At 65.0% G+C, this 55,111-nt stretch carries 58 protein-coding genes, 1 tRNA gene and 1 pseudogene (1 of these 60 cut by a window edge); 23 read left to right on the top strand and 37 right to left on the bottom strand.

Going from position 1 to position 55,111, the window contains the following annotated elements:
• The 4 genes from JL37_RS02060 to JL37_RS02075 form a co-directional block, all read left to right on the top strand.
• Positions 1–900 (top strand): heterodisulfide reductase-related iron-sulfur binding cluster (locus tag JL37_RS02060; protein ID WP_043541637.1); only part of this gene is annotated, 900 nt, incomplete at its 5' end.
• 7 nt (positions 901–907) lie between these two features.
• Positions 908–2,455, top strand: a complete 1,548-nt coding sequence (locus JL37_RS02065; protein ID WP_043541638.1) for an FAD-binding oxidoreductase — start codon at positions 908–910, stop codon at positions 2,453–2,455.
• Between the two features lie 89 nt (positions 2,456–2,544).
• Positions 2,545–2,865 carry a BON domain-containing protein gene (locus tag JL37_RS02070; protein ID WP_052096769.1) on the top strand — a complete coding sequence of 107 codons (321 nt, stop codon included), beginning with the start codon at positions 2,545–2,547 and terminating at the stop codon, positions 2,863–2,865.
• Positions 2,866–2,928: 63 nt separating this feature from the next.
• On the top strand, positions 2,929–3,204 hold the full coding sequence (locus JL37_RS02075) for a hypothetical protein (RefSeq protein ID WP_043541640.1): 276 nt from the start codon (positions 2,929–2,931) through the stop codon (positions 3,202–3,204).
• Positions 3,205–3,211: 7 nt separating this feature from the next.
• Here the strand turns inward: JL37_RS02075 and JL37_RS02080 are convergent, their stop codons facing one another.
• Positions 3,212–4,420 carry a nitrogen regulation protein NR(II) gene (locus JL37_RS02080; protein ID WP_081954957.1) on the bottom strand — a complete coding sequence of 403 codons (1,209 nt, stop codon included), beginning with the start codon at positions 4,418–4,420 and terminating at the stop codon, positions 3,212–3,214.
• Between the two features lie 178 nt (positions 4,421–4,598).
• Here JL37_RS02080 and JL37_RS02085 point away from each other — a divergent pair, with 178 nt between their 5' ends.
• From JL37_RS02085 to JL37_RS02095, 3 genes are all read left to right on the top strand, one after another.
• Positions 4,599–5,108 (top strand): CinA family protein, encoded by a 510-nt coding sequence (locus JL37_RS02085; protein WP_043541643.1) that lies wholly within the window; start codon positions 4,599–4,601, stop codon positions 5,106–5,108.
• An 82-nt stretch (positions 5,109–5,190) separates the two neighbouring features.
• The gene (locus JL37_RS02090) at positions 5,191–5,751 is read left to right on the top strand and encodes a DUF4142 domain-containing protein (protein ID WP_043541647.1); all 561 of its coding nucleotides are present in this window, start codon (positions 5,191–5,193) and stop codon (positions 5,749–5,751) included.
• A 46-nt stretch (positions 5,752–5,797) separates the two neighbouring features.
• Complete coding sequence (locus JL37_RS02095) at positions 5,798–6,031, top strand: hypothetical protein (RefSeq protein ID WP_043541649.1); 234 nt, start codon at positions 5,798–5,800, stop codon at positions 6,029–6,031.
• Between the two features lie 5 nt (positions 6,032–6,036).
• Here the strand turns inward: JL37_RS02095 and JL37_RS30320 are convergent, their stop codons facing one another.
• Positions 6,037–6,228 (bottom strand): hypothetical protein, encoded by a 192-nt coding sequence (locus tag JL37_RS30320; protein WP_156124195.1) that lies wholly within the window; start codon positions 6,226–6,228, stop codon positions 6,037–6,039.
• Positions 6,229–6,371: 143 nt separating this feature from the next.
• Here JL37_RS30320 and JL37_RS02100 point away from each other — a divergent pair, with 143 nt between their 5' ends.
• Both JL37_RS02100 and galU read left to right on the top strand, forming a co-directional pair.
• Positions 6,372–7,451 carry a mechanosensitive ion channel family protein gene (locus JL37_RS02100; RefSeq protein WP_043541805.1) on the top strand — a complete coding sequence of 360 codons (1,080 nt, stop codon included), beginning with the start codon at positions 6,372–6,374 and terminating at the stop codon, positions 7,449–7,451.
• 68 nt (positions 7,452–7,519) lie between these two features.
• Entirely contained in the window at positions 7,520–8,365 is an 846-nt protein-coding gene (gene galU / locus JL37_RS02105; protein WP_043541651.1) for a UTP--glucose-1-phosphate uridylyltransferase GalU, read from the top strand.
• A 7-nt stretch (positions 8,366–8,372) separates the two neighbouring features.
• Here the strand turns inward: galU and JL37_RS02110 are convergent, their stop codons facing one another.
• The 3 genes from JL37_RS02110 to JL37_RS02120 form a co-directional block, all read right to left on the bottom strand.
• Complete coding sequence (locus tag JL37_RS02110; protein WP_197064570.1) at positions 8,373–10,109, bottom strand: hypothetical protein; 1,737 nt, start codon at positions 10,107–10,109, stop codon at positions 8,373–8,375.
• 226 nt (positions 10,110–10,335) lie between these two features.
• Positions 10,336–10,734, bottom strand: coding sequence for a PRC-barrel domain-containing protein (locus JL37_RS02115; protein ID WP_043541653.1), 399 nt, complete (start codon positions 10,732–10,734; stop codon positions 10,336–10,338).
• Between the two features lie 120 nt (positions 10,735–10,854).
• Complete coding sequence (locus tag JL37_RS02120) at positions 10,855–11,034, bottom strand: hypothetical protein (RefSeq protein ID WP_043541654.1); 180 nt, start codon at positions 11,032–11,034, stop codon at positions 10,855–10,857.
• Positions 11,035–11,157: 123 nt separating this feature from the next.
• Here JL37_RS02120 and JL37_RS02125 point away from each other — a divergent pair, with 123 nt between their 5' ends.
• From JL37_RS02125 to JL37_RS02135, 3 genes are all read left to right on the top strand, one after another.
• Positions 11,158–11,679 (top strand): DUF421 domain-containing protein, encoded by a 522-nt coding sequence (locus tag JL37_RS02125; RefSeq protein ID WP_231570275.1) that lies wholly within the window; start codon positions 11,158–11,160, stop codon positions 11,677–11,679.
• A 200-nt stretch (positions 11,680–11,879) separates the two neighbouring features.
• On the top strand, positions 11,880–12,230 hold the full coding sequence (locus JL37_RS02130) for a hypothetical protein (RefSeq protein WP_043541655.1): 351 nt from the start codon (positions 11,880–11,882) through the stop codon (positions 12,228–12,230).
• Between the two features lie 169 nt (positions 12,231–12,399).
• Positions 12,400–12,642, top strand: coding sequence for a CrpP-related protein (locus JL37_RS02135; RefSeq protein ID WP_043541656.1), 243 nt, complete (start codon positions 12,400–12,402; stop codon positions 12,640–12,642).
• A 57-nt stretch (positions 12,643–12,699) separates the two neighbouring features.
• On the opposite strand, the gene JL37_RS02140 is transcribed toward JL37_RS02135, so the two are convergent.
• The 3 genes from JL37_RS02140 to JL37_RS02150 form a co-directional block, all read right to left on the bottom strand.
• A complete protein-coding gene (locus JL37_RS02140; RefSeq protein WP_043541657.1) occupies positions 12,700–13,902 on the bottom strand; it encodes a pyridoxal phosphate-dependent aminotransferase in 1,203 nt (400 codons plus the stop codon).
• 76 nt (positions 13,903–13,978) lie between these two features.
• Complete coding sequence (locus JL37_RS02145) at positions 13,979–14,953, bottom strand: D-2-hydroxyacid dehydrogenase (RefSeq protein WP_043541659.1); 975 nt, start codon at positions 14,951–14,953, stop codon at positions 13,979–13,981.
• A 9-nt stretch (positions 14,954–14,962) separates the two neighbouring features.
• The gene (locus JL37_RS02150) at positions 14,963–15,751 is read right to left on the bottom strand and encodes a class II aldolase/adducin family protein (RefSeq protein ID WP_043541661.1); all 789 of its coding nucleotides are present in this window, start codon (positions 15,749–15,751) and stop codon (positions 14,963–14,965) included.
• A gap of 158 nt (positions 15,752–15,909) precedes the next feature.
• Here JL37_RS02150 and JL37_RS02155 point away from each other — a divergent pair, with 158 nt between their 5' ends.
• On the top strand, positions 15,910–16,896 hold the full coding sequence (locus JL37_RS02155) for a LysR family transcriptional regulator (protein ID WP_043541663.1): 987 nt from the start codon (positions 15,910–15,912) through the stop codon (positions 16,894–16,896).
• 63 nt (positions 16,897–16,959) lie between these two features.
• Here JL37_RS02155 and JL37_RS02160 read toward each other — a convergent pair whose 3' ends face one another.
• From JL37_RS02160 to JL37_RS02190, 7 genes and pseudogenes are all read right to left on the bottom strand, one after another.
• Positions 16,960–17,937, bottom strand: a complete 978-nt coding sequence (locus JL37_RS02160) for a tripartite tricarboxylate transporter substrate binding protein (RefSeq protein ID WP_043541664.1) — start codon at positions 17,935–17,937, stop codon at positions 16,960–16,962.
• Between the two features lie 218 nt (positions 17,938–18,155).
• Positions 18,156–19,118 (bottom strand): annotated as a pseudogene (locus JL37_RS02165) (L-serine ammonia-lyase, iron-sulfur-dependent, subunit alpha).
• A 159-nt stretch (positions 19,119–19,277) separates the two neighbouring features.
• Entirely contained in the window at positions 19,278–20,252 is a 975-nt protein-coding gene (locus tag JL37_RS02170; protein WP_052096775.1) for a tripartite tricarboxylate transporter substrate binding protein, read from the bottom strand.
• A gap of 28 nt (positions 20,253–20,280) precedes the next feature.
• Positions 20,281–21,450 carry a M20 aminoacylase family protein gene (locus tag JL37_RS02175; protein WP_052096777.1) on the bottom strand — a complete coding sequence of 390 codons (1,170 nt, stop codon included), beginning with the start codon at positions 21,448–21,450 and terminating at the stop codon, positions 20,281–20,283.
• Between the two features lie 18 nt (positions 21,451–21,468).
• The gene (locus JL37_RS02180; RefSeq protein ID WP_043541666.1) at positions 21,469–22,362 is read right to left on the bottom strand and encodes an NAD(P)-dependent oxidoreductase; all 894 of its coding nucleotides are present in this window, start codon (positions 22,360–22,362) and stop codon (positions 21,469–21,471) included.
• A 23-nt stretch (positions 22,363–22,385) separates the two neighbouring features.
• The gene (locus tag JL37_RS02185) at positions 22,386–23,882 is read right to left on the bottom strand and encodes an aldehyde dehydrogenase family protein (protein ID WP_052096779.1); all 1,497 of its coding nucleotides are present in this window, start codon (positions 23,880–23,882) and stop codon (positions 22,386–22,388) included.
• Positions 23,883–23,913: 31 nt separating this feature from the next.
• On the bottom strand, positions 23,914–24,306 hold the full coding sequence (locus tag JL37_RS02190) for a carboxymuconolactone decarboxylase family protein (protein WP_043541669.1): 393 nt from the start codon (positions 24,304–24,306) through the stop codon (positions 23,914–23,916).
• 108 nt (positions 24,307–24,414) lie between these two features.
• Between JL37_RS02190 and JL37_RS02195 the strand changes: the two genes are divergently transcribed.
• Complete coding sequence (locus tag JL37_RS02195) at positions 24,415–25,323, top strand: LysR substrate-binding domain-containing protein (protein ID WP_043541671.1); 909 nt, start codon at positions 24,415–24,417, stop codon at positions 25,321–25,323.
• A gap of 173 nt (positions 25,324–25,496) precedes the next feature.
• Here JL37_RS02195 and JL37_RS02200 read toward each other — a convergent pair.
• The 7 genes from JL37_RS02200 to JL37_RS02230 form a co-directional block, all read right to left on the bottom strand.
• Positions 25,497–25,573: transfer RNA gene (locus JL37_RS02200), tRNA-Arg, on the bottom strand.
• A gap of 105 nt (positions 25,574–25,678) precedes the next feature.
• On the bottom strand, positions 25,679–26,263 hold the full coding sequence (locus JL37_RS02205) for a helix-turn-helix domain-containing protein (protein WP_043541673.1): 585 nt from the start codon (positions 26,261–26,263) through the stop codon (positions 25,679–25,681).
• A gap of 12 nt (positions 26,264–26,275) precedes the next feature.
• Positions 26,276–27,568: an FAD-binding oxidoreductase gene (locus JL37_RS02210; protein ID WP_043541675.1), complete on the bottom strand. Its 1,293-nt coding sequence runs from the start codon at positions 27,566–27,568 to the stop codon at positions 26,276–26,278.
• An 11-nt stretch (positions 27,569–27,579) separates the two neighbouring features.
• On the bottom strand, positions 27,580–28,269 hold the full coding sequence (locus JL37_RS02215; RefSeq protein ID WP_043541678.1) for an amino acid ABC transporter permease: 690 nt from the start codon (positions 28,267–28,269) through the stop codon (positions 27,580–27,582).
• Positions 28,270–28,271: 2 nt separating this feature from the next.
• Positions 28,272–28,964 (bottom strand): amino acid ABC transporter permease, encoded by a 693-nt coding sequence (locus JL37_RS02220; protein WP_043541682.1) that lies wholly within the window; start codon positions 28,962–28,964, stop codon positions 28,272–28,274.
• A 4-nt stretch (positions 28,965–28,968) separates the two neighbouring features.
• The gene (locus JL37_RS02225) at positions 28,969–29,760 is read right to left on the bottom strand and encodes an ABC transporter substrate-binding protein (protein WP_043541683.1); all 792 of its coding nucleotides are present in this window, start codon (positions 29,758–29,760) and stop codon (positions 28,969–28,971) included.
• A 147-nt stretch (positions 29,761–29,907) separates the two neighbouring features.
• Positions 29,908–30,657, bottom strand: a complete 750-nt coding sequence (locus JL37_RS02230) for an amino acid ABC transporter ATP-binding protein (RefSeq protein ID WP_043541684.1) — start codon at positions 30,655–30,657, stop codon at positions 29,908–29,910.
• Positions 30,658–30,838: 181 nt separating this feature from the next.
• Between JL37_RS02230 and JL37_RS02235 the strand changes: the two genes are divergently transcribed.
• Together JL37_RS02235 and JL37_RS02240 are read left to right on the top strand one after the other, a co-directional pair.
• Complete coding sequence (locus JL37_RS02235; protein WP_043541685.1) at positions 30,839–32,341, top strand: aldehyde dehydrogenase family protein; 1,503 nt, start codon at positions 30,839–30,841, stop codon at positions 32,339–32,341.
• 147 nt (positions 32,342–32,488) lie between these two features.
• A complete protein-coding gene (locus JL37_RS02240; RefSeq protein WP_043541686.1) occupies positions 32,489–33,781 on the top strand; it encodes a phospholipase A in 1,293 nt (430 codons plus the stop codon).
• A 12-nt stretch (positions 33,782–33,793) separates the two neighbouring features.
• Here the strand turns inward: JL37_RS02240 and pdxY are convergent, their stop codons facing one another.
• The 6 genes from pdxY to JL37_RS02270 all read right to left on the bottom strand — a co-directional run bounded on the left by pdxY (position 33,794) and on the right by JL37_RS02270 (position 38,185).
• The gene (gene pdxY, locus JL37_RS02245; RefSeq protein WP_043541687.1) at positions 33,794–34,657 is read right to left on the bottom strand and encodes a pyridoxal kinase; all 864 of its coding nucleotides are present in this window, start codon (positions 34,655–34,657) and stop codon (positions 33,794–33,796) included.
• A 43-nt stretch (positions 34,658–34,700) separates the two neighbouring features.
• Positions 34,701–35,066, bottom strand: a complete 366-nt coding sequence (locus JL37_RS02250; protein ID WP_043541688.1) for a cupin domain-containing protein — start codon at positions 35,064–35,066, stop codon at positions 34,701–34,703.
• A gap of 57 nt (positions 35,067–35,123) precedes the next feature.
• Positions 35,124–35,678: a helix-turn-helix domain-containing protein gene (locus JL37_RS02255; RefSeq protein WP_043541689.1), complete on the bottom strand. Its 555-nt coding sequence runs from the start codon at positions 35,676–35,678 to the stop codon at positions 35,124–35,126.
• Between the two features lie 90 nt (positions 35,679–35,768).
• Complete coding sequence (locus JL37_RS02260; protein ID WP_043541691.1) at positions 35,769–36,551, bottom strand: aldolase; 783 nt, start codon at positions 36,549–36,551, stop codon at positions 35,769–35,771.
• Between the two features lie 24 nt (positions 36,552–36,575).
• A complete protein-coding gene (locus JL37_RS02265) occupies positions 36,576–37,217 on the bottom strand; it encodes a glutathione S-transferase family protein (RefSeq protein ID WP_043541692.1) in 642 nt (213 codons plus the stop codon).
• Between the two features lie 2 nt (positions 37,218–37,219).
• A complete protein-coding gene (locus JL37_RS02270) occupies positions 37,220–38,185 on the bottom strand; it encodes a tripartite tricarboxylate transporter substrate binding protein (RefSeq protein WP_043541693.1) in 966 nt (321 codons plus the stop codon).
• A gap of 188 nt (positions 38,186–38,373) precedes the next feature.
• Between JL37_RS02270 and JL37_RS02275 the strand changes: the two genes are divergently transcribed.
• Complete coding sequence (locus JL37_RS02275) at positions 38,374–38,805, top strand: hypothetical protein (protein ID WP_043541812.1); 432 nt, start codon at positions 38,374–38,376, stop codon at positions 38,803–38,805.
• 388 nt (positions 38,806–39,193) lie between these two features.
• On the opposite strand, the gene JL37_RS02280 is transcribed toward JL37_RS02275, so the two are convergent.
• On the bottom strand, positions 39,194–40,246 hold the full coding sequence (locus tag JL37_RS02280; protein ID WP_043541695.1) for an asparaginase: 1,053 nt from the start codon (positions 40,244–40,246) through the stop codon (positions 39,194–39,196).
• Positions 40,247–40,367: 121 nt separating this feature from the next.
• Positions 40,368–40,841, bottom strand: coding sequence for a MarR family winged helix-turn-helix transcriptional regulator (locus tag JL37_RS02285; protein ID WP_043541813.1), 474 nt, complete (start codon positions 40,839–40,841; stop codon positions 40,368–40,370).
• A 190-nt stretch (positions 40,842–41,031) separates the two neighbouring features.
• On the opposite strand from JL37_RS02285, the gene JL37_RS02290 reads away from it, so the two are divergent.
• Genes JL37_RS02290 through JL37_RS02295 form a run of 3 tightly spaced genes read left to right on the top strand, consistent with a single transcriptional unit; the run spans position 41,032 to position 43,392 of the window.
• Entirely contained in the window at positions 41,032–41,484 is a 453-nt protein-coding gene (locus JL37_RS02290; protein WP_043541699.1) for an Ohr family peroxiredoxin, read from the top strand.
• 12 nt (positions 41,485–41,496) lie between these two features.
• Complete coding sequence (locus JL37_RS30965; protein ID WP_255352845.1) at positions 41,497–41,628, top strand: hypothetical protein; 132 nt, start codon at positions 41,497–41,499, stop codon at positions 41,626–41,628.
• 51 nt (positions 41,629–41,679) lie between these two features.
• The gene (locus JL37_RS02295; RefSeq protein ID WP_043541700.1) at positions 41,680–43,392 is read left to right on the top strand and encodes a cytochrome c biogenesis protein CcdA; all 1,713 of its coding nucleotides are present in this window, start codon (positions 41,680–41,682) and stop codon (positions 43,390–43,392) included.
• Here JL37_RS02295 and JL37_RS02300 read toward each other — a convergent pair.
• A complete protein-coding gene (locus JL37_RS02300) occupies positions 43,379–44,119 on the bottom strand; it encodes a LysR family transcriptional regulator (protein ID WP_052096781.1) in 741 nt (246 codons plus the stop codon). The two genes, JL37_RS02295 and JL37_RS02300, sit on opposite strands and share 14 nt — an antisense overlap.
• A 115-nt stretch (positions 44,120–44,234) precedes the next feature.
• On the bottom strand, positions 44,235–44,984 hold the full coding sequence (locus JL37_RS02305) for an SDR family oxidoreductase (RefSeq protein ID WP_043541701.1): 750 nt from the start codon (positions 44,982–44,984) through the stop codon (positions 44,235–44,237).
• A 178-nt stretch (positions 44,985–45,162) separates the two neighbouring features.
• On the opposite strand from JL37_RS02305, the gene JL37_RS02310 reads away from it, so the two are divergent.
• The gene (locus JL37_RS02310) at positions 45,163–46,770 is read left to right on the top strand and encodes a winged helix-turn-helix domain-containing protein (RefSeq protein ID WP_043541702.1); all 1,608 of its coding nucleotides are present in this window, start codon (positions 45,163–45,165) and stop codon (positions 46,768–46,770) included.
• A gap of 28 nt (positions 46,771–46,798) precedes the next feature.
• Here JL37_RS02310 and JL37_RS02315 read toward each other — a convergent pair whose 3' ends face one another.
• From JL37_RS02315 to JL37_RS02325, 3 genes are read right to left on the bottom strand one after another with little or no spacing between them, the layout of a single operon-like run.
• Positions 46,799–47,833 (bottom strand): HlyD family secretion protein, encoded by a 1,035-nt coding sequence (locus JL37_RS02315; RefSeq protein WP_043541703.1) that lies wholly within the window; start codon positions 47,831–47,833, stop codon positions 46,799–46,801.
• A gap of 6 nt (positions 47,834–47,839) precedes the next feature.
• On the bottom strand, positions 47,840–49,414 hold the full coding sequence (locus JL37_RS02320) for an MFS transporter (RefSeq protein ID WP_043541704.1): 1,575 nt from the start codon (positions 49,412–49,414) through the stop codon (positions 47,840–47,842).
• Positions 49,411–51,174 (bottom strand): efflux transporter outer membrane subunit, encoded by a 1,764-nt coding sequence (locus JL37_RS02325; protein ID WP_369798514.1) that lies wholly within the window; start codon positions 51,172–51,174, stop codon positions 49,411–49,413. The genes JL37_RS02320 and JL37_RS02325 overlap by 4 nt, the downstream gene beginning before the upstream one ends.
• A gap of 87 nt (positions 51,175–51,261) precedes the next feature.
• Between JL37_RS02325 and JL37_RS02330 the strand changes: the two genes are divergently transcribed.
• Both JL37_RS02330 and JL37_RS02335 read left to right on the top strand, forming a co-directional pair.
• Positions 51,262–51,975, top strand: a complete 714-nt coding sequence (locus tag JL37_RS02330) for a phytanoyl-CoA dioxygenase family protein (protein ID WP_043541705.1) — start codon at positions 51,262–51,264, stop codon at positions 51,973–51,975.
• A gap of 45 nt (positions 51,976–52,020) precedes the next feature.
• Positions 52,021–52,629 (top strand): hypothetical protein, encoded by a 609-nt coding sequence (locus JL37_RS02335; protein ID WP_043541706.1) that lies wholly within the window; start codon positions 52,021–52,023, stop codon positions 52,627–52,629.
• A 46-nt stretch (positions 52,630–52,675) separates the two neighbouring features.
• On the opposite strand, the gene JL37_RS02340 is transcribed toward JL37_RS02335, so the two are convergent.
• Positions 52,676–54,100 carry an MFS transporter gene (locus tag JL37_RS02340; protein ID WP_043541708.1) on the bottom strand — a complete coding sequence of 475 codons (1,425 nt, stop codon included), beginning with the start codon at positions 54,098–54,100 and terminating at the stop codon, positions 52,676–52,678.
• Between the two features lie 184 nt (positions 54,101–54,284).
• Positions 54,285–55,111, bottom strand: the 3' portion of a protein-coding gene (locus tag JL37_RS02345) for an MFS transporter (protein WP_043541709.1). 397 nt of this gene lie beyond the right edge of the window; the window shows 827 of its 1,224 coding nt (coding positions 398–1,224); its start codon lies beyond the right edge, outside the window; the stop codon is at positions 54,285–54,287.

Below are 55,111 nucleotides of genomic sequence, written 5' to 3' on the forward strand. Positions count from 1 at the left end.
GGCCTCGCCGCGCTGGCGCCGCGCGGCGAACCCGCCCCCGCGCCGCCCGCCAACGCGACGCGGCGCGTGGCGCTGCTGGATGGATGCGCCCAATCGGTGCTGGGCGCCGAGATCAACGCCTCGGCCGAACGCCTGCTGACACGCGCGGGCGTGGCTGTCGTATCGGTGCCCGGCGTGCAATGCTGCGGCGCGCTCGAACTGCACATGGGCCGCCGCCAGGCCGCCGTCAAACACATGGAACAGGCGGTCCGCAGCTGGGCGACGGCGCTGGAGGACGGCCGCATCGATGCGATCGTCAGCACCACTTCCGGCTGCGGCTCGGTCATCAAGCGCTATGAGGAATTGCTATCCGACCGCCCCGACCTGAGCTCGCAGGTGCGCCGCGTCGTCGAAGCCACGGCAGACATCACGCAGATCGCGGCAGGCCTGCCGCTGGCCGCCAGCGGCGCGGCGCAAGGCCTGGCCGTCTCGTACCACGATTCCTGTTCCCTAAAGCACGGCTTGAAACTGGAACGGCCGCCGCGCCGCGCAATGGGAGCGCTGGGCCTGGACGTGCGCGACATCGCGGAATCGCACCTGTGCTGCGGCTCGGCGGGCACCTACAACATCCTCGAGCCGGCCATCGCCGACCGGCTGGGTCAGCGCAAGGCCGCCCATGCCGCGGCCGGCCAGCCGGACGTGATCGCGGCGGGCAACATGGGATGCCTGGTGCAGATATCGCGCTTCACGCCCATCCCCGTGGCGCACACGGTCCAGCTGCTGGACTGGGCCACGGGCGGCCCTCCCCCGCGCGGCCTGGAAGGATTCCGGCCCGCGCCGCCCCCGGCGGCGGCCGATGACCAGACTCCGGCGGCCACGCCGGTTCCGACAACCGCCGGCAGCGGCGATCTTCTGTGGTGAACGACGAATGCCTACCAATGACCCTATCGTAGATTTCGCCAACGCGGCGGCGGCCGAACTTGGCGCAGAATCCATCACGCTCGGTGACGACGTGCTGGGCCGCTACGGCGAACACACCCTGCCCGGCCCGGACGTGCGGCCCGGCGCGGTCGCGTATCCGGATTCGACCGCGGCGGTGCAGACGCTGGTGCGCCTGGCCAACCAGTTCCGCGTCCAGCTCTATCCCATCAGCAACGGCCAGAACATCGGCCTGGGCACGCGCTCGCCCATCCGTCCAGGCCAGGTGGTCGTGGATCTGGGCAGGCGCATGAACCGCATCCTGGAAGTGAACGAAAAACTGGGGTACTGCGTGCTCGAGCCCGGGGTGAGCTTCCGCGCCATGCACGACGAACTGCAACGCCGGGAAAGCAAGCTGATGATCTCGCCGACTGCCGGCCCGTCGCAAGGCAGCATCCTGGCGAACGCGCTGGACAAGGGCGGCGGCAGCGGAGCCTATGCCGATCACTTCGGCATGAGCTGCGGCATGGAAATCGTGCTGGGCAACGGCGACGTGATCCGCACGGGCGACGGCAGCCTGGCCGGCGACTCCCATCCCAACTGGCACGTATCCAAATACAGCTTCGGCCCCACGCTGGACGGCCTGTTCTCGCAATCGAATTTCGGCATCGTCACGCGCGTAGGCATGTGGCTGATGCCGCGCCCGCCCCATATCGAACCCTTTTTCTTCACTTTTCCCGACGATGAAGACCTGGGCGAAATCGTCGAACGGATCCGCCCCCTGAAACTGAGCAATTTCGTGCCCACCCTGATCCGGGCCACCAACGACCTCTACCTGCTGTCTTCGGCCGCGACCAATCCGGAGTACGCAGCCAGCGGCGGGGCCCGCGCTCTGTCCGATGAAGGCCGGGCCGCCTTGCGGCGGCACTATGGGCTGGGGTCATGGACCGTATCCGGCGCGGTGTACGGCGCCAACCGCGCCGCGGTCCAGCCGCAGATCGACCGGATCGCCCAGCATTTCCTGGCCTCGGGCAAGGGGCGGCAGATTCCGATGGAAGAAGCGGAGGACATCGGCCCGCTGCATATCGCCATCAATTCCAATACCGGCGTGCCGACGGACAGCGAACTGAAAATGCTGGGCTGGCGGCCCGGCGGCGGCGCCATCTGGCTGTCGGCGGGGTCTCCCGTGATCGGCGAGACCGTCAATGCCCTGCAGGCGCAGGCGCGCCGCATCTGCCAGGAGCACGGGCTGGAGTACCTGTTGTCGAACGTCTGCGGCGCGAGATTCGCGCGCAGCATCCACGCCATCATCTACAACCGCGAGGACGCCGCCGAAACCGCCCGGGCGGACGCCTGCTACCGGGCGCTGGGCGAACTGTTCGCCAAGCGCGGTATTTTCGTGGGCCGCGCGCCGACGATGTACCACGCCTTCCACCAGGCGCAGCGCATGCCCGAGTTCGTGCGGGCCTGCGCGTCGATCAAGGCCGCCCTGGATCCGAATGGCGTCATCGCCCCGGGCAAGTACGGGATCGAACTGGAGCCGGCCCGCAACGGCTGACGGCCCCGGCCCGCCGGCCTCAGGCATGCAAGTTGCTTCGCCAGACGAAGGTGGCCATCCCGGCCGTCCTTCGAAAAGGAGCATAGTTCATGGCTAGACCCTCCATTCTCCAAGCCCTGGGCGCTGCGATGCTGAGCCTGGCGCTGGCGGGCTGCGCGGCCCAGGATGGGCATCGCAGCACCGGCCAATACACCGACGACGTCTCCACCACGGCACGCGTGCGCGAGGCGTTGCTGAAAACGCCTAACCTGAGGTCCAACACCATTCAGGTGGAAACCTACCAGGGCGTGGTCCAACTCAGCGGCTTCGCCGACAACGAAGACAGCGCGGCGTCCGCCGTTGGCGCCGCCCGGGGCGTGGCCGGCGTCAAAGAGATCCGCAACAACATCCAGATACGCAACCCGCAGTAGCACAGCGGGGGCAATCGGGGCACGCGGCTTGCTGATGCAATCCCGTCATTACGGAGATCCCTCATGCCGCGTACCCCCGCCTCATCCCTCCCCGATCCCAGGATCGACGAGTCCGGCCGCCCGGACCTGGGCCCCAGCGACTCGTCCGATTCCGCCAGCGACTTGCCCAGGGACCTGGTGCATACCGATAGCGATGCACAAGGAACCGGCGACCGCGAAAGCGCCAACCCGCGAGACCGCGGCCGCGAAGGCGCCGACGTCGATACGGACCACGTCGCCGACGCGGAGCAGGCCGGCGTCTCGCGCAGGCCGCCCGACCCGGCGCGCAACGGAGGCTAGGCCGCGCTCAGGCCGGCGCGGGCTTCAGGACCAGAGCTGAGTCGTCGGTCACCAACTCGCCGTCCGACGCGCTCTCCGGCAGGGTCAGCGTCAAGATCGTCCCCTGCCCGATGACGCTGCTTGCGCGCACGTCCCCGGCCGACTGTTTCACGAAGCCGAACACCTGGCTCAACCCCAGGCCGGTGCCTTGGTTCAGGGGCTTGGTCGTGAAGAACGGTTCGAACGCCTTGACCAGGACCTCGGGCTCCATCCCGCAGCCCGTATCCCGCAATTCGATCTCGACGTTCCCGCGCTGGCCGTCCGTGCCCCCGTCAGCCATGCCGGCCCCGCGCTCGCGCCGCAGCGAGATGGTGAAACGGCCGCCGTCCGGCATGGCGTCGCGCGCATTGACCGCGATATTGAGCAGCGCCGTTTCCAGTTGATGGGGATCGGCGCATACGTACAGGGGCCCCTCTTCATAGCGATACTCGATCGCAATGGACGCCCCCATCGTCGCCGCGAAGATCTCGCGCATGCCCTCGATCGATGCCTGTACGTCAAAGCACCTGGGCCGCAAGGGCTGGCGCCTTGCATAGGCCAGCAGTTGCGCCGTCAAGTGGCCCGCCCGCTCGGCGGTTTCGGCTATCGTGCCGGCCAGATGCAGGCGCTTCTCTTCCTCCAGGCCCGGCCGCCGCAGCATGTCGGCCGCGAAACGGATGGTTGTCAGGAAGTTATTGAAATCATGCGCGACGCCGCCCGTAAGCCGCCCCAACGCCTCCATTTTCTGCGCGTGCTGGAGCGCATCGCGGGCGGCCTGGACCTCGTCCTGCGCCTTCTTCCTGTCGGTGATGTCCCGCGTGATTTTCGCGAAACCGATCACCTCTCCCGTGTCGTTCCTGATCGCATCGATCACGACGCTGCACCAGAACTTTTCGCCGCCCTTGCGCACCCGCCAGCCCTCGGCCTCGAAGCGGCCTTCGCGGCGGGCGGTCTCCAGCGCCATCTGCGGCACGCCGGCGGCCCGGTCCTCGTCGGTATAGAAGCGCGAGAAATGCGCGCCCATGATCTCCTGGGCCGAATATCCCTTGAAACGCTCGGCGCCCTTGTTCCAGCTGCTCACGTGGCCTTCGGCGTCGAGCAGATAGATTGCGTAGTCCATCACCGCCTCCACCAGCAGGCGGTACCGGTCTTCGCCAGCTACGCGAAAGGCGGTGTCGGCAGGCGCGGATCCAGGCATGTCAGTCCTCCGAGGCGGCATGGGTCACGGGAATTATGTAGTAGCCATCGGCCGAATGAAAGCCTCTCTTTCCTGGCATATCAGGGACACATCAGCAGCGTGTGAACCCGGCAACGCCGCCCGTGCGGGCACGGCGCTTGCTCCACTCTCAGGCATACCGCCCCCATCCCGATTTCCCATGAACGCCATCGAGCGCGTAGCCGCCTTCATGCATGAACATACCCTGACGCTGGTAACCGCCGAATCCTGCACGGCGGGGCTGATCGCCGCCACCCTGGCCGACGTGCCCGGCGCAGGGGCGCTGCTGGACTGCGCCTTCGTCGTCTATTCGCCGGAAGCGAAATGCCGGTGCCTGGGCGTCTCAGCGCGGACCCTTGCGCGGCACAACCTGACCAGCGAGGCGGTGGCTCGGGAAATGGCCTTGGGCGCCTCGCAAAAAAGCCCGGCGCTCGTGGCCATCTCGAACACGGGCGTGACGGACTCGATAGACAGCGATATCCCCGCGGGAACCCAGTGCTTTGCCTGGGTGTTCAAATCCGGCGGCGCCGACGCCGCGCCCGCGGTCTATTCAGAAACAAGGCGCTTTTCCGGCAGCCGCAACGGCATCCGGGAAGCCAGCGCTCGATATGCCCTTGTCCGCCTGACCGAATATTTCGCCGAACTGCGGCAGGCGCCAGGCCGCCGCTAGGCGGGGTGGCGCGGGAACAACGATTGCTGACAATGGCTTACTCCCTTAGCCAACGGCGCCACGCGCCTTCCTGGAGGTACCCATGAAAACCCAACACCTGACTGCCACCCTGCTTGCCGCGCTCGCGTTGGCCGCGGGCCATGGCGCGCAAGCACAAACCGCGCCGCCGGCCGCCCCGATGCCCGCCGAGGCGAAGCTGGACAGCGCCGATCGCGACTTCCTGGAAAACGCGGCGCAGGCCGGAAACATGGAGATCGCGGGAAGCAAGCTCGCCCTGGAAAAAGCGCGGGACCCCGACGTGAAGGCGTATGCGCAGAAAATCATCGAAGACCATGAAAAAGCGGGGCAGCAATTGGCCACGCTTGCGCAGAGCAAAGGATACGAAGCTCCCAAGGAGCCATCCCTCGTCCAGCAGGCAAAGCTGAAGGCCCTGGGGCTGCGGGACAACAGCTTCGACAAGGCATACATCGATGAAATCGGCGTATCGGCGCACAAGGACGCGGTCGAGCTTTTCGGCAAGGCCTCCAACGATGTCAAGGACCCCGACGTGAAGCAATTCGCCATACAGACCCTGCCCGTCCTCCAGCAGCATCTGGACGCGGCGCAAGCGCTGGCGGCGCGTGCAAACGCCGCGAAGAAGTAGGCGCATACGCAGGAACCACCGAGGCATCTGCCGGCGGAACACGCATATGGATCGTGAGGACCTATTGGCGCAAATGATTGCCACCCCGGCGATCGACCGGAGCTTTACCGATTGGCCGGAAGTGCTGTCCAACTATGCGGAATGCCTGGCGGCGCTCCAGTCCAGGCTCGACCAGAAAGATATGGAGCGGCTGATACGCGTCGGCGCGGACTTCTACCGCACACTGGCCCGCGCCGAGCAATACCGGAGCAATAGCGTGTGGGAGGACCGCTCCTCCTGACGCATTCAGCCGTAGGAGCGTCGGCGGTATGCCTGCTTCACGTACCGGGTCAGCTCGACCTCGACCGACGACATTTCCGGGCCGGACTCCGGATTCAACAGCCGCTGCGCCGCGGCGAGCGTACGTTGCGCCCTGCGTTCACCCTCGCTTATTCCAGCAGCAGGCCCCGTTGTCGCGCCGATATTCGATTTTTCCATGACGATTCTCCCGGTAGAGGCAGGAAAGGCAAGCCTGCGCAGCCTTGAGCAAGTCCCATGCCCGAGGCTCCGTCCGCCCCGCCCGCCCGAGATGGCCGGCACACCATTTGCTGGCCTGGCCGGATTTCCGCCCCGGAGGCAACATGATCTCAGATTGGCCCGCCGGCTCTCCCCTGTTCGGGGGCCACCCCGTCATGCAATGGGCGCTGGCCCTCACGGCGGGAGTGATCCTATTCTTCGCGATGACAGCCGCATTGCAGCTGATCCGGTCCCGCCTGCAGCGGCGCGCCGCGGCATCGGAGCATCCGTTGGCGCAAGCCACCGCCGACGTGCTGCGGCGTACCAATCGAGCCGTACTTCTGATCCTGTCCATCCTAATCGGCGCGGAGATCATGCGGGCGCCGCTGCCATGGAGCAGCCAGAATGCGCAACATCTCTGGTTCGTGCTGGTCGCCTTGCAGCTCGCCTTGTGGCTCGACCGCGCCGTGGACGTCGGCCTGGATCACGCCTTTGCATCGCGCGGACGCGTCAGCACGGTCACGGCCACCCTGTTCCGCTTCCTGCTGCGCGCTATCGTATCCATCGTCGCCCTGCTGGCGATGCTGGACAACCTGGGGGTGAATATCACGGCGCTGGTGGCCAGCCTGGGGATAGGCGGCGTTGCCGTCGCACTGGCCGTGCAGACCATCCTGAGCGATCTTTTCGCCTCGATCTCCATCGGATTGGACAAGCCTTTCGAAGCGGGCGATTTCATCGTATTCGGCCAGGTGGCGGGCAGCATCGAACACGTGGGCCTGAAGACCACCCGCATCCGCAGCCTGGGCGGCGAGCAGATCGTCTGCTCAAACACCGAACTGCTCAAGCAGACGATCCAGAATTACAAACGCATGCAGCAGCGGCGCATCATTTTCACCGTGCGCATCACGTACATGACTGGCGTGGACCGCGCCGCATCGGTGCCCGGGATCATACGCGCCCAGATCGAACGCCAGTCCGATACCCGCTACGACCGCGCCCATCTGGCCCGCTTCGGCGACAACGCGCTGGAATACGAAGCCGTCTACTACGTCATGACGGCAGACTACAACCGCTACATGGACATCCAGCAGGAGATCAACTTCGGCATCATGCGCGAACTGGAGGCGGCGGGAATCGCGCTGGCCCTGCCCGAACGCATCGTGCACCTGCATCCGTCCCGCCGGCGCGAGGACGCCACAGCATAAACCCGGCCCTTCCGCGTCCGGGCACGGTATTTGCGATAGGCCGCTACCTGACAGACCAAGGGGTTCAAATGAAGCGCATCCGCATTGCCGTCTTCCCGGTGGCCGGGCTGGGCACCCGTTTTCTTCCAGCAACCAAGGCCATGCCCAAGGAAATGCTGCCCGTGGTCGACAAGCCGCTCATTCAATATGCCGTCGAAGAGGCCGTCGCCGCCGGATTCACGGAACTCGTGTTCGTCACAGGCCGGAACAAACGCGCGATAGAAGACCATTTCGACAGAGTCCCCGAACTCGAGCAGGACCTGGAAGCCAAGAACAAGGTGGCGCTGCTCGAAACCGTCCGCAACGTTCTCCCAGCCCACGTCAACTGCGTCTACACGCGCCAGCCGGCCGCGCTGGGCCTGGGCCACGCCGTGCTGTGCGCAGCGCCTATCGTCGGCAACGAGCCGTTCGCCGTGCTGCTCGCGGACGACATGATCGACGCCCCCGCCCCCGTCATCGGCGAGATGGCGAAAGTAGCGCAGGAGTTCGGCGGAAGCGTGCTCGCGCTGCAGAAGATTCCGCTTGCCAATGCCCGCCAGTACGGCATCGTGTCGGGATCTCCGCAAGCCCGCGGCATCCTGAGGCTGGACGGCATGGTGGAAAAGCCGGCCCCGGAAGATGCGCCTTCGGACATGGCCGTCGTCGGCCGGTACATCCTGGACCCGCGCATCTTCGACTGCCTGCGCGAGACCCCGCCCGGGGTCGGCGGCGAAATCCAGCTGACGGACGCCATCGCTGCGCTGCTGAAAGAGCGCAAGGTCTTCGGATACGAGTACGAGGGAATCCGGTACGACTGCGGCAGCAAGGCCGGCTTCTACCAGGCCACGATGGAAATCGGCCGGAAGTATCACGGCCTCGGCGGATTGGAGGCCTAGCCGTCCGCTACTGCGCCAATGCCGTCCTCAGCAGCCCGGCCAATTGCGCGAGGCCGGGCGCCAGCGGCCCGGAGATGTGGACGCGCAGGCAGGGCCGGCCCCGCGCAATCAGTTCTTCCATATCGCCGAGCGCCTGCGCGCGCTGCGTGGCGGCAAACCCTATCCCCTGCCCGGGCGCATCCAGATCGAATGGCGCGTCCGCCGTGACGAACAGGAATCGCCCGCCCTCCGGGCCGCCCTTATGCAACTGTCCGCTGGAGTGCAGGTACCGCGGGCCGAAGCCGCCCATCGTCGCCAGCCCCGTCGCTTGCCTCAGCCGGCGCCGCATCGACGCCAACCACCGCTCGTGAGCCGCGTCGCGCGCGACATAGGCAAGCAACGCGGCATAGCCGCCGGCGCCCGCCGCCTTGAAAAACGCGGCCAGGAGCTGCATGGCCGATGCCGTGCCCCGGGATTCACCATGAAAGGCCAATGCGCCCTCGACCAGCAGGGGCGCGTCGTCGATGGGCTTGCTCCCCGCCTCCTGGCGCGCCGCCAGGGTACGCGCGCGGATCTTGCTTGCCTCCACATCTGGCTGGTTGAACGGATTGACGTGCAGGATCGCGGCCGCAACGGCGGTGGCCATCTCCCAGCGGAAAAATTCCTGGCCCAGCAGCGAAGCCGAGGGCAGGTCGCAGCGCAACACGGGGAAGCCTGCGTTCGACAGCCGCCGGACGCTGGCCTCCAGCTCCGCGCATGGCGCGTCGTTTTTCGCCAGATAGGCGAACACGCGGTCGCGCCGATAGTCCGCAGGGCGTCCGACCGGTTCGTGATCGACCGGAATGATGCCTCGCCCATTCTTGCCCGTGGATTCGGCCAGCAGTTGCTCCAGCCAACAGCCCAAGTGCTCCAGTTCGGGATGAGCCAGGATGGTGAGCTTATCGCGACCGTCCAGCGCGGCCTCGCCCAGCAACGCCCCCAGGACCAGGCCGGGGTTGGCCACCGCCGGGGCGCTCGCCGCGCAAGCCCGCAACATGGGGCGCGTGCCGCGCAGGAACGCGGCAGGGTCGTGGCCCAGCAGCGTCAGCGCGACCATGCCGAACGGCGTTAGCACGGAGTTCCGCCCGCCCACCGATGGCTCGCCTTCGAACACCGCGGCATACCCCTCTTCCCGCGCGCGGACGTGCATGGAAGACCCGGGATCGGTAATGGCCACGAACCGCTTTCCCGCCTCCTGCCGCCCTAGTCTTCGCGCCAGCTCTCCGTGGAAATAGGAGGCCAGCATGTGCGATTCCAGCGTCGATCCAGACTTGCTTGCCACGATGAAAAGACATCTGGTCAGGTCCACGGCGGACCGCTGGGCCAGCACCTGCGCCGCGTCGGTGGAGTCCAGCACGTGCAGGCGCAGCCCCGCTCCGGCCGTGCCCAAAGTGTGGGCCAGCACCTCCGCCCCCAGGCTGGCGCCGCCCATGCCCAGCAGGACGGCGTCGGAGAATCCGGCGACGCACAGGCGGCGGCAAACTGCCGTCATGCGGTGAAGTGCCCCCGGCTCCGCGCAGGGCTGCAGCCAGCCGAGCCACCGATTCTCGTCCGCGCCGGTCCACAGCGTCGCGTCGCGAGCCCACAGCCGGTCCATCCACGCATCTTTCTGCGCCTGCGCCAGACGCGCGCGGACCCGGGCGGCAAGCGATGCGTTTACGTCAAAGGAGAAGCCATTCAGCGACGGCTGCGGGCTGGCCAACCGCAGCGGGGCGCGCCTGGACACGCCCTTTCCTGCGGGCTTGCGGGCACGCGCCGTCGAAGAGAAATCGAATTGGAGATGTCCGTGCATCGACAATGGCCGGCCGACCGGCGTGGAAGGGAAAGGGGAAGTCGCGGCGAACGGCGCTGCTGCGGCCACGAAGACGCCCGGCGTCACGTTGCTCCGCCGGGGGAGAATTGAAAGCTGGAGGCGGGCGCAACCGCCCGCCTCCGGCCTCGTCCGTCCAGCCCTACCAGTAAGGGTCCTGGTCGTAGTACTTATGCAGGCTGAGCGCCCACGTTTCATCCGCCATCCTGGGCCAGTCGTCCTTGTCGAAGCCGGGCGCGTTCTTCAGGACTTCCTTATCGACGTTCAGAATGAAGCATTTGCGATCCGTGTCGAGCGTCAGGGCCGCCCACGGGATGGCGAAAAGCTTGTCTCCCATGCCGAGAAGACCGCCACGCGACAGCACCGCGTAGGCAACGACGCCCCTTGGCACATCGATCATGATGTCCTTGATGGACCCCAGCTCTTCTCCCGCCGCGTTGTAGACGTCGTTCCCCTCCAGGGTGTCCGCCGCCATGATTTCGGGACCCGGGCCCGTGGCCGAGGATTTGGGTCCGCCGACGATATTGGTTTGATGCTCCATGCGTCTCTCCTGTGCAGGGCCTATCCCCACGTTGAACTTCGATTACGGCTATGCATCACAGCCGCCTTTGTCACGCATTTCGAACCCGCCAGCTTCCGCAAGCTTCGTTCCCATGCGGCTTCAGCTCTTGCTGCGCGCGCCTGCCCCCCGATTGCGCTGGCTCTGCTGATCTTGTCCGGTGCCGATCTGGCTGACGTGGCCCTCCTTCTTCGTTCGATGCTGCTCATCGCGATGGCTGGCCTGCGTTTCACGCGCGGTATCGTCGGCGGCTGGATTGGGTTTGCTGTCTTTGGGTTTCATGGCTGCAATCCTCCGTTGAGCGGTAACGAACCCTCCCAGCAAACCGCATGCCCGCCAGGCAGCTGCGCCAGTCGGCCATGGTCTGCGGCACGCCGTTTGCTTGTCGCCGGCATGGACAAATTCATGGAAATCTTCGAACTCCAGGCAGGCTACGGGGAGATGGTCATCCGCGGCACGACCATGTACTGGGTGCTTTACGCACTGTTGCGAATATCCGGAAGGCGCGACCTGGGATCCCTGGGAATGGCCGACATGCTGGTGCTCGTCCTGGTGGCCGACGCCGCCGGCAATGCCATGTCGGGCGACTCCTACTCCATGGGCGACGGAATGATCGTCGTTGCGACCATCGTCGGCTGGAGCTATCTGCTGGACAGGCTGGGCTATTACCTCCCACCTTTGCGGCGCCTGCTCGAACCGCAACGCGTCTGTCTGGTGCGGTCGGGCCGCGTACTGGCGGGGGGCCTCAAGCGCGAACACATCACACGCAGCGAATTGATGGAGCAGCTGAGGCTGAAAGGCGTGTCCAACCTCGCGGAAGTCGAACGGGCCTACCTGGAATCGACCGGCGAATTCAGCGTGATACGCGCGTCCGGCGCGCTCGGAAATGGAGCCTCTACGCTGGAAGACGAGGGCCCTTCCGGCTAGGGCTTGCTAGTGTGAACAGGCCCTGAAGGCCAGCCCGCGCAAATATTCCACTTGCCGGTACTTTTTCCCGATGTATGCCAGCCTGGGCGCCGCCTGGCTTCTTCTGGCCATGCACGCGCCTACGGCGGACGGCCTAGCGGCAGACGGGCATGGCGCTTGCGGTTTTCCAGGTCCGACCACCCCTTCGCTGGAGCGTACTTATGAAGATTCGAACCCTCACCTCTGTGCTGGCCCTGTCGGCCGGACTGGCCTCGGGCGCGGCGTTCGCGCAGTCCGCGACTCCGACCTCACCGTCCAATACGCCGAACGACAGCACTGCCGTTCCACCCAACCAGCCCGTGCCGCCGGGCCAGAAGGCGCCCGCGCCAAACGCGACGCCCAACACACCGACCAATCCGCCCAATCTGGATAAGCGCGACCAGATGAAATCGGGCGGGCATTCCAAGGACAAGCCGGGCCACCATCGCGAGGCCAACGACAACGTGCCGAGCACGCCGGGCAGCGGCGCCATGCCGCCGCCCGGATACCCGAATACAGGCGGCTCGAAGTAGTTTCCGGAGAACCGGGAAGAAGCTGGTCGGGGCCGCCCCGGGGCGGCCCTGGCCTGCCGCCGTTCGGCGTGTCCGCACTAATTCAAGTAGTACTGCAACACTATTGCAAGCATCCTCGCCGTACGCAATACTGCCCTCCCATCATCTTCTTCTTTTGGAGGGTATTGCAATGCAACGCGACGACATCCAAAAGCAGGGCGCCCAAGCTGCCCGCGAAGGATTGACCTTGTGGGATTGCCCCTACTATCGCGCCGCCAACATGCCAGGCCACACGGGCGAACCGATCGTGAAGTGGAGGGAGAAGGTGGAAGCCTGGGAGGCTGGATGGCTCGCGGAGACAAAATCCTGGAAGCCGCCGCCCGGCAAAGAAGTCAGATTCGCACCGCGCGCGCTGGAACGGCGTCGCAATTGAACATGCGCCCGGCGCCCCTTATGGGGCGCTTTTCATTGGCGCCGCGCCGTCCCTGCGTCACGCCAGCTTCGCGCACGCCCTCTTTATCCGCGCGCAGCCCTCCTCCAGTTGGTCCATCGACGCCGCGTACGAGATCCGGAAGAAGGGCGACACGCCATATGCCGCGCCCTGAAGCACCGCCAGGTTCTCTTCGTCCAGCAGGTACATGATGAAATCCTCGTCGTTCTTCAGCACCTGCCCCGCCGGCGTCTTCCTGCCGAGCAAGCCTTCGCAAGACGGAAACACATAAAACGCGCCTTCGGGCACGTGGCAGGAGATGCCCTCGATCCGGTTCAGGCTGCCGACGATCATGTCGCGGCGTTCCTGGAAGATCCGGGTGCGGTCGGCCATGAACTCCTGCGGCCCCGACAAGGCCTCCTGCGCTGCGGCCTGGCTGATCGACGAGGGATTGGACGTGCTCTGCGACTGCAGCTTCGTCATCGCCTTGATCAGCGCCTCTGGAGCAGCGCCGTAACCGATCCGCCAGCCGGTCATCGCGTAAGCCTTGGAAACGCCGTTGATGGTGAGCGTGCGGGCCTTGAGTTCCGGTTCCACCTGCGCCATGGTGGCGAACTGCCGGCCGTCGTACAGGATGTGTTCGTAGATATCGTCCGTCATCAGCCAGACGTGCGGATGGCGCCGCAGCACTTCGGCCAGCGCCTTCAGCTCTTCCCGCGTGTAGGCCGCGCCGCTGGGATTGTTGGGACCGTTCAGTATCAGCCAGCGGGTGCGGGGCGTGATGGCCTTTTCCAGGTCGGCGGGCTGCAGCTTGAAACCTTGCGCCGGCGGGCAGGCGACGAACACCGGCGTGCCGCCCGCGAGCAGGACGATGTCGGGATAGGACACCCAGTACGGCGTGGGCACGATCACCTCGTCGCCCTCTTCGACGGTAGACAGCAGCGCGTTGAAAATGATCTGCTTGCCGCCGTTGCCCACGATGATCTCGCCGGCCTTGTAGTCCAGGCCGTTGTCGCGACGGAATTTCTCGCGGATGGCCGCCTTCAGTTCGGGCGTGCCGCCCACGTCGGTGTATTTGGTGCGGGACTGCGCCATGGCGCGCACCACGGCCTGCGTGACGTTGTCGGGCGTATCGAAATCGGGTTCGCCGGCCGTCAGCGCCACGATGTCGCGGCCGGTGGCGCGCAGTTCGCGCGCGCGCTGGCCCGCCATGGAGCTGGGCGAGGGTTTGATGCGCTGGATGCGCGCGGCAGTCTGGAGCATGCGGGTTCCTAAAGAGAGATGTCGGGTTGCGGTCGTACACGGCCGGACGCCTGCGCGCCCAGCTCCAAGACGGGGATCACTGCCGCCATTCGCGCAGGTAATCCAGGAATATGCGGTCCACGCGGGCCTCGTTGCCGTCCGAATGGCCCGCGGAATGCGGGGTGACGATGACGTTCGGCAGGCTCCACAGCGGCGATTCTCCGTCCAGCGGTTCATGCTGGAAGACGTCCAGATAGGCGCCGGCCAGCGCCTGGGCGCGCAGCGCGTCGATCAGGTCCCGTTCGACGGCGACCTCTCCGCGCGCAACGTTGACCAGCCTGGCGTGCGGCGCCATGCGCGCCAGCACGCGGGCGTCCACCAGGCCGCGCGTGCGGTCGCTGAGCGGGCAGGCCAGCACCAGCCAGTCCGCGCGGCACGCGATCTTCTCCAACTCCTCGAAGGCGTAGGTCTCCACCCCCTCCGACGCTGGCGCGGCCGCGCTGCGCACGGCGATGACATTCAAGCCCAGCATCCGCAGATAGCCGGCCAGCTGTTGGCCGATGGGCCCCCACCCAACGATCACGGCGGTCTGCCCCGCCAGGTCGCGCGGCAGCAGGCCGCCGATCAGCGGCGTCCATGTCCGGGCGCGCTGCGCCTCGAACATCCGGGGGAGCTCGCGCGCCAGCGCAAGAATGCCGGCCAGCGCGGTCTGGGCGACCACTTGCCCGTTGGCGCCGGACGAGGTTGTCACGCGCACGCCGCGGTCCTTCAGTTCGCCGAAGATCGGCCGGTCCGCGCCCGCCGAATGGGCGTGCACCCAGGCCAGGCGCGGAGATCTGCGCAGCGAGACGTAAAAGGACTCCAGCGGTTCGAGCACGCGGTGCTTGGTCGACAGCCCGGTCACATCGCGCGAAATGAAGGCCAGCTCGACGTCCGCCGGCTCGTTGCCGTGCGTTCGCGCAGCGATGACGGGCTCGAAGGCGCGCCGGCCCAGCGTATCCGTAATGGCGTCGCCGATCCGGCCCAGGGTCTGGTCTGATATCAGGATGCGCAGGGGTTGTTGTGTCGTCATGATGGCGGCCTAGGTGCGGAAAGAGGGATCCATGCGGTCCAGCTTGCGCAGCAGCGCAGGCCATTCCATGACGCCGTACGGACGCCGCGTGCCCGGCTGGTAGTTGTTCCAGGTTTCCTGCAGCACCGGTTCGGCGACGCGCGCAAGCGGCGAATTGGCCGCCATGGCTGCAAGCTGCGAGCGACATGCAAGCTCCAGGCGATGCATCCAGTTGAAGGCTTCGCCCACGCTGTTTCCCACCGTCAACGCGCCGTGGTTGCGCAGGATCAGCGCTTCGCCGCTGCCCAGGTCCGCGATCAGGGACTCCTGCTCCGCCACGTCGAGCACCACGCCCTGGTAGTCGTGATAGCCGATCTTCAGGAACCGCATGGCGGTCTGAGTGATGGGCAGGAGGCCGCAGTCCAGCGCGGACACCGCCATGGAGGCCCAGCTATGCGTATGGATGACGCAGGCCACCTCGGGGCGCGCGGCGTGGATCGCGCTGTGGATCACATAGCCCGCCTTATTGACGCCATAGCCCAGGTCCCCGAAGTCGGGCTTGGACAGCACCGTGCCCGCGTGGTCCACCTTGATCAGGCTGGACGCGGTGATCTCTTCGTACATCATGCCGTAGGCGTTGATGAGAAAGGCGCCGTCTTCGTCCGGAACGCGCGCCGAAATATGATTGGCCATCATGTCCGACATGCCATACAGGTTCACCAGCCTGTAGCACGCCGCCAGGTCCACACGCGCCTGCCATTCCACGGCGGAACACCGGTTCCGCATCGACTCGATCTGTAAAACACCTGGACTGCCCATCGTTACGCTCCCTCCTGCATCCGGTAGACGGCGGCGCACGCCGCGCCTGCCTGAGGGAAATTCTAGGGCGGTATTTTCTTCACTACAAATTGTTGATTTCTGCGTATTATTCGTTTTTTCCAATATATTCACGCCTTGCGGATCGCGGAGCCCGACGAATGAAGCGCAACATCACGCTGCGGCATTTCCGCAGCTTCGTGGCGGTGGCCAACACAGGTTCGTTCACCGTGGCCGCGTCGCAGCTGTTCCTGACCCAGTCTTCGCTCACAGCAACGATCCAACAGTTCGAGGAAGCCGTGGGCGTGAAACTCTTTGACCGCAGCACGCGCCGCGTGGAAATGACACCTGAAGCGGCCCGTTTCAAGGCCGAGGCCGAGCGCATCCTCAGCCAGTTCGACGGCGCGCTGAGCGACCTGGAAGCGCTGTCTCAGGGCCGGCAGGGCCACGTCCGGATCGCGGTCGTGGCCTCGGTCACCAACTACTTTCTGGGCGACGCGATCGCCGCGTTTCGCCAGGCGTATCCGAAGATCACGTTCTCGCTGCACGACGCGGGCTCCGAACTGGTCGAGAAGATGATCGCCAACGGAGACATCGACTTCGCGATTTCGACCTCCCACCATGGCTTCGACGAGCTGGTCTACACGCCCCTGTTCGAAGACCGCTATGGCGTGATCTGCGCCTCGACGTACCCGTACGCGCAAGGCTCGCGCCCGTTGAAGTGGGCCGACCTGGATCCAGCCGAATACGTGGGTTTCACAGAGGACACCGGCATCGGCGCATTCCTGCGCGCGCATGCGGGCAAGCCTGGCTTCTTCGAGCAGCAGCATGACGAGGTCTCGCGCACGTCATCGCTGCACGCGGTGCTGCGGGGCGGCGGCCGCTATTCCATCCTGCCCGCCCTGGCCGCAAGCTCCATTGCGCCGCCCTCCACTGCTAAAGGAACCGGCCCCGGGCCATTCGTATTCCGCGAACTGACTTCGCCGCGGCTCTCGCGCGAGGTCTGCCTGATCACGCGCCGCCTGCGGTCCTTGTCAGCCAGTTCGGAATTGTTCCTGCAATACATGCGGGACGTAATCAATGAGAAACCGGCGCCCGCGGGGGTCAAGGTGCTGGGGCGCAGGGACCGGAAGGCGCAGCAGAGCTGACGGCCACGGAGGTTCGGGCGCCAGCGCCAGCGCCCGCGCGCGCCGCGGCGCCGATCGCCTCGCCTACTGCGTCGCGATCTTCGCTTCCTTCACCAGCCTGCCCCACTTGGCGCGCTCGGCCTCGATATGCCTGGAGAAATCCTGCGGTGTGCCGCCCGTGGCCTGCGCGCCCAGCTCCGTCAGCTTCTTGCGCACGCCCTCGTCCGCAAGAATGGCGTTGATTTCCTTGTTGAGCTTGTCCACGACGGGCTGCGGCGTTCCCGCGGGCGCCACGACGCCGGTCCATGACAGGGACTCATAGCCCCGCAACCCGGTCTCGCCGAGCGGCGGCACTCCAGGCAGGACGGCGAGCGGCGTCGCACTGGTGACGGCCAGCGCCTTGACCTTGCCCGACTGTGCCAGCGGCACCGCCGAAGGCGCGTTGTCGAAAATCATATTGATCTGACCGCCCACAAGATCCACCAGGGCCTGGCCGCTGCCCTTGTACGGCACATGCATGAGGTCCACGCCCGCCATGCTCTTGAAAAGCTCGCCGGACAGATGCGTGGAGCTGCCCGCGCCGGACGACGCGAAGGAGTACTTGCCGGGATTGGCCTTGGCCAGCTTGATCAGGTCCGCCACGTTGGACACGGGCAGGTCCTTGTTCACGATCAGCACGTTGCTGATGGACGCGGTATAGACCACCGGCCGCAGGTCGCGGTCGGCCTTGTAGCCCGGGTTGCTGTACAGGAACTCGTTGATGGCCAGTATGCCCGTGGTGCCGAAAAGCAGCGTCTGGCCGTCCGGGGCGGCTTTGGCGACCAGGGCCGCCCCGATGTTTCCGCCCGCTCCCGAGCGATTCTCCACGACCACGGGCTGCTTCAGCGCCACGGCCAGCCGTTCCGCCAGCAGCCGCCCGATCACGTCGGTCGAACCGCCGGGCGCGAAAGGCACGACCAGCGTGACCGGCCCTTTCGGATAGGCCACGCCCTCCGCATGCGCCGTCGATGCAATGGCCGACAGCGCCATGACGGCCGCAACCGCCAATGTCCACTTCTTCATTTTTTCCCCTTGATTTTTGGATTGCGGATAACGCAACCCTGCCGATCATAGGGAGTGGGATCCAGCACAACAAATGAGAAATTCCGGCCGATTAATTGGTGCAGCCAATATATCGGGGTATGCCCGAATGCCGTCGGCTGGGAGGCCCATACGGTGCGAACCGGGGATCCGGCGATTTGGCGATGTTCTCCGGGCGCGGGGGTGGAACAGGCATGCCATCAACACTCGACGATGTTGACCGCCAGGCCGCCGCGGGACGTCTCTTTGTATTTGATCAACATATCCGCACCGGTTTCGCGCATGGTTTTCATTACCTTGTCCAGGCTGACCGCGTGGCTTCCGTCGCCGTGCAAAGCTATCCGGGCTGCGTTGATGGCTTTTACGGATGCCACGGCATTACGTTCTATGCACGGGATCTGCACCAATCCTCCGACCGGATCACAGGTCATGCCCAGGTGATGCTCCATACCGATCTCAGCGGCGTTCTCCACCTGCTCAGGGGTTCCGCCCATGACCGCGCATAGCGCGCCGGCCGCCATTGAGCACGCAACGCCAACCTCTCCCTGGCAGCCCACTTCCGCTCCCGAGATCGACGCTACGGCGCAAGCCCGCGCCGACCTCTTCTTTCGTACGCCAGAACTCTTCATTGCGCCGCATGATGTCCGCGATGGAGCAATCGTGTTCTCGCGCCAGCATGAGCAGATCGCCGGCGCTTCTGAACGGCAGAGGCAGAAGGCTCACGTCCGGCACCATCTCTTTGCGGGTACTTCCTGCCCCATCGTCCTCATTCCGGATAACGAAGCCACCACCAACGGAGTAATAGATACGCTCAAGCAGTACGTTTCCATTCGACTGCGCGACAAAGCGCATGCCGTTGGCGTGCAGCGGCAGGGCTTTCAGCCCGAAGAAGCTGATATCCGCGCTTGGGTTGAAATCCAGTTCGATTGCCCCCCCACGCGTAACCGCTTCGTTGTCCGCACGACATGTATCCGGCTTTCGATGCTCTCGATATCCACAGTTTCCGGATCATTGCCCGCAAGGCCAAGAATCACGGCGGTATCGGTTCCATGCCCTTTCCCGGTGGCGCCCAATGACCCATATAACTCCACGCGGATTCGGAGGTCTTCACCGCCATTCAATCCAGCCGCCAAAGCCGTGGCAAACATTCGTGCCGCTCGCATAGGGCCCACCGTGTGGGAACTGGACGGTCCGATACCGACCTTGAAAATGTCAAAAACGCTGACTGCCAAAATTCACTCACCAAGGTCTTCGCTAGGGATCGGTCCAGTACGCGAGAATTCTCAAATCAGAGCCGGCAACAGCCGGCCCTGTGGAACGCTCTAGTCTTGCCGGATATTTTTGGCTTTGGCGATAGGCGCCAGATTGTCGGTGTCCTGCTTGATCAGGGAGGCATACTGATCAGGTTGACCATATTTAGTGTCGAAGCCCAGCCCGACAAGTTTGTCGTGGACACCATTGTCAGCCATGGTCTCGGCCAGCGCCTTTACGAGCACGGTCTTGGCCTGCTCAGGAATACCGCTAGGCGCCACCACTGCCCACCAGGCTTCCAGAGCCACCGGGTAGCCGCTCTCGGAGATAGTAGGAACATCAGGCAACAACGACGCGCGCTGCCGGCCGGTAGTCGCCAAGATCTTGATCCGGCCACCCTTCGCCGCCGCCATCGCCGCGGGAACTGAGTCAAAGGTCAGATTGATTTGGCCGCCCATCAGGTCGGTCATTGCCGGCGCGCTTCCCTTATAGGGAATATGCAGCACCTTTACGCCCGCGGCGTGCCACAGCATTTCGGCTGCGAAATGCACCGTCGAACCCGAGCCATGCGATCCGTACGAGAATTTTGCCGGATCCGATTTGATCTCGTCGACGAGCGCCTTTACGTCGTTGGCCGGGACCGTGGTATTGGCCAACAGCGCCAATGCGTTGCTTCCTACTATGCCTATGGGCTCGAAACTCTTGAGCGGGTCATAGGGAAGCTTGGAATAGATGATGGGATTGACGGCAAACGTCGTTGCCGAGCCGAGCAGCAACGTGTACCCATCCCTATCCGCCTTGGCGGTGAAATCCGCGCCGATGATGGTGGCCGCGCCCGCCTTGTAGTCAACGATCACAGGCTGGCCGAGCGATTTGCCCAGGCGATCGGCTATCACCCTGGCGACGGTGTCGGCCAGCCCTCCCGCGGGGAATGGCACGATGAGCTTGACCGGCTTTTCTGGAAAGGCCGCCATCGCCGACGCGCCCATGGACAAGACGGCCGCGCCCACCAAAAGCTTGGCCAGTGTATGAAAACTGCTACGCATGCTTCTCCCCTTCAGGTATGAAATCTGGCTATATCGCCAGGTAACGCTCCACCAAGCGCTTCCAGAATGCTGCGCCGATGACAATATTTGAATCGTCGAATTCGTATCGAGGGCTGTGCAACGCCGCGCTGGCAACGCCGTTTCCAATGCGCATCAGGCAACCCGGCCGCGCCTGCAACATATAGGCGAAGTCCTCGCTGCCCATCATGGGCGGCGCATTGCCGTCGACGGCATCCTGTCCGAAAAGTTCTTCCGCAACACTGACAGCCAGCGCGGTTTCGGCCGCCTGGTTGACCAACACGGGATACCCCAATACGTACTCGATATCCGCAACCGCACCGTATGTTTCGGCTTGCGCGCGCACGACGCCTTCGATCCGAGCGCGTAGCCGCATCCGGACATCGGCATCCAAAGACCGAACGCTGAGCTCGAGCTCAGCAGTGTCGGGAATTACGTTATAAGTACGCCCGGCAGACATCCTGCCGACAGATACCACCGCAGCCTGCATGGGGTCCACGTTTCGTGCGACAACCGACTGAAGGCTGACGACGATCGCAGCAGCCACCAGGCTGGCATCGACACACTGATGAGGCCGTGCGGCGTGCCCGCCCCGGCCACGCACCGTGATGCGCACTTTGTCGCTGGCAGACATGAACGCGCCCGCGCGGCACATGAACCGGCCCGACGCCACGCCTGGATGGTTGTGCATGGCAAACACCGCATCGGCCGGGAATCGCTCGAACAGCCCGTCTTGGAGCATGCGCGCAGCGCCGCTGTCTTCACCGACCTCTTCAGCCGGCTGGAATACCAGATGCAGCGCTCCTGAGAATCGGCCGTCGCGAGCAAGCTCCTGCGCCGCGGCCAACAGCATGGCGGTGTGCCCGTCGTGTCCGCACGCATGCATGACGCCGTGATGTGCACTGGCGTGGCCCACCCCGCTTTGTTCATGAATGGGCAATGCATCCATGTCCGCCCGCAGCGCCACGCGGCCCGAGCCTGTCCCTCGAGACAAGGTTCCAACGACTCCGGTCCCAGCGATTCCCTCGGCAACCTGATATCCCAAGGCGCGCAGCTTTTCCGCGACAATGCCGCTCGTGCGGCGTTCTGCAAATCCCAATTCCGGGTGTCGATGCAGATCGCGCCGCAACGCGACGAATTCGCTCAGTGCCGACGTAATGGCGCGAGAAGGCATGGTCATGTACCGGAATGCACGCGCCTACACCGTGGGGGGGCTCACGGCTCGCTGGAAATTCACGATGCGATTGAAATCCTCGCCGTCCGCCAGCATCCCGGCACTATCACGCCAAATCTGAGCGACCTCTTTGGTGACGGGCACGTCGACGCCCAGCTTTTCGTAAAGGGAGACGGCCAGCGCGACGTCCTTGCGCATCAATTGCATCGTGAAACCCGAGTTATACGTGCCGGGCAGGATGCGATTTGGATAGTTGAACAGCGTTACTCCGCTGCGGCCCGATCCCGCGTTGACGGCGTCAAGCAACTGCTCCGTCTTTACCCCGGCGGCCTCCGCCATACGGAATGCTTCACCCGCCGTCAGCAATTGCGCCGCCGTAAGCAGGTTATTCACGATCTTTGCGATGTTCCCCGCGCCAGAGGCCCCGATGTGAAACAGATTCTTCCCCATGGCAGAAAGCACCGGCTTGGCGCCTTCCACGTCAGCTTCGCTGCCGCCCAGGAACATGGTCAATTCGCCTCGCAATGCACCGCCAGGGCCGCCGCTGACCGGAGCGTCCAGCAACACAATTCCCACTTCCCTGAGCTGTGCAGCCAGTTCGCGGGTGACCTCCGGATCTGCTGTGGTCGTATCGATGATCGTCAGGTTCCGCTTGGCCAGACCCTGAACACCACCGTTCCCGACCAGCAACTCCCGCACGATCGCCGACGTCGGCAGCGACAGGACTATGGTTTCGCAGCGTTCGACGATCTCGGCCAGGCCCTTGGCCAAAGGCACGCCTTCGGCCTCCGCCCGCTGCGCAGTCTGCGGCGCTTTATCCAGGCCCAGAACCTGAAAGCCGCCCCGCAACAAGGAAAGAGCCATTCCACGGCCCATATTGCCCAGGCCGATGACGCCGATGAATTTCGTTTCGTTCATTACTATGCTCATGAAAATGGGGCTTAGGCACCGTGCGCCGTCGGCACCCAGACGCTTTTGGTCTGCGTGTATTCGTATAAGGCTTCAACACCGCTGGACCTGCCGTAGCCGCTACTGTCGTAGCCGCCGAATGGTGTCGCCACATGCATGTCGCGATACATGTTGATCCAGAAGATGCCCGCGCGGACGGCAGCAGCCACGCGGTGCGCCCGGGCGATATCGCGCGTCCAGACGGCGCCACCCAACCCGAATTCGCTATCGTTGGCCTGCTTGATCACGTCGTCCTCGTCGTCAAACGGTATGGCGACCAAGACCGGGCCGAATATTTCTTCGCGCGCGATGCGCATATCATTGCGCACGTTCTTGAATACAGTCGGGCCTACCAGGAAACCGTTTTGCTCCGGCGCCTGCGCTGCGCCATGCGCGAGTTCGGCGCCTTCGTCCAGGCCCAGCCTTATCATTTCCCACACGCGACGGTATTGCGCGGCGTTATTGATCGGACCGCTTTCCGAATCCTCATCCAACGGCTCCCCTATCCTGTAGCCTGCGGCTTGTGCAACGACGCGCTCAACGAAAGCGTCGTAGATTGGGCGTTGGACGAACAGGCGGGAACCCGCGACGCAATTCTGGCCGGTGTTCGAGAACGCGGCGATTGCTGCCATCCTGGCGGCCGCATCGATATCCGCGTCCTCAAAAACGATGTTCGCCGACTTGCCGCCCAACTCCAGCAGACATCCGATAGGCCGGGCCGCCGCCGCGGCATTCACGCGACGCCCTGTCTGCGTCGAACCCACGAAGACGACCTTCTTCACAATGGGATTGGCTATCGCCGGATCTCCTACCGTCTGTCCCAGGCCAGCGACTACGTTCAACGTCCCCGCAGGCAAGCCGGCCTGGATGGCAAGCCTTGCCAGCGCCAACGTCGTCAGGGGCGTCAGCTCCGAGGGCTTCAATAACACCGCATTGCCCATTGCCAGCGCCGGCGCGGCATTCCACGCAGCCAAATACAGCGGCGAATTCCAGGGCATGATCTGAAAAATCACTCCGATGGGTTCACGCAACGTGTAGTTCAACTGGCCGCCCGGCAAGGGAATCACGCTGCCACCGAATTTGTCGGTCCAGCCGGCGTAGTAGCGGAAGATCTCAGCAACGGCCGCCACTTGCGCGCGGCAGCCTTTAATGGCTTTGCCGGACGAAATCGATTCCAGCACGGCCAGGTCTTCGGCATGTAGCTTGATCGTGGTGCTCAGCTGCAGCAGCAGCTCCCCACGCCTCTGCGCGGACAGGGCCGCCCAATCTCGCTGTCCTTGGGCGCACGACGCTAGCGCCTCTTGCACTATGGCAGGAGTGGCATCGCGGTAGTTCTGTAGCAGAGTCCCATCGGCGGGATACAGAATCGGCAGTTCGCGGCCGCCGCCTGCCACCGCGGCGCCGTCAATGAATGATCCGACTTCACTGCTGCTGCCCACAAGACGGGTTCGTAGCAATTCATAGAGAGCAGGTATGTCAGTCTGGGGCATGGCGCGGGCGGCTCCGTATCCGAGTTCGTCTTTACTTCGATGCCGCATCGATCTCGGCAAACGTCAGTTTGGCGACGCGCGTGGCCTCGCTGCCTGCCGGGACGCCGCTGTATAGCGCAACCTGAAGAAAGACCTCGCCGATTTCCTCACGCGTCAGTCCGTTGTTCAGCGCCGCGCGGATATGGGTCTTCAGTTCTCCGGCGCGATTGGCACTGGACAGGATGGCCAGGTTCACGATGCTTCGCGCGCGACGATCCAGCCCCGGCCGCGCCCAGACGTCGCCCCAGAGATTCCTGATCGCAAATGCGCGCATCGGCTCGCTGAAGTCGTCGGTGTTCGCGGTTGACGCAGCCACGTACTCCGGTCCGAGAACTTCGGTGCGGATTTGCTCGCCACGGGCAAAAAGTTCATCACTGGTGCTCATTGCTGGTCCTTGCTATGTGTCAGGTAATGAACGGCAGTCTAGGGATGGACCTGTGAGTGCACAAGATACTACTATTGTTATCTCGATTACTTAATATACTCACCCCGCATGACCCTGAACCAATTGCGCGCTTTTGTGGAAGTTGTCGAACACGGCAGCATCCGGGCCGCTGCCCGCCACCTGTCCATGGAGCAAAGCGGCCTGACGCAGCAAATCAAGCGCCTTGAAGAAAGCCTCGGTGCGAGGCTGTTCATACGAGCGGCCAGGGGTATATCGCTAACACCCGAAGGCGCCGAACTGCTGGCGCGCGCACGCATCATCCTGGGTGAATGCGAGCGGGCCGAACAGATTTTTCAACAGTTGCACGGCGATCTTTCAGGCTCGATCAACGTAGGGGTGTCATCTGAAGTCTTCGGACGTCTGCTGCCCCCGGTGCTGCAGGAATTCCGGCGCCAGCATCCTCGGGTATCGGTGCACATGAGCGCAGGTCCCTCAACGCTGCTGTTGTCGGCGTTGCGCGAAGGCAAGCTGGATTTTGCGTTGACGTTGATTTCCGCGGGCACCGACACCGGTGACTTCCGAAGCACGTTTCTGGATAAATCCGACCCATGCGTTCTTTGCCGCAAGGGACATCCGCTGCGCGACGCCCGATCGATACATCAGCTTCAAGACGCGGAATGGGTAAATACGCGCCCGTTCGGCCGAGTCGGCACGCCAACGAATCGCCTTGCAGACTGGTTCGCACGCAATGCACTGGGCACGCCCAAAATGGTGGGCAGCGTCGAATCTCTTTTCGACACACTGGATTTGATCGCCAGTTCCAACTATCTGTTCCTGGCTCCACGCATTATTTTGCAGAAACTGTCTCTAAGCCGGCATCTGGAGAGCATTACAGTCGTCGAACCCATACCGGAGTCCGACATGTGCCTGGTCGAGCGGGCAACGATCGACTTGGCCCCCGCACCGAGAGCATTTGCGGAACTTCTACTGGATCGCGCAGGAGTCGGCGGCAACTGAGCCTCGAACGCAGCCCCTGGAGGCGTTACGCGAAGCCGTCTCCCTCGGGGAGATCTCATGGAGCTGTCGATTACCCGGACGGCTGCGTTACGCAGCCGCCCAGGCTGCGAAAATTGGTCGCACCCTCGCCCGGAACGCCCAGCGGGTGGCCATGTTGCCGTTATTGAGGATTGTGGCGCGGCAGGAGGGGCTCGAACCCCCGACCTCAGGCTTAGAAGGCCCGTGCTCTATCCAGCTGAGCTACTGCCGCGCGGTGTGGTGTGGACCCGGAAACGATCCGGGCGCCGCATTTTACCTTGTTGCGGACGACTTGGGCGGCCGGCCCGTATTCAGGCCATCGGCGCGGGCCAGGCCCCTATTCTTCGCCGATATCCGCGTGCGTGGACACCCACAGCACCACCGCGTCTTCCTTGCTCAGGCTGATCACCCGGTGGCCCATGCGGCTGTCTATGTAGAAGCTCTCGCCGGCCTTCAGGCGGGCGGGCTCGTAGAACTCGGTGTAGAGCTGGACCTCGCCCTCCAGGACATAGACGAATTCCTCCCCGCGGTGGCGGCTCCAGTCGTGGAATTCCTCGAAAGCGCGGGCCTTCACGCGGGTATGGAAGGGCATCATGCGCTTGTGCGACAGCGCCGTGCAGAGCAGGCGATGGTCGTAGTACGGCGTTTCGTACTGGCGCCCTTCCCCCTGCCGGCTCAAGCTGCGGCGCCCGGTGCCCATGTGGGCGTCGGACGCGGTGAACAGCTCGGCCACGTCCAGCTCCAGCCCCCCCGCGATCTTGATCAGGTTGTCATAGGTGGGCGAAAGCAGGCCGTTCTCGATCTTGGACAACGTGGACGCGGACACGCCGGTGGCCGCGGCCGCCTGCTTCAGGGTCCAGGTCCGCGCCTGGCGCAGGGCTCGCAGCCGTTGTGCCAACACGCTCTGTTTGTTGCCTTCCATCTATACACCCTGTCATGCCCGCGACCGCCGCTCCCGCCACCAGTCGCGCGCCTGGTAAGACCAATAAGTAAGTTGAACCGCCGCCGTGCCGAAGCCGCCGCCGTTCCAGGCAAGCCCGAAGGGTGCGAATAGCTTGTAGCGCTGGGTATCGCCGGTGATCCCTTCGGCGACCACCCGGCCGCCGATCGAGGTGGTGTTCATGCCGTGCCCGCCGAACGCCGTGCAGTACCAGACATCCGGCGCCAACTGCCCGATCTGAGGCATCAGGTGCCGCGCGTACGCCATGCGGCCGGACCACGCCGCCTCGACCCGCAGCCCCTTCAATTGCGGATAGACGGAGAGGAGTTCGCGGCGCAGCGAGTCGGCCAGGTCGGGCGGGTCGTCGACACGGGTGGTGATTCTACTGCCCCAGCCGATGCGGCCGCCATCGAGCACGCGATAGTAGTTGCCGGCGCGGCGGTCGTCGCCGATGGCGGCGGTGCTGCGGATGGCGTCCCGGACGCGGTCGCCCAACGGTTCGGTCAGCATGATGTAGGTGGCGATCGGCAGCATCGCGCGGCGCAGCGCCGGCACCAGCCCATCCGTGTAGCCGCCGGTGGCCAGCACCACGCTGCGGGCGTCGACCTGGCCCTGGCCGGTCTTCAGGCGCTTGACCGCGCCATTGAGCTCGACCTGAGTGACCGCGGAATCCTCATGGATGCGCACGCCCAGCCGCGCGCACTCCCGAGCCAACGCGCGGGCATAGTTCAAGGGATGGAAGTGGAAGGAGGTTGGATCCTCGATACCCTGGAAGTAGACATCGGACAGCAGGCGCTCGCGCACCTCGTTGCGGGTCAGGAAACGCACGTCCCGGCCGAATTCGCGCTGCTGGTCATCGCACCATTGCCGCAGGGAATCGGTCGCTTCGTAGCGCACCACCCGCAGGCGGCCGTCCACCTTGCGCGCGTCTTCGATGGCCAGGTCCCGGATGTTGGCCCGGATGATCTCCACGCCTTCCATGGAAAGCCTGTAGAGCTGGCGGTAGTGATCCTCGTCCACGTGCCGGCGGATGGCGTCCGCGCCCGCGGAAAAGGCCGGGGACACCGATCCGCCGTTGCGGCCCGACGCGCCCCAGGCGATGCGCCGTCCTTCCAGCAGGGTCACCCCGCGGCCGCGGCGCGCCAGCTCCAGCGCGGTCGACAGGCCGGCCAGCCCGCCTCCCACCACACAGACGTCGGCGCTGTCCGCGCCCGCCAGCGGCGGATAGTAGGTATCGGCATCGGCCAGCGTGCGCCGGTAGTAGGTGTCGATGTACTCGGATGCCATGATGCTCCGTGTCAGTGCAGGCTTGCGCCCTGCAGGCCGCCGGTCAGCCGTTTTTCAAGCCAGTTGGCCAGGCGCAGCAGCGGGTAGCAGTAAATAAAATAGATGGCGGCGATCATGCCGTAGATGAACAGCGATTTGGCCGGGAAGGTGATGATGAAGACCTCACCCTGCCTCGTCAGCTCCGTGATGCCGACCACGGACAGGATGGCGGTGCTCTTGATCAGCATCACGTAGACGCCGCTCATGGGCTGCACTATCAGGCGCATGGCCTGCGGCAGGATGACCAGCCACAGGATCTGGAGCGGCTTCAGGCCCAGCGTCATCGCGCCCTCGGTCTGGCCGCGCGGCACGGCCTGGATGGCGCCCATGACGATCTCCGCCACATAGCAGGACGTGTACACCGACAGCGACACGAAAGCCGCCGTGGCGGAATCCCAGTGAAGCATCTCGATGCCGGAACTGGGCAGCACGAAATAAAAGATGTAGAGCTGCACCAGGAATGGCGTGCCGCGCAGGATGTGGATGTACAACCCCAGCAGTTGGTGCACGCCGCGGATGCGGTAGCTGCGGATCACGCCGATGACGAAGCCCAGCAAGGACCCGGCGATGATCGCGACGAAGGAGATCTTCAGGGTTTCCCAGAAGCCCTTCAGCAGGAAGGGCAGCACGACGCCGGCGGTGGAAAGATAGGAATCCAGCATGCTTACCTCGCATTCCAGGCGGGGCCCGCAAGCCAGAGGCTCACTCCCCGCGACAACAGCAGCATGCAGCCGTAGATCAACAGATAGCCCGCGGCGATGGTCAGGAAACTCTCGTTGGGCACGATGCGGTCGCTGTTCATCTGCACGCCGGCGGCGACCAGTTCGAACACGGTGATCAGAGACAGCAACGAGGTGTCCTTGATCAGCACGGCGGTCTGGCCCAGCAGGGGCGGCAGCGTGTTGGCGAAAGCCTGCGGCAGCACGACGTAGCGCAGGCGCTGGCGGTAGTTCATGCCGCAGGCTTTCGCGCCTTCGATCTGGCCGCGAGGCACGGACTCTATTCCCACGCGGATGATCTCGCTCATGTAGGCCGCGTGGTGCAGGGTCATCGCGATGATGCCCAGCAGCATTTCGCTCCAGCCCTTGGCCCCGGGGACCAGCATGGGCACCGCGTAGTAGACCAGGTAGATCTGGACCAGCAGCGGCGTGGAGCGGATGAACTGCACATAGGCCGCCACGGGCCGCCAGACGGCGCCCCGCGACGACATATGCGCAAGCGCGATCGGGATGCCCGCCAACACTGACAGCGCCAGGCTGGCGCCCGCCGCGATGAGGGTGTTGCCCAGGCCGGTCGCGAACTGGCCCGCGTACTGGCTGACGATGCGCCAGTTATAGAAATCGATCAGCCAGTCCATGGGCTCAGTGGTCTTTCTTCCAATCGGTGGAGTACCAGTACTTCACCTGTTCGGGCAGCGTGTTGTCGGCGGTCTTCAGCGTTTGCCAGTTGTCCAGCCAGAACTTCAGGCGGAAGGCGTTGGGGCCGACGGCGAAGGCCAGGGGCTCGCGCACCATGATGCCGTCCAGCACGCGCAGATTGCCGAAGTCGACCAGGAACTGATTGGCGGTGGACAAGGACATGATGCCGGCGTCCAGCCGGCCGCTGGACAGGGCCTGCCCCACCGGCGCGCTGCCGCCCGAGAACTCTTTCATGGTGGCCTTGGGCAGCATCTTCTTGCCCACTTCCGCGTACGTGCTTGCGCCCAGCACGCCCACGGTCACGCCTTCCTTGTCGAGTTCGGCGTAGGACTTGTAGGGAGAATCCTTGGGCACCACGGCCACCGTGTCGGCGTAGAACATCGGCAGCGAGAACAGCACCTGGGCCGCGCGCTGCGGCGTGGGCGTCATGTCGGCCGCCACCATATCGGCCTTGCCGGACAGCAGGGCCGGGATCAGGCCCTTCCACTCGTAGTCCTGCAGCACCAGCTTCACGCCCAGGTCGTCGGCCATGCGCTTGGCCACTTCCACGGCCAGGCCGGTGCGCTTGCCGCTCTTGTCCATGAAGCTCATCAGCGGCCCCGACGTCTGCACGGCGACGCGGAGTTCGCCGCGCTTGAGGATGTCCGCCAGCTCGTCGGCCTGGGCCGGCACGGCAACCGCCGCGGCTGCCAGGGCAAAGCCGGCGACGCCCAGCCATTGTTTGATTTTCAGCATGTCTAACCCCTTGTGGTGAATGGACTCATCTCATTCCGGGCAAAGCACATCGCGCCGGCAGCGCCCGGATCAGCCGGACCGGCCTGGTTATCCTGGGCGCCGCGCCGCGCGCGGACAGCCCGCTACGTTGCTTCCTTGCTGCTGGGACTACAGAATCTTCTCCAGGAAGGCGCGGGTGCGAGCTTCCTTGGGGTGGCAAAAAACCTCGTCGGGCGTGCCGATTTCCACGATACGGCCGGCGTCCATGAACAAGGCGCGGTCAGCCACGTCGCGGGCGAAACCCATTTCGTGCGTCACCACCGCCATGGTCATGCCGTCGCCCGCCAGGGCGCGCATCAGTTCGAGGATGCCGCCCACGGTCTCGGGATCCAGCGCCGAGGTCGCCTCGTCGAACAGCATCAGCTTGGGATCCATGGCAAGCGCGCGGGCGATGGCCACGCGCTGTTGCTGGCCGCCGGACAGTTGGCTGGGATAACGGCCGCCATAGTCGGCCATGCCCACCCTGCCCAGCAGTTCGCGGGCGTAGCGCTCGGCCTCCGCCCGCCCGCGCCCGCGCACCACGCGTTGGGGTAGCGCGACGTTGTCCAGCGCGGTACGGTGTTGGAACAGGTTGAAATGCTGGAACACCATGCCGACCTCGGTGCGCCAGCGATTGACGTCGGTCGCGGGGTCGGTGAGGGACACGCCGTCCACGCGGATGGCCCCGCTGTCTATGCTTTCCAGCCCGTTCAGCGTGCGCAGCAAGGTGCTTTTGCCGGAGCCCGACGGCCCCACCACCACCATGACCTCGCCCCGGCCGAGTTGGCAATCGATGCCGTCCAGGGCCCGATGCGGGGCCTGCCCATCGCGCTGATAGGTCTTGGTGACTGCCTGGACAACCAACAACGGTTCCGCCACGGTTTCACCCTGGAAAGTGTGGGCGCCACACGCTGGATCGCGCCTGGCGCCTGGCTGCCTCCGCGCATCAGTGCGCATGAGGGGCGATCAAAAAGGTTTCGCATTTCAGGCTGGAGTTTCGTATAGTAAATTTTTTTCCAGAATCGCCACTTAGGCATAACCCTTAAGCGAAGGAACCGGCATGGATACTCCCCAAGACATCTTGCGCGCGCTCGGGTTGAACCCGGACTCGCTGACCGGCGGAACGCTGAGCGCACGCAGTCCGATCGACGGGGCCGAACTGGCCCGGGTCCACGAACATACCGTCGCGCAGGCGCATTCGGCCATCACGCGCGCGCGCCAGGCCAGCCTGGCATGGCGCGACGTCCCCGCGCCGCGCCGCGGCGAACTGGTGCGCCTGTTCGGCGACATCCTGCGCCAGCACAAGCGCGAGCTGGGCCGCCTCGTCAGCCTGGAAGCGGGCAAGATCATCGCGGAAGGCGAAGGCGAAGTGCAGGAGATGATCGATATCTGCGACTTCGCCGTGGGTTTGTCGCGCCAACTGTACGGCCTGACCATCGCGTCGGAACGCCCCGGCCACCGCATGATGGAAACCTGGCATCCGCTGGGCGTGGTCGGCGTGATCAGCGCGTTCAACTTCCCGGTGGCCGTGTGGTCCTGGAATACAGCGCTGGCGCTGGTCTGCGGCAACGCCGTGGTATGGAAGCCGTCGGAAAAAACGCCGTTGACCGCGCTGGCCTGCCAAGCCCTTTTCGCCCAGGCCGCGCAGCGCTTCGGCGATGCGCCCGCCGGCCTGTCCGAAGTGCTGATCGGCGGACGCGAGATCGGCGAGGCGCTGGTGGATTCGCATGCCGTGGCGCTGGTATCGGCCACCGGATCGACCCGCATGGGCCGCCAGGTGGGCCCGCGCGTGGCCCAGCGCTTCGGCCGCGTGCTGCTGGAGCTGGGCGGCAACAACGCCATCATCGTCGGCCCGACCGCCGATCTGGACATGGCCGCCCGCGGCATCGTGTTCGGCGCCATCGGCACGGCAGGCCAGCGCTGCACCACCACGCGCCGCCTGATCGTGCACGAAAGCGTGGCGGACGACCTGATGCAGCGCCTGCACAAGGCCTACGCCAGCGCGCCCATCGGCAATCCGCTGGACGGCGCCAAGCTGGTCGGCCCGCTCATCGACCGCAACTCTTACGACGCCATGCAGGCCGCGCTGAACGCCGCGCGCGAGCAAGGCGGCAAGGTGACCGGCGGCGAACGCGTGCTGGCCGACGAATACCCCGATGCCTGGTACGTGCGCCCCGCCATCGCCGAGATGCCCGGCCAAACCGACGTGGTGTGCCACGAGACCTTCGCGCCCATTCTCTACGTGATGCGCTACGCCGATTTCAGCCAGGCGCTGGCCATGCAGAACGGCGTGCCGCAAGGGCTGTCCTCGGCCATCTTCACCAATGACCTGCGCGAAGCCGAGACCTTCCTGTCGGCGGCGGGTTCGGACTGCGGCATCGCCAACGTCAACATCGGCACCTCGGGCGCCGAAATCGGCGGCGCATTCGGCGGAGAAAAGGAAACCGGCGGAGGCCGCGAGTCGGGTTCGGACGCATGGCGCAACTACATGCGCCGCGCCACCAACACGATCAACTATTCGCGCCAGCTGCCGCTGGCCCAGGGCATCAAATTCGGCGAATAGCCTCTCGGGTACCCCCGCCCCGCAAGCCCCCGCGCATTGTCGACAACGCGCGGGGGCTTACGCTTTCTACATACGATTAGCCTGCCTTACAAACTGTTGCCGGGGTCGGTGCTACATTTCCTCGTCACAAAGCCAGGTTATGTCCCTATGCATATAAGCCGTCCCGCCCGACCCGTCCTGTCCATGCGCGCCTTGGCCGCCGCCCTCGCCATGGGCGTCGCCGGCACCGCTGCCGCGGGCGTGTCGTACAGGCTGGACCGTCCGTCGGCCGCCCCCGGCGAGACTGTCACCATCGAGGCCGTGTACTTCAATGAAGACACCGCCCGCGTCACGTGGGAAGCGCCGCCCGAACTGGTGCTGCAATGGCGAGGCCAGGACGGCCAGATCGTGCGCAGCCTGGCCAAGCTGCGCGGCGGCGCCGCCAGCTTCAGCGTGCCGGTCAACAGCTTCGCGCGCATGGCGTGGACGGCCGTCGTGCCCGCCACGGCGCACGGCCTGCAAGCCGTGTCCATCGAAGGCCAGCCCGCGATGATGGCGCTGGACGCCACCGGCCGCGACAGCGGCACGCTGGCCAGCACCCCCGCGCAAGGGCCCGTGGTGGATCCGAACAGCGGCCAGCCCGTGCCCGTTGCCGCCGTCACCGCGGTCGGCGCGTCGCCCGAGGGCGGGCCTTCGCCCGATGCAAGCGCCGTGCCCACCGTGCAGCAGCAGACCGCGTTCGACCGCTTCCGCAGCTCCATCTCCGAATACAAGCCGGTGTATTTCGACATCGGCACCCGCGGGCAGACCACCGCCCGGTTCCAGATCAGCGCCAAGTACCGCCTCTTCAGCCCCGCGGGCGGAAGGCAGCCCACCTGGGACGAGAATTTCTACCTGGCCTATACCCAGACCTCGCTGTGGGACCTGCAGGGCGACTCCATGCCCTTCATCGACACCACGTTCAACCCCAGCGCCTTCTGGCTGTCCGACAACATATGGTCTTCCGCCAGCCAGAATTGGCGCTTCGGCATGAACACGGGGGTGGAGCACAACTCCAACGGCAAGGACGGCGCCGACTCCCGCTCGCTCAACGACGGCTATATCGAGCCCCGCTTCCACTATCGCTTCGACGGCGGCAGCACGCTTACCTTCGCGCCCAGGATCAAGGCCTATTTCGGCGTGGCGAGCGAGAACAGCGACTACTCCGACTATGCGGGCCATGTCGACTGGCAGCTGCGCTGGGCCCAGGACAACGGCGCCGTGGTCTCGGCCCTGTACCGCCAGGGCGACCAGAAGCGCCGCACCACCCAACTGGATTTCGCCTGGCCGCTGCAGCGCACGTGGCTGAACATGAACGGCTACCTGCACCTGCAGTATTTCAACGGCTACGGCGAAACGCTGCTGGGCTACAACCAGCGCAACGAATCGCAGTTCCGCATCGGCCTTTCGCTGGTGCCCTGAGCCCGCTGGCCGCTATTCCTCGACGGCCAGTTCTTCCCAGGCCAGCTCTCGGGTGCGCTCCAGCGTGACAGTGACCTGGGCCGCCGCCTCGCGCGCGGCCTGGACCAGATCCGTTCCGTTCAGCAGCCTGGCGGTCACACTGGCCATGAATACGTCGCCCGTGCCGTGCACCGACGGCGGAATGGCGATTTCCGGGTGCGTCACCACCGTGGCCTCGCCGCGCGTAACCACTGCCAGTTGCAGCGTGCCGGCCTCGGCCTCCATGGGCGCCGCGCTGGTCACGATGATCCAGCTGGGGCCGAGCGCGATCAGCTCGCGCGCGGCGGCCACCACCTCGGCCATGGACGACAGGGCGCGGCCCACCAGCAGTTCCAGCTCGAAATGATTGGGCGTCATGCCATCGGCCAATGGCACCAGCAGCGCGCGGTACTGGGCGACCAGCCCTTCGTCCACGTACAGGCCGTCGTTGCGGTCGCCCATGACCGGATCGATATGCACTTTCAGCCCCGGCCGCGCCGCGCGCAGGGCGGGCAGCCAACCCGCCAGCAGGCCGGCCTGGCCCGGCTGGCCCAGGTAGCCGCAGACCACGGCGCGCGCCACCTTGGTGACGCCGCGCTCGTCCAGCCCCTGCAGCAGCCCTTCGAACCAGTCCAGGGGCGTCGCCCCGCCGTGCAAGGTCGGATAGTGCGGCGTATTGCTCAGGATGACGGTAGGCACGGCGATCGCGCGCAGGCCCGCCTTGCGGAAGACGGGCATGGCGGCGTTATTGCCGACATATCCATAGACCACCTGGGATTGAATGGAAACGATATCCACCTGCGCGGTAACGGCGGGCAGCGCTGCGCCCGGCGCGGGGGCAGCGGGAATTGCGGTCATGGGGCTTGCTCCTGGAAGGAAGCGCGTTCTGGTGCGCGTGGCGCTATGCCATGCGGGTAATGAAATAGATCTTTTTGACGAACTGGTCCACTTCCCAGCGTCCGGTATAGCCTTCGGGCATGACGAAGGCCTCGCCCACGGTCAGCTCGTGCACGGTGCCGTCCGGGTCGACCAGGCGGGCCGAACCTTCGGTGATGTAGCCGAATTCGATATAGCCCGTCGTGTTGGACTGGAAGACGCCCGCCGTGCTTTCCCATACGCCGGCTTCGGCCTTGCCGCCATTGCCCTCGAAGGCGGTTACCGTACGGAACGCCGCGTCGCCGGAAATCGGGCGGCGGGGCTTGCCGGGCACCGGATTCTTCATGGGACCTGCATCGATGCGGACGAGCCGCGATTGGTCGTTTTTCATGGTGATTCCTGTCTCTTCTGTATCCGTACGGACATTATGCGGCAGACTCGGCCGGGCTCAGTGCGCCGCCACCACCAGCACTTCGGCCATGGCGCGGCTGACGGTGCGCATGCGGTGGGGCAGTTCCGAATCGAAGTAGACGGAATCGCCGGTTTCCAGGCGGAACTGGCGCTCGCCCACGTGGACTTCGATGGCTCCCTTGAGCACCAGCAGGAATTCCTCTCCGGGGTGCGGAAACACGGCGGCGGCATCGGGGAACTCGCGCGGAGGATGCACCACGAAGGGCTCCATCGCCTTGACCTTGCGGCGCCCGGCCAGCGATTCATAATGGTATTCGCTGCCCAGGCCCCGGCGCTGCAGCGCCTCGCGGTCGGCCACCCGGACGACGCTGACCACCTCTTCCTGCGCCGCGTCGTCCGCCCCCACCAACTGCGACACGCCCAGGCCATAGGCCTCGGCCAATCTCAGCACGGTGGAAATGGACGGCTCGCTCAGGCCGCGCTCCAGCTTCGAGAGGTAGCTTTTGGTCAGTCCGGTGCGCTGGGCCAACTGCTCCAGGGACAGGGCTTGCTGGCGGCGCAGAGCGCGCAGACGGTGCGGCAGGTCGATCATGGACGGTGGAGGTTGCGAAACACAACCGCCAAGAATGCCCGAAACCCGCCCGGCCGTCGAGCCGCTCCGCTCCTGCCGGTCCTGGCGGCCCTAGGCCAGCACGTCGGGATGGGCACGCAGCGCCCGCCGCGCGTAATAGGAAAAGCCCACCTGCGAACGCTTCGGCGTCAGGATCCAGTCATGGGCCTCGCGGCCCAGGGCCGCCGGGATGGGCTGGATCTTGCCCGCGGCCATGGCCAGCAGCTGCATGCGCGCGGCGCGCTCGAACTGCAGGGCCAGCACGCAAGCCTCCTCGACCGACCCGGCCGCGACCAGCATGCCATGGTGCGACAGCAGGATGGCGCGCTTGGCCCCCAGCGCCGCCGAGATGATCTCGCCCTCTTCGTTGCCCACCGGCACGCCGGGCCAATCCTTCAGGAAGGCCACGTCGTCGTACAGCGGACAGTTGTCCATGTGCGAGATCTCCAGGGGCACTTCCAGCATCGACAGCGACGCGGCATGCAGCGGATGCGTGTGGATGATGCAATTCACGTCAGGGCGCGCACGATAGATCCAGGAATGGAAGCGGTTGGCCGGATTGGGCATGCCCCCGCCCTCCTGCACCCGCAGATCCTCGTCCACCAGCAACAGATTGCTGGCGGTGATCTCGTCAAAGCCCAGGCCCAGGCGCTGCGTGAAATAGCGGTCGGGTTCGGGCGCGCGCGCGGTGATCTGCCCCGCCAGCCCCGAATCGTGCCCGCCGTCGAACAGGATGCGGCAGGTCAGCGCCAGACGCTCGCGCAGGCTCCATTCGGGCGTCTCGAACTGGCGCTGCATCTCGGCCTTCGCCCGCGCGATCAGTTCGTCTTTTCCCAAGTGCATCGTATCGGCCATCATTTCTCCATCGGATTCAGTCAATCATGCCGCTTCGATCAACGGCGTAAAACCGGGCAAGGCGCGCATGCGCGCCAGCCAGGCGTCGATATGGGCGAAGCCGGACAGGTCGTAGCCCCCCTCCGCCGCCATGCTCGTGTAGGGGAACAATGCGATGTCCGCGATGGTGGGCTCGGCCCCGATCAGATAGGCCCGGCCCGCCAGATGCGCGTCCATCCATGCCGCCGCCTTCAGGCCGACCTCGCGCCATGCCTTCATGGCGGGGTCATCCACCTGCGCCGTCCTCCGCAAATGAATCAATAGCCGCGGCTGCGCGAAGGCGTGCATGTGCTGCGTCTGCTCGAAACTCAGCCAGCTGGCGACCTGCGCCTGCGCCAGGCGGTCCGCCGGCAGCCACGGGGTACCCTGGCCGAGGTACCAGAGGATCGCCTGCGACTCCGCCAGCCATTCTCCCTCCGGCGTCAGCAGGACGGGAACCTGGCGCCACGGATTGATGCGCGCGAACGCTTCCGTTTCCAGGTCGCCGCAGACGATATCGAAGGTGCGCCGCGCGAGCGGCAGGCCCATGTAGCCGCAGGCCAGCCGGATCTTCCAGGCATTGCCCGAACGCAGCGTGTCGGCCAGTTCCAGCCGCTTGCCGGCCAAAGGATGAGGTGTCGAGATCATGCTCAGTCCATCTTGATGTTGGCGCGCTTCACGATATCGGCCCATTTTGCCTTTTCGCCGGCGATGAAGCGCTGGTACTCGGCGGGCGTCCCGTCATACAACTGCGTACCCTGCGACGCCAGCCGTTCCCTCAGCTCGGGCGACGACAAGGTTTTCTGCAAGGCTGCGCTCAATTTTTCCAGCACGTCGGCAGGCGTGCCGGCCGGCGCGAAGAACGCATTCCAGGAACTGATCTGCAGGCCGGGATCGCCCACCTCGCCGGCGGCCGGAACCTCGGGCGCGGACGGCAGGCGCTTGTCGGCGGCAACCGCCAACGCGCGCAGTTTGCCCGACGCCGCGTGCGGCATGATCACGGGGCTGGCGTCCATCACCACGTCGACCTGCCCGCCAATCGCGGCATTCACCGCCTCGCTTCCGCTCTTGAATGGCACGTGCATGATGTCCACGCCCGCGGTGAGCTTCAGCAATTCAAGGCCCAGGTGCGGGGAGCTGGCATTGCCCGCCGACCCGAAATTCAGCTTCGCGGGATGCGCCTTGGCGTAAGCCACGAACTCGCCGAACGTGGCCGCTGGCACGTCCGCCCGCACTGCCAGCAGATAGGGCGAACCCGACACCATGCCCACTGGCGCAAACTTGCCCGCATCGTAGGCCAGCTTGCTATAAATCAGCGGGTTCACCACCTGCGTGCCTACCGTGCCCATGAAGATCGTATAGCCGTCCGCCGGCGCCGTGGCGGCGACCTGCGCCGCGATCACGCCGCCCGCGCCGGGCCTGTTCTCCACCACGATGCCCTGCCCCAGCACATCGCCCATGCCCTTGCCCACCTGGCGCGCGACGATATCCGTGATCCCGCCGGCGCCGAAAGGCACCACCAGCCGTATCGGCCGCTCCGGATACGCCGCCTGGGCTCCACCGCCCGCCATTGCCGCCGCCAGCGCCAACGCGCCCGCCATGCTCCGATACTTCATCCTGGTTCCCCTTTGTGCTGCGGATCGATTCCGCAATGACACAAAGTGTCCTATAGAGCATTGATTTTCCGCAAGGAAAACAAAGCTAGGGAAATCCCTGAGAAAGGGGAGTAAAGTTCGCCTTTTGCGCTGAAGTCCGCTATTTGGCTTTCGCGGGCAACGCCAGCCATTCCTCCTGCCATTTCCGAATGCACAAACTCCTTATGCGCGTCCTGGACCTTCTGATCCTGTCCTCGGCGGCCGCCCTGTTCGGCGCGGTCCTGACTTCTGTGCTGTCGACCGACACCTTCGGCTGGCTGATCCCTGACGCGCCCTACCCCTACGGTCCCCGCGATTTCTATGTCGAGGCCGTCCTGGCTGGGTTGGCCGGCGTGATTGCGCTAGCGCTGGCCGAGCGTTCGGTCAGGCTGCGTCAATCGTCACCCTGGCGTATCCTGGCGACCTTTGCCGCCGCGCTAATCACCCTGTACCTGGCGCCGCCTTCGCCGCAGGCGTTCGGCAACACCTGGGCGCCAGGCGAAGCGACCCGCGAGCTGTTCCTGGGGCAATGGCGCATAGTGCTGCCCATCGCGCTGGCGGTCACCGCTTTGCGGTCCGGCGTACACCGGGTTATGCGCTAGGCTTGTCGAGCTGGAGCGGTAACCGCAATTAGGACTGCCTTTGGCGGGTCGAACGCGCCCATAAGCAACCGTGATGGCTGTCCGCTCCTGGCCAAGAGCGGGGATGGTCCAGCACGGGCAAGTCGCCGTTCGACATGCTGCGCGGTTAAGACGGCGCCCGTCAAAATACGCGCACTCTGAAATAAGAATCAGCGACCAGAAAATATTGCTTCCCGAAAAGGCGGACTTTATTCCTGCTGCTCAATCCCGGAGAAGCAGGAAGCCGACTGCTCAAGTCAAATGCCGGCCGCGCTCTTCAGAGCGCAGCCGGCATCTTTCAACACGGTTTCAGATGTCCTGGCTTGTAGCGCTGCCCGGTTCCATGCGTCGGGGCTCCCGCTCGCACCAATCAGCGGTCGAACGCAGCCTGCAACGCTTCCTTGCTGCTCTGCCCCTGATGCAACAGCAGCATCAGCAGCAACCGGGCCTTCTGCGGACTGAGATCCCCCGCCATGACCGCACCGGCGTCGAAAGTGGTTTTCCCTCCTCCGGGAAAGCCATAGACCGGCATCGTGCGGCCATTGGGCACGCGGGTCGAAATGACGACGGGCACGTTCTTGCCCAGCGCGTACTTCACGGCCTCGAACATCGAAACGTTCATGTTTCCCATGCCCACAGCCTGCACCACGATGCCCTTCGCGCCCTGGTCCACCGCGTAGCGCAGCAAGTCTCCATCGGCGCCGCCGAACATCGGCAGGATCTCCACGCGCGGCATTTCGCCGTCGCCGATATCGATGTGCTGCCGCCGCAAGGGTGTGCGCGAGAATTGCACACGGTCCGACCAAACCTCACCGAGAAAGCCGAAATCGCCCGATTTGAACGTCTCGACATCGGCGGTATGGGTCTTGGTCGCCGTGCGCGCGGCGTTGATCTGATTGTTCATCGCAATCATCACCCCCTTGCCTTTTGCATCCGGCGCGGTGGCGATGCGGATCGCATTGAGCAGATTGCGCGGCCCGTCGAAATCCGGGGACGACGCGTTGCGTTGCGCGCCGATCAGGATCACCGGCTTATCGGATTTCACGGTCAGATCAAGCCAGTACGCGGTCTCCTCCATCGTATCCGTGCCATGGGCGATCACCACGCCGGCCACCTCAGGCCGCGCCAAGGCGTCGTCCACCGACCTGGTCAACCGCGTCCACCATTTCGGTTCGACATAATTCGCCGACATCGCCGAGAAGTTATTGACTTCGATGCGGGCGTATTTGGCCGCGTCGGGCACCGTCTGCATCAAGTCGTCACCCGAAATGGCGGGGACCACCCCCTTGGTGACGGGATCCACCTTCATTGCAATCGTGCCGCCCGTGGCAATGAACTGCACAACCGGCGGACTTTCAGCGGCGGCGCCCGCCGACATCGCGCACATTGCAAAAAGCGAAAGAACTCGTAGTTGCAGTTTCATGGGACGGTCTCCGGACGATGAACGGAAAACCCATTCTAGCCACTTCGCTTTCCGCGATCAGGTTTTGCGGCGGCGGGCTTTCCGCGTGGCCAGCACGGTGTTCAGCCTGGACTGCTGAAACTCACCCCGCCTGACCGCCGCTCGAGCGCGCCGCCTCGACCAGGTTCTTGCGCAGTTCGACGACCTGTTCCCTCAGGGACGTGAATTGGTCGGTCGTGAGTCCGCAGGCATCGCTCAGGTTGATGCTGGCGGTCTTCTCGCGCAGGAGCAGCCCTTCCTCGGTCAGGCGCACCCGCACCAGCCGCTCGTCCACCGAGTCCCGCACGCGCGCCAGGTAGCCCATGCCTTCCAGCTTCTTGAGTATCGGCGTAAGCGTATTGGATTCAAGAAAGAGCTTTTCTCCCAGGCTGCTGACGGTTTGGTCGTCTTCCTCGAAGAGGGCAATCATGGTCACGTACTGCGTATAGGTGAGCCCAAGCGCATCGAGGATCGGGCGGTACACGCGGCCGAAGGCCAGGTTGGTCGAATAGACGGCGAAGCAGAGGAATTCCGCCAGCTTTCTCTGGGACGGGTCGTTTGGGGTCTTGGACTTCATCTGCACCTCATGGATATCGGATCTGTTCATTGCGCCACTTTACATCGCATGCGATGCAGTCGCAAACGATTTGATACGAATTTCCGCGGCGATGGCTATTGACGCCAGCGTTCGCTCTCCTTACCATGCGCTTCAATCGCATTCGATCAAATCGAATACGATACAAATTATCAATTTCCAGGACTCCACGATGCCAACCCGAATCCAGAAGGTCCTATTGACCGGCAAGACTCATACCACCCTCGCCCGGAACGGCGCTGCCGCGGGCGGCGAGGAACGGCTCGACATCCGCCTTTCATCCCCCAACAACCCGGACCTGGTCCACGCGTTCGAGGATATCCAGCCGCATCCGACCGCCGAACAGCTTTTCGCCGGCGCCTGGTCCGCCTGCTACACCAGCGCGCTGGAGGTCATCGCCAAGCAGATGAAGACACAGTTGCCGGCCGATCGCGCGGTGGAGGTGGAAGTGGACCTGGGCATGTCGGGCAGCGCCTACCTGCTCCAGGCCCGCTTCGACGTATTCCTGCCCGGACTGGACCAGGCCCTGGCCGAACGTATTGCCCACGCGGCCGACGAGATCTGCCCGTACTCGAAGGCCACCCGGGGCAACATAGACGTGGCCCTGACCGTCCATACGTCCTGAAGGGAACTCCAGATGCGCAAGCTCCTGCTCGTGCTCATCCTGTTTGCCGGCGGGCTGGCGCACGAGCTGCGCAACCCGCTGAGCTGCCAGACCATCGCGGCGCGCAAGGATCTGGATCCGCGCCGGCAAAAGCGAGAGTCCTGAGCGGCACGCGCTCTCGCTTCTTCAACCTCCATGTGAAAGCGGTGCATTCCCATGCTGATCATTCTTGTTGCCTTTCTCGGCGGCGCCCTCACGATAGTGAGCCCATGCATCCTGCCTATCCTGCCGCTCGTGTTCGCCCGCGGGGCGGGCTCCTTCCGAACCCACGCCTTGCCGCTGCTGGCGAGCATGGCCCTCGCCTTCGCGGCGGTCGCCAGCCTTGCAGCCGTGGGCGGAGCATGGGTGGTGACGCTCAACGAGAGCGCGCGCTACGCGGCGATGGGGCTGCTGGCGCTCTTCGGACTCGCGCTCCTGATGCCTGCCGTGGGCGACTGGCTTAGCAGGCCATTGGTCGCACTGGGCCGGCGCTTGACCGGCGCGGCGTCCACCCAGCCGCGCATGGCCCCGCTGCTGTCCATCGGGCTGGGCATCGGCACAGGCCTGCTGTGGGCGCCGTGCGCCGGCCCCATCCTGGGCCTGCTGCTGACCGGCGCGGCGCTCAACGGCGCCAACATCCAGACGTCCCTGCTGTTGTTTTCGTTCGCATGCGGCGCCGCGGTGGCCCTGGCTGCGGCGCTCTGGCTGGGGCGCGGAATCGCGGCAGGTCTCCGCCGCTTCCTGCCGATGGCCACTGGCATGCGCCGGATTGCAGGCGCTGCGGTGCTGGCCGGCGTTGCCTTGCCCGCGCTCGACTGGAACCCCGCGCTCGTCCCCAGCGCCTCTGCGCCTGGCGCCGCGCAGCTGGAGCAGCGATTGGTGGAACAGGTCCGCGCGGAAGCATCCGCCAAGGCGCCGGCAACCCCGCGGGGCCCGCTCGCGTCGCTGCATAGCGCGAACGGCTGGCTCAATTCGAGTCCGCTCGGCGCGGGCGACCTGGATGGCAAGATCGTGCTGGTCGACTTCTGGACCTACTCGTGCATCAACTGCTTGCGCACTCTCCCCTATCTGAAGACCTGGCACGAAAAATACAAGGACGCGGGGCTGCAAGTAATAGGCGTGCACTCACCCGAATTCGCTTTCGAGAAAAGCGTATCCAATGTGCGCCGGGCTGTCGCGGATCTGGGTATCCGCTACCCCGTCGCCCTGGACAATGCGTTCGGCATATGGCGTTCGTTCCGCAACCAGTCCTGGCCCGCTTTCTATCTGCTCGATGGCCAGGGCCGCTTGCGGTACGCCGTTGCGGGCGAGCATGATTACGAGCGGACGGAGCGGATGATCCGAAAACTGCTTGAGGAAGCGGGTCGGCCCCTTCCTGAGGCAGATGTCGTTCACCCCGGGGCGCGCGGCGTGGAAGCTCCTCCACTGTTGTCGGCGCTGCATTCCGGGGAGAGCTATCTGGGGTATGAAAAGGCGACGGGCTTCGCTTCGGGCGCCACCCCGATCAGGCCGGGCAGGGACACGGTCTATTCCCCCGCGGCCAATCTGGGCGCCAATCAATGGACGCTTGCCGGATCATGGCAACTGGAAGCCGAGCGCGCGGTCGGCACGGGGAAAAACAGCCGCGTCATCCAGCGCTTTCGTGCACGCGACCTGCACATGGTGCTTGGCCCCTCTGTAGACGGCCGGCCTGTGCGTTTTCGCGTCACGTTGGACGGCCAGCCGCCGCAGGCCGATCACGGGACAGACATCAATGAACAGGGAGAAGGCGTGATCGACCGCCAGAAGCTCTATCAACTCATCCGGCAGCAGGCACCCGACCGGGACCGGATCTTCCAGATCGAGTTCCTGGAGCCCGGTGCCGAGGCTTACGCTTTCACTTTCGGCTGATGCAGGCCAAGGGGTGTTTCGGACCAGCCAGGAGCAGCTCTGTAAAGGTGTCCAGAAACGCCTGGGCTCTAGCGGAAACCACCCGCGTCTGAAAGAGCGCGTACAGTGTGGTCGGGGGCAGCTCCCAGTCTGTCTCCATTGCGACCGTGAGCAGCTCATGGTTGCACAGGTCAGCCGGTGTTCTTGGCCGTCCGGAGCCGCTCAGGTAAGCGCGCGAAGCGATCAGGATGCGCCTGACGTCCAACATCGGACGCTGTATCAGCTGGGAGTCGCGCTGGGCCCCCCCGCGGATAAGCAACTCGAAGGGTGCGGAGTTGGGTCCTGTTTCCCCTCCCCCGACCACGATGTCGAGCCTGACTTTGGGATAATCGCGGCGCATTGCCGCGACCACAGCCGGGAGTATTGCCGTCAGGCTCGAAAGAATGGAAACGCGCAGCGTCCCTTCGGGCCGGTCGACGTATGACTGGACGACTTCATGAGCGCTGAGCGCGGCCTCGACGTGACCGACGCATTCCTCGAAATACCGGGCGCCCACCGTCGTGGGAGAGACTTTGCGCGTCGTGCGGACCAGAAGCGGCGCGCCGAGTTGGCTCTCAAGTATCGACAATCGCCTGGATACCGTGGAGACAGGCATGTCCAGCATCGCAGCGGCGGATGAGAATCCGTCGTGCTTGACCACTTCCACGAAGATGAGGATGTCCTGTAGGGAGATTCCGCGGGTTTCCATGAGCGTCCTTGCCGGCTTTCGGTTCAAATTGCCCGTTCAATCGAAAAACGATGTGGATCTCCCTTCAGGACCAGACCCTGGCTCTTGCACGGAGCCGCAGCTGGGCACGCAGGGCTCAGGCCGCCGGCCGGGCCAGCCAATTGTGAAAGCGCGTCTGCCCCTTGTGTGCATCCGCGTCCGCAACCAGCGAACGATCGTTCAGTTCACTGCCGAAATAGCGCGCATGCACGTCGGCAACCACTTCGCGCCTGTCGCCTCGGGCAGCCAGGAACTTGCGTCCCAGTTCGTCCAGCGGGTAGCGGTCAGGCCCGCCCACTTCGGCCATGCCATTTATCGGCGTCGCAACTGCCAGGTCCGCCAGGACTGCGGACACGTCGTCGGCCGCAATGGGCTGGACCAAGGCAGGAGACAGCCGGATCGTGTCGCCCTGCACGCTCGAGTTGACGATGCCTTCGACAAACTCGAAGAACTGGGTGGCGCGCAGGATGGTGTAGGGAGTCTTCGACGCCCGGATCAGGTTCTCCTGGGCCACCTTGGCGCGCATGTAGCCGCTTTCCGGCAGGCGCTCGGCGCCGACCACCGACAGGGCGACGTAGTGTTCGACACCAGCCCGGGCCGCCGCCGCCAGCAGATTCCGCCCCGACGTATCGAAAAACTCCATGACCGCGCGGTCCTCGAACGACGGAGAATTCGATACGTCCACCACAACCTGCGCGCCGGCCAGCGCCTCGGCCAGGCCCGCGCCGGTCAGGGTGTCCACGCCCGTCCTGGGCGATGCCGCAACGATCTCATGACCATTCGCGCGCAGGCGCCGCACCACATTCGACCCAATCAGGCCGGTACCTCCGATAACCACGATTTTCATGTTCCGCTCCTTGCTGGAATGCCGTCCGTCCAATATCGCGACCGGTGCTTGCAGTATGCTTAGCACCCGGGCGGAAGGCTTTGCTGCCGCCTTGTCTTTCCCTTGGATTTGGCTTGCGCATTCGTCCAGCCGCCCGCCCCTGACGCCAGGCGCATGAAGACGGCACAAGGAGTACGGAATGCAATTTTCTTTTGACAACTGCCTGCTGGACCTGGACCGGCGGGAGCTTCTCCGGGCGTCCAGCGCCGTTTCCACCGCGCCCAAGGTATTCGACGTGCTGGTCTATCTGATGGAGAATCGAGACCGCGTGGTCAGCCGGGACGACCTCGTCAACGCCGTCTGGCAGGGCCGGATCGTATCGGAGTCCACCTTGGCCACGCATATCAATGCGGTTCGCAAGGCCGTGGGCGACGACGGGCAACAACAGCGCGTGATCCGAACGGTGGCCCGCAAGGGTTTCCGGTTCGTGGCGGCGGTGGCGGATGCGCAGCCGCCGAAAGCCGCAGACCTGCCGGAGCTTTCGCCCACCCCTTCCGGACCCGCAACGGCCGCCCCCTCCGAGGCATTTGCCGCCTCGGCACCGGCCGTCCCGGCCAAGCCTTCCATCGCCGTCCTGCCGTTCGTCAATCTCAGCGGAGACCCAGAACAGGACTACCTGTCTGACGGCGTGATCGAGGACATCATCTCGGCCTTGTCCCAATACCGCTGGCTTTTCGTGGTGGCCCGCAACTCGAGCTTTGCGTACAAGGGCCATACCGTGGACATCAAGCAGGTCGGCCGTGAACTTGGCGTGCGCTATGTGCTGGAAGGCAGTTGGCGCAAGTCCTCGAACCGGGTGCGCACCTCGGCGCAATTGATCGACGCGACGACGGGAATACTGCATTGGGCGGGCCGCTTCGAGGGCGTGTTTGGCGACATCTTCGAACTGCAAGACCAGATCACCGAAAGCGTCGTGGGCGCTATCGCGCCCCAACTGGAGCGGGCGGAGATCGACCGCGCCCAGCGCAAGCCGACCGAGAACCTGGACGCCTACGATTACTATCTGCGCGGTATGGCCAAGCTCCACCAGGGCACCCGCGAAACCATCGACCAGGCATTGCAGCTGTTCCACAAGGCCATCGCCTCCGATCCGGATTATGCGTCCGCCTATGCAATGGCGGCGTGGTGCCATTGCTGGCGCCGGGTCAACAACTGGATGACGGATCGCGAGAAAGAGACCGCGGAGGGTATCCGCCTGGGCCGCCTGGCTGTCGACCTGGGCCCGGATGACGCGGTTGCTCTGACCCGGGGCGGACATACGCTGGGCCAGCTGGGCGGAGACACGTCGGGCGCCATTGCACTGCTGGACAAAGCGCTTGGGCTCAATCCCAATCTGGCGGCAGCCTGGTTCCTGGGAGCGTTTCTCAGGCTGTGGCGCGGCGAAATCGAGGATGCCGTCGAGTTCTTCAAACATGCCATGCGGCTCAGTCCGCGCGACCCGGAACTGTATCGCATGCAGGCGGGAATGGCCGCCGCGCACCTCTTCCTGGAGGACTTCGACGCAGCTGCGTCATGGGCGGAAAAGGCCTACCAAAACCTGCCGAGCTTCCAGATGGCCGTTGCGGTCGGCACGGCCAGCTATGCGCTTTCCGGGCGGGCCAACGAGGCCGAGCGCGGGCTGGCGCATCTGCGCCAGATCAATCCCGCACTGCGCCTGTCCACCCTCTCGGATTGGATGCCCTTCTGCCTGCCGCGGAGTTTGGCCATATTGGCCAGCGGCCTGCGCGCGGCGGGGCTGCCGGAATAGCGATTGGCGCATTCCTGCCAAACGAACATCAGTCGTCGATGAAGATTTCCGGCGTGACCGACATGCCGACCTTCAGTTTTTCCGCCGCGGGCTGATCGGCATCTATGCGTATCCGCACCGGCAGGCGCTGCACGATCTTCGTGAAGTTGCCAGTGGCGTTATGCGGCGCAACGGCGGAATAGCTGACCCCGCTGGCCGGCCCCAGGCTTTCCACCTTTCCCGTCAGGGTCTCGCCCGCCAGGGCATCGACCTCGATATCCACCGACTGGCCCGGCCGCACCCGCGCCAACTGCGTCTCGCGAAAGTTCGCCGAGATATAGACGGCATCCAGCGGGACGATCGCGAGCAGCGGCTTTCCGACGTTGACGTAGGCGCCGACGCGCACCGACTTCTGCCCAACCGTGCCGTCCATCGGCGCGGTGATCCGGGTATAGGAGAGCTTGAGCTCCTCTGCGGCCAGCACAGCCTGCGCCTGGGCAAGCGCGGCGCGGGCCCGTTCCAGGTCTGCTTTCAGGACATCCACCTGCTGCCGCGCGGCCAGCAGGCTCGCCTGGGCTTTTTCCAGGCTGGCCTGCTGGACGCTTGCCTGCATTTCGGCCTGTTGCCGCGCCTGGACCGTTCCCGATCCGTCCGCGGCCAGGTTTCGATAGCGCGTCTGGTTGGCCCTTGCCAGTTTGAGCGCGGCCTCGTCCACCGCCACCGCCGCCTGCGCCTGCCGTATGGTGGACTCCTGCTGCACCAGGCGCGCAGCCAGCCCGGCGACGCTGGCGTGGGCGCTGGCAGTCTGGGCCTTCGCGGCTTGCATGGCGGCAACGAAATCGCGGTTGTCTATGGTGGCGAGCAACTGCCCTTGCTTGACGTGCTGGTTGTCCTCGACCAAGACCTTGTCGATTCTTCCCGATACCTGCGGCGCCACCATCGTGAAATCCGCATGGACGTAGGCATCGTCCGTGGACTGGGTCGACGCGCGGGACTCTGGACGGTTGAGATACAGGCCGCCGCCGACCAGCAGCATGAGCAACAGCACCGTGGTCGTGATTTTTGCCTTCTTCGGTAGTGCCATGATCGATTATCCCTGAGAGGTAGATGGAAATGCGGAGGCGCGCGAGACCGGGCGCAAGTCGGGAGCGGGGATGTAGGTCAGGCTCAACACGACAGGAATCAGCAGAAGCGCCACGACGCCCAGCACGCGATAGGCATCGGCAATCGACAGCACCAGCGACTGCTGGCCGACGATGCGCATGAGTTGCCCGGGTTCCAGGCTGTCCGGGACGAAGTTGCCGGCAAGCGCCGCATGATCCAGCAGCATCTCCGCATGGAAGCGGCCCCGCACGGTCAACAGCTGCCCGACCACGGCGGCGCCTATCATCGAGCCAAGCGCGCGCAGCGTATTGATCGCTCCGGAGACATAGGGTCCTTCGTGCGGCCGCACCACGCTGGTAATCAGGAACAGCATGGACACCACGGCCATAGGCTGGCCCAAGGCTTGCAGCGCCTGCGCCAGCACGAACTGCTCGCGGTTCCAGGCAACCGTCAACTGGGCGCCGGCGAGGCACGCCAACGCGATGAGGACCAGCCCTGCGGCGAATACCATCCGGGCGTCCACCCACTTCTGATACAGCAGCAGCGCGACCGCAAAGCCCAGGACCAGTTGCGGCAAGGCGACGATCAGGCCGATGGACGCCATTTGCATGGGCCGGTAGTCCTGGATCGGCCCCAGATAGCCAGCCGGCAGCATCGAGCCGGACAGCAGCACCACCAGCAGGAAGACGAACAACGTGAAACCCAGCAGCAGGTTTCGGCGGTCCATCACCTGCAACTTGATGAATGGCGCGGGGTGATACCACTCCGTCAGCAGATAAACGGCCAGCAGGATCGCGCCCGCGGCCAACGAGAAGGTCACCAGGGCCGAATTGAACCAATCCAGCCTGACGCCCTGGTCCAGCGCGACGGCGATCAGGCCGAAGGCCGGCACGCCGCAGGCCATGCCGAACCAATTGGCTTGCCGAAAGCGCGCAGCGTCGATGGGCTCGCGCGGCATCCCCCAGCCGATCAGCACTCCGGAGATGACCGCAAGCGGAACGATCTGCCAATACACCCAGCGCCAGTCGAACAATCCGTCGATCCACTGCCCGGCCAGCCAGATGGAGAAATTGGGGGCAAAGGTGGCGGTCATCGCATACAGGGCAAGGCCGTACAGGCGGATGGGAGGCGGCAGGAATTTCAGGGCGGCCATCATCAGTATCGGAATCGTCGTACCGCTCGCGACGCCCTGCACGAAACGCAGGGCCAGCAGCAGATTCAGATCGTGGACGAATGGCAACGCCAGCGCCAGCAGCGTGCACACGCTCAGCATCCAGATTTCGAAGCGGCGGACCGAGAGCGTGATGGCGAACCACGCCGAGAACGGCATGGCGATCAGCTCCCCGGCGCTGTATGCCGTCGTGAGCCAGGATCCGTCGTCGAAGCCCGCGCCGAGCGCGCCGCGCAGGTCGGCCAGCGCCAACGCGCCGACCCGGCTGTTCATCCCCGCCATCATGGCCGCGAGGAAGATGCCCAGGAGTCCCAGCATGGGGCGCATGGAAGGCCTGGCCGCAGCCCCATGGGCGCCGTGCGCCGCCTGCACCGATGCAGCGGCGCTCATGGCGTGGCCTTTTCCGGCGAGGCGGCCAGGCGGGCGCCGGCAGGCCGGTCATGTGAAACGGGCTGCGTCGCCGCGGATTCCGACGCGCCTTCGAACTCTGCCGGATCCCAGCCTCCGCCCAGCGACTTGTACAGATTGACCACCGTAAGCGTGCCGTTGGTCGCGCTGGCGTTGAGGCGGGTCTGGCTGGCGAGAAGATTGCGTTGCGCCGTAAGCACGGTGAGGTAATCGGATGCGCCTTGCTGGTAGCCGCGCTCGGCTGCGTGCAACGCCAGCTTGTTCTGTTCATACGAAACCAGCAGTTCGCTGTGCTCGCGCTGCTGCTCGGCCCAGGCATCCAAGGCATTGTCCACCTCATGCCAGGCCTGCAATACCGTCTGCCGATAGGCAAGCGCCGCCGATTTCTGCCGCGACTGGGTCAGGGCCAAGCGCTGCACCAGCCGGCCACCCTGGAAAATGGGCAGGTAGACCGTGGGACCGATCGAAAAATAGCGGGAGTCCCAGCTATCCAGATCGCTGCCCAGGAACGCTTCCACGCCCAATTGCCCTATCAGGGAGATGCGCGGGTAGAAATCGGCCTTGGCCACCCCGATAGCCGCGGTGGCGGCATGGAGTTGAGCCTCGGCCCGCCGGATGTCGGGCCGCCTCCGCGCCAGTTCCGACGAGACTCCGACCGGAACGCTGGCGGGCAGCGCAGGCAAAGGCATCGCGTCGCGCAGCTGATCATCCAGCGCGCGCGGCCTTTCTCCCATCAACAGCGCAAGCGCGTTCAACAGATTGTTGCGGCGCTTGTTCAGCTCGGGGATCAAGGCGCGGACAGCCGCCAATTGCGCGCGGGCCGTGGCGGTTTCGAAACGGGTAGCAACCCCATGACGCTCGCGGCTCTGTGTAAGGCCGAGGACACGTTCGGCGACGTCGAGGTTCTGCCGGGCGATGGCGAGCTGAGCCTGCGTGCCGCGCAACTGCAAATAGGCGCGGGCCACTTCGGCGGACAAGGCCACTCGCGCCGCTTCGCGCTCGTAGGCGGTCGCCGCCAGGGAAGCCTCGGCGCCTTCCTGCAAGCGCCGTGCGCGGCCCCACAGGTCGATCTCCCATCTGGCATTGAATCCCAGCCGCCAGAAATCGGTGGCGCTGCTGGGCGCGCCCAACGCGGCGAGTTTTCCATTTTCGCTGAGCGCCTCGCGCGCGTAACTGGCTCCGGCATCCAGGCTGGGCAGCAGCTCGGACGAAGCGATACCCAGTTGCGCCCGGCTTTGCTCGATGCGCTCGGCAGCCATCTGAAGATCGAGATTGCCGGCCGCGGCCCGGGCCTGCAGGCTGGCAAGCACAGGATCGTCAAACAGTAGCCACCATGCCGCGGGCACGTCGGCGGCGGACAGGCGCGAATGGCCGGCATCGCCCTGCCTGGGCGCCAGGTCCGCCTCGGAAAGGCCATTCGCGGGCTTGGAAAAGTCAGGTCCGACCGCGCAGCCCGCCAGCGCCGCGACGCAAAGCGCTGCGCCGGCGCAACGCCATAATGACGAACGGATGGGAGTCAAGATCACGGCAGTTCCCCGTAGGTAAGCAAAGAAGGGCATCGGAACAACGCACGTGCCCAGTATGCTCAGCGCCCTACAGGAAGACTTCGCCTGCGCTTTGGATTTCCATTTATTTTGGCTTGTCGATTCGTCCAGACCCGCGGGACTTCCTGGTGAAGAAGTATCGACCCGCGCATGAAGCTCGTCTTTTTCCGCTAAAGTTAGTTCAATACCGTCAAACACTCGCCAAATCCGAAGAACACGCACACTGGGACTCGAACGCATGAGTCGCGTGGGGCGGCCTAAGCCGCCATACCGAAATTCCCGAACATGGCAGCCAGAACTCTCAAGCAATCAGAGCTCGACTTTTTTCATGACGAAGGGTACTTGCGACTGAACCTCGTTCATTCCAAGAGCCATCTGAAGCCGCTCAGGGAAAGCATCCTCCGAGAACTATCTCGGCTCAAGGTCTGGGCCGGCGGAAAGCCCCTTGGCAGATCACTGAGCGATTTATCGCCATTTCAGCAAATCTCGAAGCTGTCCTCGATGGTGAAGATTGCGGGTCTGGACGAAACGCTGAACACAGCGGAGATTCGCGGCGCAATCGCTGATCTTACCGGCAGGGCACCGCAATCCGACCAAGGTTCGCAACCCTTGCTTTCTCTTCCTCATCAGGGGCCATGGTCATTGCGCAACCTGGCCTGGCACGTGGACGTGGCTGCGAAACCTGACGGTGAGATCCCCGGCATCCAGGCGTTCTATCTGATCGACGACGTTGGTCCGCAAGGAGGCGCGACTTTGGCTCTGGCCCGTTCTCATCGCGTGGCGGGCGAGTTGGCCGGCAGGCTACGCGGATCGTTGAAAATGCCAGGCGATCTCGACGCCGCTCTCAGCGTATCCAACACGGAGATCATCGAAATGTCAGGACGCGCTGGCGACGTTTTCTTGATGGACATGCGCGTGCTGCACACTCCGTCCATCAATTCGGCCGACCGTATCAGGATGATGGCCACAACCCGTTTCAGTCTGCGCGCAAGCAGATAAGGGCGGAGTCTGCTCCGAGGAAATCGATGCGTAATTGGCTCAAGCATGACTAGCAACGAAGAGATCGAAACGTCGGTCTATACCCGCTGGCACCAGTTGTCGGTGCCGTTGGCCTTCGCCTTGGCCGTGGGCAGTTTCATGCTGGTGGTGTTCAACCGCGGGCCGATCGGCCTTGCGGCGGTGCTGGCCGTGCTGGGGTTGCTTGTGCCGCCGCTGGTGGCGTTCAAGGGCTTTCCCCCGCGCAATACCGTGAAGGTGACGCCAGAGGGGCTGGAGTTTTCGCGCCGCGCTCCCGTCCCCTTCGCCCAGCTGTCCAGCTGGGGCACGGACGATTATCTCAAGCTGGTCCGCCCGGGGCTGCCGACGTTACTGGTCAGCGCGGCGGACCTGCCCAGGCGCGAACGTTTGTTGCGCGAGTTCGAACAGGCGTTGGCGGCGTGGCAAAAGCGCCAGCCCGCCGGTGCGCAGGCGGCGCGACGCACGCATTTCTATGGTTCCACGGGTGGACGCCTGGTGGGCTTGCTGATCACCATTCTGGGGGTGGGTTCGGCGATCATGGCGCTGGGCTTGCGCGAGACATCGGTATCGCTGGCCATCGTCGGCGGGCTGGGAGCGTTGTTCGGATTGACAATGCTGTTTGGCCGGCGGAACTGAATGGCGCCGCATCCTGCGCAGCGGCGGCCACGCGCCCTTGCCCAAGCTACGCCGCGCCCTCGTCCTTTTTCAGTGCCGCGGCCACGCGCGCGGCGGCGCAGACGGCCATCAATGGCGCCACGGCCAGCACCGCGAACAGCCACCAGGCGGCACGCGACGTGCCCTCGATACCCCCGGGCACGTTCAGGCCGCCCAGGTTGGCGAGCATGCCGGCCAGCGCCGAGCCCAGGGCCGTGGCGAACAGCTGCACCGTGGTGATAGAGGTGGCGGCCGTGTCCTGGTCGCCGCTGGGAGCCACCTGCAGAATCCGCGTCAGCAGGTGCGGCCAGCCCAGCCCTATGCCGAAGCCCACCAGGGCCAACCCCAGGCAGATGAAGGCCAGCACCGTTCCATCGCCCTGCGAGTGCAGGGGCGCGCTGAATGCCAGCGCCACCATCCCCGCCAGCACCAGCACCGGGCCGCCGGCGATGGCGCGGCGGATGCCCTCATGCTTCCACCCCGAACTCCAGATTTCCGATACCGTCCAGCCCGCCGCCATCAGGGCGGCCAGATAGCCGGAAACCAACGGCGTCTGGGCATGCAGGACCTGCAGGAAATACGGCACGAAGGTTTCGCTGGTCATGCCCACCACCAGCAATCCGATCGTGAGATACAGGGCCAGCAACGGCGAATCCAGGCGCAATGCGTGCTTGGGGAACAGCCGGGTTTCGCTGGCGAATTCCCTGCGCACCAATAGCAGGGTCGACATGGCGGCCACGGCCACGCCGGCGATATTCCACCAGGGATCCGGCGACATGCTGCCCACGCTCACCGCCAGCACGGCCAAGGTCAGCAGCAGCAATTGCGCCAGCGGCAGCCTGCCGCCGCTGGCCGTGGCGTCCTGCGCTCGCGCAGGCAATACCAGCCAGACCAACGCCACGTACACGAGCGTCATCGGCACCAGCGAGCCGAACGCGGCGCGCCAGGCGTCCATTTGCGCAAACACACCGCCCACCGCCGGCCCCAGCAGCGTCGCCACCCCCCACATGCCGGAGATCAGCGCCATCGCCATGGGCCACAGGCGCTGGTCGAACACCGAATAGATCATGGCGTAGCACAGGGCGAACAGGAAGCCGCCGCCCAGCCCCTGCAAGGCGCGGCCCAACAGCATTACCGGCATGCTCGGCGCAAGCGCGCAGACCAGGCTGCCCACGATGAAAATCGCGGTCGCAACGGCGTAGGCGCCGCGCGAGCCGGCGGCCGCCAGCAATCTGGCCGTCAACGCCGAGCCAAGAATGGACGCGACCACGAACAGCGTCGTATTCCAGGCGTAGAGCTCCAGCCCCCCGATTTCCTTGACCACCGACGGCAACACCGTGGTGGCGATATAGATGTTGATCGCGTGCAGCGCCACTCCGCCCGCCAATGCGATGGAACGCGCCAGATTCACCCCGGAGAGCAAGCCTCCCCAACTTCCTTCCTGTGCCGACATGCGATCTCCAGACAACAAAGGCTCATACGCATCGTTGTCCAGGACGGGCGGATGCGCCGCTCAAATAAAACAAGAATATTCTTGGATTATTATGGAGGCGCGATCGATCCGTCAAGGAATCGATCGGGGAATCCGGAGGGGCCCGCGCGGAGGATCGCGCGGGCGCCCGGCGCTGCCCTCGGCGTCAAGCGCGCTGGCGCGCGCGCGAGGCCGTCCCGGCCAGCACCAGGACGGCAAGGGCCAGCGGCACGAAAGACACCCACAGTACGGTATCCCAATCGTAGGCGGCCAGCAGCCCGCCAGAAGCGAACGAGCCCACGGCCATGGTGCCGAAGACGACGAAATCATTGAGGGACTGCACCCGGGTTTTCTCTTCCGGACGATGGCACTCCAGCACCAGCGCGGATGCTCCGACGAAGCCGAAGTTCCAGCCGACGCCAAGCAGGATCAGCGTGAGCCAGAAGTTGGCGACGTCGACGCCGGTCAGGCCGACGGCCGCGGACAATCCGGTAAGCAGCAGCCCCGCCGCCACGATGCGGCCGGCTCCGAACCGGACGATCAGGCGCCCGGTGAAGAAGCTGGGCGCATACATGGCGATGACGTGCCATTGCAGGCCGAGATTGGCGTTCTCTTGGGAATGGCCGCAGATATGCATCGCCAGCGGGGCCGCCGTCATGAGGAAGTTCATCAGCATGTAGGAAACGGCCCCGCAGATGACGGCGGTGATGAACAGAGGCTGACGGGCGATGACGGACAGCGGGCGTCCCTTCGCGACTTCGGCCGGCGTCGGCGCAGGCAGCCGGACGCCCAGCAGGACGACGGCCGACAGCGCGGCAACTGCGGCTTGCACGAGGAAGGTGGCCGCGAACATGTGCGGCTGCCAGAGATACATGGTGTGCGTGACGAGTTGCGGCCCCACTACGCCCGCCACGACGCCGCCCCCCATCACGAAGGAAAGGGCGCGCGCCCGCAACGCGGGAGACACGCCGTCCGCCGCCGCGAAGCGGAAGG

Origin of the sequence: Achromobacter sp. RTa (assembly GCF_000757485.1) — a bacterium.
GTDB lineage: Bacteria > Pseudomonadota > Gammaproteobacteria > Burkholderiales > Burkholderiaceae_B > Achromobacter.

Bases quoted from the DNA above. Each gene is read 5' to 3' on its own strand.
- JL37_RS02065 (WP_043541638.1), top strand. From the start codon at position 908: ATGCCTACCAATGACCCTATCGTAGATTTCGCCAACGCGGCGGCGGCC.
- JL37_RS02070 (WP_052096769.1), top strand. From the start codon at position 2,545: ATGGCTAGACCCTCCATTCTCCAAGCCCTGGGCGCTGCGATGCTGAGC.
- JL37_RS02075 (WP_043541640.1), top strand. From the start codon at position 2,929: ATGCCGCGTACCCCCGCCTCATCCCTCCCCGATCCCAGGATCGACGAG.
- JL37_RS02080 (WP_081954957.1), bottom strand. From the start codon at position 4,420: ATGCCTGGATCCGCGCCTGCCGACACCGCCTTTCGCGTAGCTGGCGAA.
- JL37_RS02085 (WP_043541643.1), top strand. From the start codon at position 4,599: ATGAACGCCATCGAGCGCGTAGCCGCCTTCATGCATGAACATACCCTG.
- JL37_RS02090 (WP_043541647.1), top strand. From the start codon at position 5,191: ATGAAAACCCAACACCTGACTGCCACCCTGCTTGCCGCGCTCGCGTTG.
- JL37_RS02095 (WP_043541649.1), top strand. From the start codon at position 5,798: ATGGATCGTGAGGACCTATTGGCGCAAATGATTGCCACCCCGGCGATC.
- JL37_RS30320 (WP_156124195.1), bottom strand. From the start codon at position 6,228: ATGGAAAAATCGAATATCGGCGCGACAACGGGGCCTGCTGCTGGAATA.
- JL37_RS02100 (WP_043541805.1), top strand. From the start codon at position 6,372: ATGATCTCAGATTGGCCCGCCGGCTCTCCCCTGTTCGGGGGCCACCCC.
- galU (WP_043541651.1), top strand. From the start codon at position 7,520: ATGAAGCGCATCCGCATTGCCGTCTTCCCGGTGGCCGGGCTGGGCACC.
- JL37_RS02115 (WP_043541653.1), bottom strand. From the start codon at position 10,734: ATGGAGCATCAAACCAATATCGTCGGCGGACCCAAATCCTCGGCCACG.
- JL37_RS02120 (WP_043541654.1), bottom strand. From the start codon at position 11,034: ATGAAACCCAAAGACAGCAAACCCAATCCAGCCGCCGACGATACCGCG.
- JL37_RS02125 (WP_231570275.1), top strand. From the start codon at position 11,158: ATGGAAATCTTCGAACTCCAGGCAGGCTACGGGGAGATGGTCATCCGC.
- JL37_RS02130 (WP_043541655.1), top strand. From the start codon at position 11,880: ATGAAGATTCGAACCCTCACCTCTGTGCTGGCCCTGTCGGCCGGACTG.
- JL37_RS02135 (WP_043541656.1), top strand. From the start codon at position 12,400: ATGCAACGCGACGACATCCAAAAGCAGGGCGCCCAAGCTGCCCGCGAA.
- JL37_RS02140 (WP_043541657.1), bottom strand. From the start codon at position 13,902: ATGCTCCAGACTGCCGCGCGCATCCAGCGCATCAAACCCTCGCCCAGC.
- JL37_RS02145 (WP_043541659.1), bottom strand. From the start codon at position 14,953: ATGACGACACAACAACCCCTGCGCATCCTGATATCAGACCAGACCCTG.
- JL37_RS02150 (WP_043541661.1), bottom strand. From the start codon at position 15,751: ATGGGCAGTCCAGGTGTTTTACAGATCGAGTCGATGCGGAACCGGTGT.
- JL37_RS02155 (WP_043541663.1), top strand. From the start codon at position 15,910: ATGAAGCGCAACATCACGCTGCGGCATTTCCGCAGCTTCGTGGCGGTG.
- JL37_RS02160 (WP_043541664.1), bottom strand. From the start codon at position 17,937: ATGAAGAAGTGGACATTGGCGGTTGCGGCCGTCATGGCGCTGTCGGCC.
- JL37_RS02170 (WP_052096775.1), bottom strand. From the start codon at position 20,252: ATGCGTAGCAGTTTTCATACACTGGCCAAGCTTTTGGTGGGCGCGGCC.
- JL37_RS02175 (WP_052096777.1), bottom strand. From the start codon at position 21,450: ATGACCATGCCTTCTCGCGCCATTACGTCGGCACTGAGCGAATTCGTC.
- JL37_RS02180 (WP_043541666.1), bottom strand. From the start codon at position 22,362: ATGAACGAAACGAAATTCATCGGCGTCATCGGCCTGGGCAATATGGGC.
- JL37_RS02185 (WP_052096779.1), bottom strand. From the start codon at position 23,882: ATGCCCCAGACTGACATACCTGCTCTCTATGAATTGCTACGAACCCGT.
- JL37_RS02190 (WP_043541669.1), bottom strand. From the start codon at position 24,306: ATGAGCACCAGTGATGAACTTTTTGCCCGTGGCGAGCAAATCCGCACC.
- JL37_RS02195 (WP_043541671.1), top strand. From the start codon at position 24,415: ATGACCCTGAACCAATTGCGCGCTTTTGTGGAAGTTGTCGAACACGGC.
- JL37_RS02205 (WP_043541673.1), bottom strand. From the start codon at position 26,263: ATGGAAGGCAACAAACAGAGCGTGTTGGCACAACGGCTGCGAGCCCTG.
- JL37_RS02210 (WP_043541675.1), bottom strand. From the start codon at position 27,568: ATGGCATCCGAGTACATCGACACCTACTACCGGCGCACGCTGGCCGAT.
- JL37_RS02215 (WP_043541678.1), bottom strand. From the start codon at position 28,269: ATGCTGGATTCCTATCTTTCCACCGCCGGCGTCGTGCTGCCCTTCCTG.
- JL37_RS02220 (WP_043541682.1), bottom strand. From the start codon at position 28,964: ATGGACTGGCTGATCGATTTCTATAACTGGCGCATCGTCAGCCAGTAC.
- JL37_RS02225 (WP_043541683.1), bottom strand. From the start codon at position 29,760: ATGCTGAAAATCAAACAATGGCTGGGCGTCGCCGGCTTTGCCCTGGCA.
- JL37_RS02235 (WP_043541685.1), top strand. From the start codon at position 30,839: ATGGATACTCCCCAAGACATCTTGCGCGCGCTCGGGTTGAACCCGGAC.
- JL37_RS02240 (WP_043541686.1), top strand. From the start codon at position 32,489: ATGCATATAAGCCGTCCCGCCCGACCCGTCCTGTCCATGCGCGCCTTG.
- pdxY (WP_043541687.1), bottom strand. From the start codon at position 34,657: ATGACCGCAATTCCCGCTGCCCCCGCGCCGGGCGCAGCGCTGCCCGCC.
- JL37_RS02250 (WP_043541688.1), bottom strand. From the start codon at position 35,066: ATGAAAAACGACCAATCGCGGCTCGTCCGCATCGATGCAGGTCCCATG.
- JL37_RS02255 (WP_043541689.1), bottom strand. From the start codon at position 35,678: ATGATCGACCTGCCGCACCGTCTGCGCGCTCTGCGCCGCCAGCAAGCC.
- JL37_RS02260 (WP_043541691.1), bottom strand. From the start codon at position 36,551: ATGGCCGATACGATGCACTTGGGAAAAGACGAACTGATCGCGCGGGCG.
- JL37_RS02265 (WP_043541692.1), bottom strand. From the start codon at position 37,217: ATGATCTCGACACCTCATCCTTTGGCCGGCAAGCGGCTGGAACTGGCC.
- JL37_RS02270 (WP_043541693.1), bottom strand. From the start codon at position 38,185: ATGAAGTATCGGAGCATGGCGGGCGCGTTGGCGCTGGCGGCGGCAATG.
- JL37_RS02275 (WP_043541812.1), top strand. From the start codon at position 38,374: ATGCACAAACTCCTTATGCGCGTCCTGGACCTTCTGATCCTGTCCTCG.
- JL37_RS02280 (WP_043541695.1), bottom strand. From the start codon at position 40,246: ATGAAACTGCAACTACGAGTTCTTTCGCTTTTTGCAATGTGCGCGATG.
- JL37_RS02285 (WP_043541813.1), bottom strand. From the start codon at position 40,841: ATGAAGTCCAAGACCCCAAACGACCCGTCCCAGAGAAAGCTGGCGGAA.
- JL37_RS02290 (WP_043541699.1), top strand. From the start codon at position 41,032: ATGCCAACCCGAATCCAGAAGGTCCTATTGACCGGCAAGACTCATACC.
- JL37_RS30965 (WP_255352845.1), top strand. From the start codon at position 41,497: ATGCGCAAGCTCCTGCTCGTGCTCATCCTGTTTGCCGGCGGGCTGGCG.
- JL37_RS02295 (WP_043541700.1), top strand. From the start codon at position 41,680: ATGCTGATCATTCTTGTTGCCTTTCTCGGCGGCGCCCTCACGATAGTG.
- JL37_RS02300 (WP_052096781.1), bottom strand. From the start codon at position 44,119: ATGGAAACCCGCGGAATCTCCCTACAGGACATCCTCATCTTCGTGGAA.
- JL37_RS02305 (WP_043541701.1), bottom strand. From the start codon at position 44,984: ATGAAAATCGTGGTTATCGGAGGTACCGGCCTGATTGGGTCGAATGTG.
- JL37_RS02310 (WP_043541702.1), top strand. From the start codon at position 45,163: ATGCAATTTTCTTTTGACAACTGCCTGCTGGACCTGGACCGGCGGGAG.
- JL37_RS02315 (WP_043541703.1), bottom strand. From the start codon at position 47,833: ATGGCACTACCGAAGAAGGCAAAAATCACGACCACGGTGCTGTTGCTC.
- JL37_RS02320 (WP_043541704.1), bottom strand. From the start codon at position 49,414: ATGAGCGCCGCTGCATCGGTGCAGGCGGCGCACGGCGCCCATGGGGCT.
- JL37_RS02330 (WP_043541705.1), top strand. From the start codon at position 51,262: ATGGCAGCCAGAACTCTCAAGCAATCAGAGCTCGACTTTTTTCATGAC.
- JL37_RS02335 (WP_043541706.1), top strand. From the start codon at position 52,021: ATGACTAGCAACGAAGAGATCGAAACGTCGGTCTATACCCGCTGGCAC.
- JL37_RS02340 (WP_043541708.1), bottom strand. From the start codon at position 54,100: ATGTCGGCACAGGAAGGAAGTTGGGGAGGCTTGCTCTCCGGGGTGAAT.